The organism is Citrobacter sp. RHBSTW-00887, assembly GCF_013728095.1.
Taxonomy (GTDB): domain Bacteria; phylum Pseudomonadota; class Gammaproteobacteria; order Enterobacterales; family Enterobacteriaceae; genus Citrobacter; species Citrobacter braakii.
Genome location: NZ_CP056268.1, coordinates 171,328 through 228,998, shown reverse-complemented (window position 1 = coordinate 228,998; position 57,671 = coordinate 171,328). Strand labels below are relative to the sequence as shown.

General features: G+C 44.9%; 56 protein-coding genes and 4 pseudogenes (2 of these 60 only partly in view). 19 read left to right on the top strand and 41 right to left on the bottom strand.

The annotated features are described in order from the left end of the window. From HV314_RS26680 to HV314_RS26635, 10 genes are all read right to left on the bottom strand, one after another. On the bottom strand, positions 1–428 hold the 5' portion of the coding sequence (locus tag HV314_RS26680) for a hypothetical protein (RefSeq protein ID WP_016241579.1). 73 nt of this gene lie to the left of the window's left edge; only the first 428 of its 501 coding nucleotides appear in the window; the start codon lies at positions 426–428; the stop codon falls past the left edge of the window. A gap of 63 nt (positions 429–491) precedes the next feature. Further along, on the bottom strand, positions 492–2,405 hold the full coding sequence (locus tag HV314_RS26675; RefSeq protein ID WP_048242086.1) for a VWA domain-containing protein: 1,914 nt from the start codon (positions 2,403–2,405) through the stop codon (positions 492–494). A 64-nt stretch (positions 2,406–2,469) separates the two neighbouring features. After that, positions 2,470–3,825, bottom strand: a complete 1,356-nt coding sequence (locus HV314_RS26670) for a DUF3150 domain-containing protein (RefSeq protein ID WP_016241580.1) — start codon at positions 3,823–3,825, stop codon at positions 2,470–2,472. A gap of 59 nt (positions 3,826–3,884) precedes the next feature. Then, the gene (locus HV314_RS26665; protein WP_007372241.1) at positions 3,885–4,964 is read right to left on the bottom strand and encodes an AAA family ATPase; all 1,080 of its coding nucleotides are present in this window, start codon (positions 4,962–4,964) and stop codon (positions 3,885–3,887) included. Positions 4,965–5,023: 59 nt separating this feature from the next. Beyond that, positions 5,024–5,401 (bottom strand): hypothetical protein, encoded by a 378-nt coding sequence (locus tag HV314_RS26660; protein WP_007372240.1) that lies wholly within the window; start codon positions 5,399–5,401, stop codon positions 5,024–5,026. Between the two features lie 371 nt (positions 5,402–5,772). Next, positions 5,773–6,882 (bottom strand): lambda-exonuclease family protein, encoded by a 1,110-nt coding sequence (locus tag HV314_RS26655; RefSeq protein ID WP_007372239.1) that lies wholly within the window; start codon positions 6,880–6,882, stop codon positions 5,773–5,775. A 57-nt stretch (positions 6,883–6,939) separates the two neighbouring features. Continuing rightward, on the bottom strand, positions 6,940–8,496 hold the full coding sequence (locus HV314_RS26650) for a recombinase RecT (RefSeq protein ID WP_007372238.1): 1,557 nt from the start codon (positions 8,494–8,496) through the stop codon (positions 6,940–6,942). A gap of 75 nt (positions 8,497–8,571) precedes the next feature. After that, positions 8,572–9,336 carry a single-stranded DNA-binding protein gene (locus HV314_RS26645; protein WP_016241581.1) on the bottom strand — a complete coding sequence of 255 codons (765 nt, stop codon included), beginning with the start codon at positions 9,334–9,336 and terminating at the stop codon, positions 8,572–8,574. A gap of 366 nt (positions 9,337–9,702) precedes the next feature. Further along, positions 9,703–10,203, bottom strand: coding sequence for a hypothetical protein (locus HV314_RS26640; protein ID WP_016241582.1), 501 nt, complete (start codon positions 10,201–10,203; stop codon positions 9,703–9,705). A gap of 62 nt (positions 10,204–10,265) precedes the next feature. Further along, positions 10,266–10,877 (bottom strand): hypothetical protein, encoded by a 612-nt coding sequence (locus tag HV314_RS26635; RefSeq protein ID WP_009653893.1) that lies wholly within the window; start codon positions 10,875–10,877, stop codon positions 10,266–10,268. Positions 10,878–11,314: 437 nt separating this feature from the next. Between HV314_RS26635 and HV314_RS26630 the strand changes: the two genes are divergently transcribed. Beyond that, the gene (locus HV314_RS26630; protein ID WP_048242087.1) at positions 11,315–12,058 is read left to right on the top strand and encodes an AcaB family transcriptional regulator; all 744 of its coding nucleotides are present in this window, start codon (positions 11,315–11,317) and stop codon (positions 12,056–12,058) included. A 48-nt stretch (positions 12,059–12,106) separates the two neighbouring features. On the opposite strand, the gene HV314_RS26625 is transcribed toward HV314_RS26630, so the two are convergent. From HV314_RS26625 to mobH, 18 genes are all read right to left on the bottom strand, one after another. Further along, on the bottom strand, positions 12,107–13,174 hold the full coding sequence (locus HV314_RS26625) for a TraU family protein (protein ID WP_007372234.1): 1,068 nt from the start codon (positions 13,172–13,174) through the stop codon (positions 12,107–12,109). Further along, positions 13,171–14,484: a TrbC family F-type conjugative pilus assembly protein gene (locus HV314_RS26620; protein ID WP_016241583.1), complete on the bottom strand. Its 1,314-nt coding sequence runs from the start codon at positions 14,482–14,484 to the stop codon at positions 13,171–13,173. The genes HV314_RS26625 and HV314_RS26620 overlap by 4 nt, the downstream gene beginning before the upstream one ends. After that, complete coding sequence (gene lepB / locus HV314_RS26615; RefSeq protein WP_007372232.1) at positions 14,478–15,002, bottom strand: signal peptidase I; 525 nt, start codon at positions 15,000–15,002, stop codon at positions 14,478–14,480. Before lepB (HV314_RS26615) ends, HV314_RS26620 begins: the two co-directional genes overlap by 7 nt. Before the next feature lie 10 nt (positions 15,003–15,012). Continuing rightward, on the bottom strand, positions 15,013–15,285 hold the full coding sequence (locus HV314_RS26610) for a hypothetical protein (protein WP_007372231.1): 273 nt from the start codon (positions 15,283–15,285) through the stop codon (positions 15,013–15,015). After that, on the bottom strand, positions 15,282–17,768 hold the full coding sequence (gene traC / locus HV314_RS26605; RefSeq protein ID WP_007372230.1) for a type IV secretion system protein TraC: 2,487 nt from the start codon (positions 17,766–17,768) through the stop codon (positions 15,282–15,284). The genes HV314_RS26610 and traC overlap by 4 nt, the downstream gene beginning before the upstream one ends. Positions 17,769–17,795: 27 nt before the next feature. Then, positions 17,796–18,560 (bottom strand): DsbC family protein, encoded by a 765-nt coding sequence (locus HV314_RS26600; RefSeq protein WP_007372229.1) that lies wholly within the window; start codon positions 18,558–18,560, stop codon positions 17,796–17,798. 180 nt (positions 18,561–18,740) lie between these two features. After that, positions 18,741–20,339, bottom strand: a complete 1,599-nt coding sequence (locus HV314_RS26595; RefSeq protein ID WP_007372228.1) for a YadA-like family protein — start codon at positions 20,337–20,339, stop codon at positions 18,741–18,743. Positions 20,340–20,432: 93 nt separating this feature from the next. After that, a complete protein-coding gene (gene traV / locus HV314_RS26590; protein ID WP_016241587.1) occupies positions 20,433–20,999 on the bottom strand; it encodes a type IV conjugative transfer system lipoprotein TraV in 567 nt (188 codons plus the stop codon). Further along, the gene (locus HV314_RS26585; RefSeq protein WP_007372227.1) at positions 20,996–22,393 is read right to left on the bottom strand and encodes a TraB/VirB10 family protein; all 1,398 of its coding nucleotides are present in this window, start codon (positions 22,391–22,393) and stop codon (positions 20,996–20,998) included. Before HV314_RS26585 ends, traV begins: the two co-directional genes overlap by 4 nt. A 4-nt stretch (positions 22,394–22,397) precedes the next feature. Beyond that, positions 22,398–23,516 (bottom strand): TraK domain-containing protein, encoded by a 1,119-nt coding sequence (locus HV314_RS26580; protein ID WP_016241588.1) that lies wholly within the window; start codon positions 23,514–23,516, stop codon positions 22,398–22,400. Positions 23,517–23,675: 159 nt separating this feature from the next. Further along, positions 23,676–24,302 carry a TraE/TraK family type IV conjugative transfer system protein gene (locus HV314_RS26575; RefSeq protein ID WP_007372225.1) on the bottom strand — a complete coding sequence of 209 codons (627 nt, stop codon included), beginning with the start codon at positions 24,300–24,302 and terminating at the stop codon, positions 23,676–23,678. Beyond that, positions 24,299–24,583, bottom strand: coding sequence for a type IV conjugative transfer system protein TraL (gene traL, locus HV314_RS26570; protein ID WP_007372224.1), 285 nt, complete (start codon positions 24,581–24,583; stop codon positions 24,299–24,301). The genes HV314_RS26575 and traL overlap by 4 nt, the downstream gene beginning before the upstream one ends. A gap of 49 nt (positions 24,584–24,632) precedes the next feature. Further along, positions 24,633–25,451 (bottom strand): DsbA family protein, encoded by an 819-nt coding sequence (locus HV314_RS26565; RefSeq protein WP_007372223.1) that lies wholly within the window; start codon positions 25,449–25,451, stop codon positions 24,633–24,635. After that, positions 25,448–25,741 carry a hypothetical protein gene (locus HV314_RS26560; protein ID WP_007372222.1) on the bottom strand — a complete coding sequence of 98 codons (294 nt, stop codon included), beginning with the start codon at positions 25,739–25,741 and terminating at the stop codon, positions 25,448–25,450. Before HV314_RS26560 ends, HV314_RS26565 begins: the two co-directional genes overlap by 4 nt. Before the next feature lie 84 nt (positions 25,742–25,825). Continuing rightward, positions 25,826–26,476: a DUF4400 domain-containing protein gene (locus tag HV314_RS26555; protein ID WP_007372221.1), complete on the bottom strand. Its 651-nt coding sequence runs from the start codon at positions 26,474–26,476 to the stop codon at positions 25,826–25,828. After that, on the bottom strand, positions 26,461–26,847 hold the full coding sequence (locus HV314_RS26550; RefSeq protein ID WP_009654243.1) for a hypothetical protein: 387 nt from the start codon (positions 26,845–26,847) through the stop codon (positions 26,461–26,463). Before HV314_RS26550 ends, HV314_RS26555 begins: the two co-directional genes overlap by 16 nt. A gap of 2 nt (positions 26,848–26,849) precedes the next feature. Then, positions 26,850–28,826 carry a conjugative transfer system coupling protein TraD gene (traD, locus tag HV314_RS26545; protein ID WP_048242093.1) on the bottom strand — a complete coding sequence of 659 codons (1,977 nt, stop codon included), beginning with the start codon at positions 28,824–28,826 and terminating at the stop codon, positions 26,850–26,852. Next, positions 28,819–31,521: a MobH family relaxase gene (gene mobH, locus HV314_RS26540; protein ID WP_007372219.1), complete on the bottom strand. Its 2,703-nt coding sequence runs from the start codon at positions 31,519–31,521 to the stop codon at positions 28,819–28,821. The genes traD and mobH overlap by 8 nt, the downstream gene beginning before the upstream one ends. 149 nt (positions 31,522–31,670) lie before the next feature. Between mobH and HV314_RS26535 the strand changes: the two genes are divergently transcribed. After that, entirely contained in the window at positions 31,671–32,240 is a 570-nt protein-coding gene (locus tag HV314_RS26535) for a hypothetical protein (RefSeq protein WP_016241589.1), read from the top strand. 22 nt (positions 32,241–32,262) lie between these two features. Beyond that, positions 32,263–33,162, top strand: coding sequence for a DsbA family protein (locus tag HV314_RS26530; RefSeq protein ID WP_016241590.1), 900 nt, complete (start codon positions 32,263–32,265; stop codon positions 33,160–33,162). A 39-nt stretch (positions 33,163–33,201) separates the two neighbouring features. On the opposite strand, the gene HV314_RS26525 is transcribed toward HV314_RS26530, so the two are convergent. Then, positions 33,202–34,677: a UvrD-helicase domain-containing protein gene (locus tag HV314_RS26525; protein WP_007372217.1), complete on the bottom strand. Its 1,476-nt coding sequence runs from the start codon at positions 34,675–34,677 to the stop codon at positions 33,202–33,204. A gap of 175 nt (positions 34,678–34,852) precedes the next feature. Between HV314_RS26525 and HV314_RS26520 the strand changes: the two genes are divergently transcribed. Beyond that, positions 34,853–35,140, top strand: a complete 288-nt coding sequence (locus HV314_RS26520) for a DUF1294 domain-containing protein (RefSeq protein ID WP_007372216.1) — start codon at positions 34,853–34,855, stop codon at positions 35,138–35,140. A 48-nt stretch (positions 35,141–35,188) separates the two neighbouring features. Here HV314_RS26520 and traA read toward each other — a convergent pair whose 3' ends face one another. Beyond that, a complete protein-coding gene (traA, locus tag HV314_RS26515) occupies positions 35,189–35,524 on the bottom strand; it encodes a TraA family conjugative transfer protein (protein WP_007372215.1) in 336 nt (111 codons plus the stop codon). Between the two features lie 261 nt (positions 35,525–35,785). Between traA and HV314_RS26510 the strand changes: the two genes are divergently transcribed. Next, the gene (locus HV314_RS26510) at positions 35,786–36,358 is read left to right on the top strand and encodes a phospholipase D family nuclease (protein ID WP_016241591.1); all 573 of its coding nucleotides are present in this window, start codon (positions 35,786–35,788) and stop codon (positions 36,356–36,358) included. A gap of 35 nt (positions 36,359–36,393) precedes the next feature. Here HV314_RS26510 and HV314_RS27510 read toward each other — a convergent pair whose 3' ends face one another. The 3 genes from HV314_RS27510 to HV314_RS27505 form a co-directional block, all read right to left on the bottom strand. Further along, complete coding sequence (locus HV314_RS27510; protein ID WP_016241592.1) at positions 36,394–37,086, bottom strand: hypothetical protein; 693 nt, start codon at positions 37,084–37,086, stop codon at positions 36,394–36,396. Positions 37,087–37,144: 58 nt separating this feature from the next. After that, positions 37,145–38,473: a hypothetical protein gene (locus HV314_RS26500; protein ID WP_181548139.1), complete on the bottom strand. Its 1,329-nt coding sequence runs from the start codon at positions 38,471–38,473 to the stop codon at positions 37,145–37,147. A 232-nt stretch (positions 38,474–38,705) separates the two neighbouring features. Next, on the bottom strand, positions 38,706–38,774 hold the full coding sequence (locus HV314_RS27505; protein WP_240935396.1) for a hypothetical protein: 69 nt from the start codon (positions 38,772–38,774) through the stop codon (positions 38,706–38,708). Between the two features lie 106 nt (positions 38,775–38,880). Here HV314_RS27505 and HV314_RS26490 point away from each other — a divergent pair, with 106 nt between their 5' ends. Beyond that, entirely contained in the window at positions 38,881–39,861 is a 981-nt protein-coding gene (locus HV314_RS26490) for an IS5-like element ISKpn26 family transposase (protein WP_000019441.1), read from the top strand. Between the two features lie 38 nt (positions 39,862–39,899). Here HV314_RS26490 and HV314_RS26485 read toward each other — a convergent pair whose 3' ends face one another. The 5 genes from HV314_RS26485 to HV314_RS26465 all read right to left on the bottom strand — a co-directional run bounded on the left by HV314_RS26485 (position 39,900) and on the right by HV314_RS26465 (position 43,541). Beyond that, complete coding sequence (locus HV314_RS26485; protein ID WP_326928859.1) at positions 39,900–40,985, bottom strand: restriction endonuclease; 1,086 nt, start codon at positions 40,983–40,985, stop codon at positions 39,900–39,902. 459 nt (positions 40,986–41,444) lie between these two features. Next, positions 41,445–41,753 carry a hypothetical protein gene (locus tag HV314_RS26480; RefSeq protein WP_016241595.1) on the bottom strand — a complete coding sequence of 103 codons (309 nt, stop codon included), beginning with the start codon at positions 41,751–41,753 and terminating at the stop codon, positions 41,445–41,447. Next, positions 41,750–42,385, bottom strand: coding sequence for a hypothetical protein (locus HV314_RS26475; RefSeq protein WP_016241596.1), 636 nt, complete (start codon positions 42,383–42,385; stop codon positions 41,750–41,752). Before HV314_RS26475 ends, HV314_RS26480 begins: the two co-directional genes overlap by 4 nt. A gap of 6 nt (positions 42,386–42,391) precedes the next feature. After that, positions 42,392–43,120: a signal peptidase I gene (gene lepB / locus HV314_RS26470; protein WP_007372211.1), complete on the bottom strand. Its 729-nt coding sequence runs from the start codon at positions 43,118–43,120 to the stop codon at positions 42,392–42,394. A gap of 4 nt (positions 43,121–43,124) precedes the next feature. Further along, the gene (locus HV314_RS26465; RefSeq protein ID WP_016241597.1) at positions 43,125–43,541 is read right to left on the bottom strand and encodes a hypothetical protein; all 417 of its coding nucleotides are present in this window, start codon (positions 43,539–43,541) and stop codon (positions 43,125–43,127) included. Positions 43,542–43,711: 170 nt separating this feature from the next. Here HV314_RS26465 and HV314_RS26460 point away from each other — a divergent pair, with 170 nt between their 5' ends. The 4 genes from HV314_RS26460 (at position 43,712) to HV314_RS26445 (ending at position 48,535) form a co-directional block, all read left to right on the top strand. Then, positions 43,712–44,482 (top strand): hypothetical protein, encoded by a 771-nt coding sequence (locus HV314_RS26460; protein WP_016241598.1) that lies wholly within the window; start codon positions 43,712–43,714, stop codon positions 44,480–44,482. A gap of 6 nt (positions 44,483–44,488) precedes the next feature. Then, entirely contained in the window at positions 44,489–45,604 is a 1,116-nt protein-coding gene (locus HV314_RS26455; protein ID WP_016241599.1) for a toxic anion resistance protein, read from the top strand. Between the two features lie 23 nt (positions 45,605–45,627). After that, positions 45,628–46,602, top strand: a complete 975-nt coding sequence (locus tag HV314_RS26450; protein ID WP_016241600.1) for a hypothetical protein — start codon at positions 45,628–45,630, stop codon at positions 46,600–46,602. An 806-nt stretch (positions 46,603–47,408) separates the two neighbouring features. After that, a protein-coding gene (locus HV314_RS26445; RefSeq protein ID WP_085954994.1) for an IS3-like element ISSen4 family transposase occupies positions 47,409–48,535 on the top strand; the annotation gives its coding sequence in 2 pieces (ribosomal slippage) (positions 47,409–47,673 and positions 47,673–48,535; 1,128 coding nt in all). A 242-nt stretch (positions 48,536–48,777) separates the two neighbouring features. On the opposite strand, the gene HV314_RS26440 is transcribed toward HV314_RS26445, so the two are convergent. Continuing rightward, positions 48,778–49,482 carry an IS6-like element IS26 family transposase gene (locus tag HV314_RS26440; protein WP_001067855.1) on the bottom strand — a complete coding sequence of 235 codons (705 nt, stop codon included), beginning with the start codon at positions 49,480–49,482 and terminating at the stop codon, positions 48,778–48,780. A gap of 58 nt (positions 49,483–49,540) precedes the next feature. Between HV314_RS26440 and HV314_RS26435 the strand changes: the two genes are divergently transcribed. The 6 genes and pseudogenes from HV314_RS26435 to HV314_RS26410 form a co-directional block, all read left to right on the top strand. After that, positions 49,541–49,792 (top strand): hypothetical protein, encoded by a 252-nt coding sequence (locus tag HV314_RS26435; RefSeq protein ID WP_001515736.1) that lies wholly within the window; start codon positions 49,541–49,543, stop codon positions 49,790–49,792. A gap of 113 nt (positions 49,793–49,905) precedes the next feature. Then, complete coding sequence (locus HV314_RS26430) at positions 49,906–51,051, top strand: MlaE family ABC transporter permease (protein WP_001325018.1); 1,146 nt, start codon at positions 49,906–49,908, stop codon at positions 51,049–51,051. Positions 51,052–51,056: 5 nt separating this feature from the next. Then, a complete protein-coding gene (locus HV314_RS26425) occupies positions 51,057–51,848 on the top strand; it encodes an ABC transporter ATP-binding protein (RefSeq protein WP_001325019.1) in 792 nt (263 codons plus the stop codon). Between the two features lies 1 nt (position 51,849). After that, complete coding sequence (locus tag HV314_RS26420; protein WP_000449980.1) at positions 51,850–52,788, top strand: MlaD family protein; 939 nt, start codon at positions 51,850–51,852, stop codon at positions 52,786–52,788. Then, positions 52,788–53,429, top strand: coding sequence for an ABC-type transport auxiliary lipoprotein family protein (locus HV314_RS26415; protein ID WP_000948259.1), 642 nt, complete (start codon positions 52,788–52,790; stop codon positions 53,427–53,429). Before HV314_RS26420 ends, HV314_RS26415 begins: the two co-directional genes overlap by 1 nt. Positions 53,430–53,776: 347 nt before the next feature. Then, positions 53,777–54,068, top strand: a pseudogene (locus HV314_RS26410) (serine dehydratase subunit alpha family protein); the annotation flags it as partial. 105 nt (positions 54,069–54,173) lie between these two features. Here HV314_RS26410 and HV314_RS26405 read toward each other — a convergent pair. Beyond that, positions 54,174–54,871, bottom strand: a protein-coding gene (locus HV314_RS26405) for an IS1 family transposase (RefSeq protein WP_223429336.1) whose coding sequence is annotated in 2 segments (ribosomal slippage) — positions 54,174–54,622 and positions 54,622–54,871 — 699 coding nt in all. Because the reading frame shifts where the segments join, the coding sequence is not laid out codon by codon here. A gap of 56 nt (positions 54,872–54,927) precedes the next feature. On the opposite strand from HV314_RS26405, the pseudogene HV314_RS26400 reads away from it, so the two are divergent. The 3 pseudogenes from HV314_RS26400 to HV314_RS26390 all read left to right on the top strand — a co-directional run. Further along, positions 54,928–55,830: pseudogene (locus HV314_RS26400) on the top strand (L-serine ammonia-lyase, iron-sulfur-dependent, subunit alpha); the annotation flags it as partial. 81 nt (positions 55,831–55,911) lie between these two features. Next, a pseudogene (locus HV314_RS26395) lies at positions 55,912–56,430 on the top strand (PLP-dependent transferase); the annotation flags it as partial. A 56-nt stretch (positions 56,431–56,486) separates the two neighbouring features. Next, positions 56,487–57,097 (top strand): annotated as a pseudogene (locus HV314_RS26390) (IS1 family transposase); the annotation flags it as partial. 45 nt (positions 57,098–57,142) lie between these two features. Here HV314_RS26390 and HV314_RS26385 read toward each other — a convergent pair. Beyond that, on the bottom strand, positions 57,143–57,671 hold the 3' portion of the coding sequence (locus tag HV314_RS26385; RefSeq protein ID WP_001067855.1) for an IS6-like element IS26 family transposase. 176 nt of this gene lie beyond the right edge of the window; only the last 529 of its 705 coding nucleotides appear in the window; its start codon lies beyond the right edge, outside the window; the stop codon is at positions 57,143–57,145.

Below are 57,671 nucleotides of genomic sequence, written 5' to 3'. Positions count from 1 at the left end.
TCGTATCCAATACGTTGGGATGCAACATGTTCCATATTAGTGGGAGCAGTAAAGTGATGACACGCAATCAGTCTTGCTTGTTTTGCCAATTCACTTGACCACTCGTGCAGGATTTCCATCCGGGTTTCGAATGGATCAAGACCCGCTATTTTGCAGCAACTCGTAAATGAACATAAGTCTTCCTGATTTTCTTCCGAACAAATCCAGAGGATTTCATCCACACGCTGCTCACCAGTACTACGGTATGCAGTCATGATATATATACTATCCCGAATTATTTCGTAAGCCATCTTTGATGAAAAACGAAGTTCATAATTATGTTCTGAATCGGCTGATATCAGATCATATTCACTTTCAGTGGCATCGAAAATACTCATGAATGAGAGTTGATTTTCGTGAACCACTTTAGATTTTGCGGTTGCAGACATAATGATCACCTTTAAAATAAATTAAATTAATTTAGAAAGCTAAAACGGAAATTAAAATACAGATTAAGACATGAGAGCTTTACGGGTTACTTCAAAGAGTTTGCTACGTAAGGCAGAAACAGAACCGACAGAAACACCGGTATCACCAAAAAGACTTTTCATCATGCGGTCACTGGCATCACCGAAACCGATGCCAATAACGATGATGTCATCATCTTTAGCGCTTTGTATCATCGCTCGCGCAGAAGCCATATCATCAGGCTGGCCATCAGTTGCTATAACCAATACATGGCGATCCGCTTTAGCTGACGTCAGGTCTGCAAGTGCAGGCCATAACGATTCGCAAAGAGGAGTACAGCCTTGCGTACCAATACCAAACTGATGAGTTCCTATAGCTGTCCGTAAAGTTTGCTCCCGTCCTTTTAACAGACCTACGCTATTATGTGCGGCGTGTGGGAAATGGTATGCCGAGGTAGTTACCCCCTGAATACCATCGAGCGCATACAACATTGATACAACAGCGGCTTCAGCCTCTTTAACCGACCGGCTCATTGACCCGCTAGAGTCCAGCAGGATAGTAAAAGCAGAACTGACATCTACTGCCTTGGACTTATGTTTAAAAAGACGCGTATTGCCCAGCATGGCACTGGTAACCAGTCGAGAATCAAGCTTACGACCAGTTTCACGATGTGTTCTTCTCACCGCTCTTACACCCTGTAACAACCCATGAAGTGATTGGCGTAACCCGGTAGCCATCTGCACCCCTAAACTTACGGATGCATTACCGGTATCGTGCCGCTTCGCAGGTGCTACTGAATATGGAGTAGGTGAAACGATACGTTGATGCGGGGGTACTTTGTCTTTGATTAACTGATTGAGCTTATCTGAAGTGTTCTGTCCAGTACGGCCAAGGTCATTCGATGTGGTTCCTTCGAAAGGGTCTTTACCGCCCTGGGACATGTTAACGACAGAAGCTTCACCCGAAGCATTTGAGCCCGGTTGGGAAGCTCCGGCTTTGTTGTCACCAGAGTCGGAAGCAGGAGTATTACGATTAGCTGACGTTGACGATGAGTTATCGTTTTCATCATCGCTATCGTTTTGCCCATGTTCTTTATCTGGTGCGCCACCGGTATTACCATCAGGATCTGAAGAAGGCCCATTCTGACCGGCTGACGATGACGGCGAGCCGCCATTACCGCCTGAACTTACAGTCTGGACATCCCCATTTTTGTCAGAACTGTCGGATGACTGGCCCGGCTCTGACGAACTGTCATCGCCTTTGCTGTCACCATAATCAGCGCCCTGATTATCATCCTGCGGAGGTTCTTCTTGCTCATTAGTTTCGTTAAATGCATCTACTGCGAGGTCATATAACCGACATGCAACTTCAAACACCTTTTTAATCGAGGTTGCTTGTACTGCTTCAGCCATAACCGTCATAGCTTTGTCGTACAGCTCCAGCCCGAAGATGCGTTCAAAGTCTTCACGCACTTGCTTTGTTGGGATAGTTAAACCGTTGAAGCGGTTCAAACCACAAGTAAGCAGGGTATCCAGAAATACCGATGAAGCTTTATCACAGGATTCCGCTTCTTCACTGAACAAAAAATGATTCAGTGAATTGAGATACTTCAATGTACCTGGATAGCGACAACTCATCGCACGTTCAATGCGCAAATCTTCGCAAAGATTGACCAGGTGTCTAAGTACCTCAACGTTGTATTTATCCGACTCCATATGCTCTTGAATGAATATCTTAAGATCACCAAAATCAGTGAAACGGATATGTGCTGCTTCATGTACGGCATACCCTAATAACGGATTTGCCAACATTTCAGCGTCCTTGAAGAATGGAAGGTTAATAAGAAAACCAGCACCAGTCTCCGTAGCATATGCTTCATTGCCGCCAACAGAAACATTAAGACCAATCTGAGAGCTTAATGCACGTGCGACAATAGGAAGGGAATTATAAATACCCATATATACCTCACAATAAATTTAAATAGATTAATTAGAAAAAAGGCCCGGAGTGGGCCTTTTATTTTTAAAACACCATTATTGTTTCGTCATCATCGAGTGAAGACGAAATTACAATTTCAGGCTCTTTTCCATCAATGACTTTTTCAGAATCCAAACCCGAAATAAGAGCTGAGTCTGGCAGAGAGCGGGGTACAATCGAATCACCGCCCAAAAATGAATCATCATCGACTATAACCGCACTAAACGCCGGTATTACAGCGTCATTAACAATTCCATGCTCCTGGGTATCGGACAAGTCGTTAACGTCAGTATCAGCCGACGTATTAACCGGTTCGATTGCCAAAGACGTATCAGCTGAACCATTGATTTCTACCAGAACAGATGGGGCTTCAGCGAGTGAATCAACGCTTTGCAATCCGATCGGATCTTCTACTACCACAGCAGATGCAAACGCATCTGTATGCGGAGGAGGAAGCGTTTCTACCTGAACCTGAGTTGCCGAAATGGCCGCTAAAGTCATGGCATCATCATCTCCAATAAGGTTCATTGAAAGTGATGGGTCAATCGCATCGTTACCATCTGTAGTACTGGCTGATGACAGCAGTTCTACAAACTGTTTTGCATGAATTGGGTCGCGTAGGTTATTGAGGAGAGAGAGAATGTCGTTATAAGGTTTGCCCGTCACTTTGCCGGTTAGCGGAATGTCTTTCATTACCTGATTAACATAGTCGCTAAGAGACTGGACGCTTGGTGCGATGAAAGCTAGGGAAGCGAGTTTATCGCCGCAGCGGCGTAAAGGATTTAGTGTGTGCTGAGAAAACGCATCGGGGTTCCTGTTTTTAAGGAAACCTTCAACAACATCAGCCACATCCTCATAAACTTCATCCGCTAAACTTTTAACTTGCCCAGTTAAACCATCCTGAATGACACTGTTACCATAAGGTGTGATATGAATCGCAGTAAAGCCAAATTGTATCTGGCTATCCATATAAGACAAATCGATCGCAGCATCACGCAAAAGTATAGAGCGATACTTTTCTTCAAAAGAATTAATCCAGCTATTAAAATCAGCTTTCATAAATTCCTTTTTGTAATCGTAAAACTCGCCCTTAAGTACATTCAGTTTACCAATTAAATCATTAACCTTGTCGGCTGGAATTGCATAGCCTCCCATAAATTTAATACCCGCTTCAAGACATAAAGCGTGAGCTGAATTCTTCTTGCGGGTAAATGGATTGATGAGTTGTGGGTCAATGATTTTCTTGCTACCTAATGAAACAAGTACATCAGGTGGCAAATCAGCACTGTTACCAAGATCTTCTCTTTTCAGCTTACGACGACCACTAATACTGGTGATATCAGAAAGAGAAACGAGAATAAGTTGTTCCAGAACCTGAGTGGCATTGGATTTGATAGTCATGACATACCTCATTAATTTAAAATTGATTTAAAAAGAATTAAAAAACCCCAAGCGGGGTTTTATTTAAGTGCTTCAGAACCGAATACAGCTTCAACGATGAGATGCAAAGATTTTTTATCATCTGCTGATGCACGATTACCAATCTGATAATCGAAAGCTGTTAATAATGCACGTGGCATCTTTGCAGCTTTCATCATTGAGTAGCGGTCAAGCCAGGCCACCAGCGAACGAGTTGAACACGTTACTGATAAACGAGTGTCGGGAAGAACACCGTCCGGGAGTTTTGCACTGTTAGTATTGACACTAGTGTCAATTTCACCGGTGATATTCTTGCCTACAAAAAGACCGCGAATCATATTCGCAACGTCAACAAATTTCTCCGCGACTTTGGTGTCGGGGATATATTTGGTAATCAATTTAGTCTCGGTTTCTTTTGGCATATAGTCAGCAGTGATAAACATATAGCGGTCAAGGTTGGCCACATTTAATGTTTTCACACCGCCATAAACGCCAGTAAAATCGCCCTGACCAATTGAGTTAGCCGTTGCAACAAATCTGAAGTTCGGGTGCTGTTTAATTACCTCGTTGGTTTCAGGAATAACTAAATTCCCTCCTTCGAGGATGGCGTTAAAGGCATTGGCACAGGATGGGTCTAATTGATCGTACTCATCGAGTAGGAAAATCAGTCCATACTTGTACGCCAGCGTCAGTGGGCCATGAACAAAAACAGTCTTGGTATCACCGGTCAGTTCATTACACTGAAGCCGGAGACCGCCAATGAGATTGTTAATATCCAGGTCTTGTGAAGCTGTAGTTTTCATGACAGGCCAGTTAAGTCTTGCTGCTACTTGTTCGACAACACTGGTTTTGCCACAACCTGTTGGGCCAGAGATCCACAGAGACTGATTTTGTGGATAGTTAATCCACATCAGTACAGATGAACGCAAATACGCTTCAAAAACATAGTCGTCATTCTGTTTAGGCACGAATGCACTAAATGGATTGGCTGAGTCAAATCCCTGGAACGGTTTAACTTTATCCATCTGATGATCTGGAACAACAATACCAAATACAGAAGGGTGGACAGGTGTAGAGCGCGCCATGATTTCAACAGACAGGTTTGCGAAATTAGTAGTCATGATATACCTCATTAAATTAGATAGATTTAAAAATTAAAAATTAATTAAGAAGAATGATGTTATGCAGCAATATCAGCACGTACTAAATCGACATGCTTATAATTGCGGCTAACACTGCCACTGTTATCAACACTGGTAACCTTTGGTGCATACGTTACATAAGAAACGATGCCTCTGGCTCTCAATGCAGAGACCAGAACAGGCATAAAATAGGTTTTGGCATAAACAAGTACACCATCAGCCTTATATTTATTACAGAGTGATGTAGCGATTTCAGCAAATTCTTTAGCTTTATCGGTCATAACATCTTCTGAAGGACAGGTATTAAAGGTCAACAGTTCACGTAATGCGTGTGATACTTGCTGATCGACATCAATAACGCCCATTTCCCGTTGTTCTGGGGATGCAAGATATGCAGTCATATTTACAAGAAACATGATCAGACTCCTCATTTAAAAAGATTAGTGAATTAGATGAATTAGGCCTTGCATGAAGGCTGAAGTTAGGTACTAGTTTCAGTTTGGGAGTGACTGAGGCACTTGTTGTTGTCTACGTGACAACAAAACACCTTTTTCGACGGACAAAAAAGCCTGCCGCTTATGAGAGCCGCAGGCTATCGAATTTGTTTAGGCGAAAGAAATCCTTGTGAATACCAGGAGGTATTCAGGAGTGGCTTGAGCGCCGAATTTAGAAGGTGTTTAAAGGCAGTTGCCTGAAGTTAAGCGGACTAAGCCGCTATTTAAAGATAATAAAGGATGTGTAATTGGTCAAGCAAAAAAAAAGCCCAGTTTTAAACTGGGCTCAATAATTAAAAAACAACGTATTGTTGGGCTGAGTCTGTCTCTTCTGCACCAGGAGATACCAGTACGGAAGTGTCATCCAAAGGAATGTAGACAGTATCAGTCAGAGTTGATTTATATTCATAGGTACTTAACGAATTTCGTACCGATGACTGACCGTAACATTCTGGATGATGTTTGGGGTCAATAGATAATTTATCGCAGATTCGTTTGTAGCTCGGTTTTTCCGGTACGCGAGACTGAAGAAAACGAAAGCCAAAGCCATCGATTCTAACCAGCTCGTTATAGGAAAAGCCAATAGAAGCACCTAGACCCTGGATCAATAAATTGACCGCGTTCTGGTATTCTTCGAACTGCTTTTTCTTTAAAGCCAACTCTTTCTCCATCTGCTGCAATGTTCCAACTTGTCTGGCTATGTCTACCACACGAGCTTCGAGGTCGTCTGGAAGCTTAAAGCCTTGTGTCTGAGACATGATTTCAGGGTCAGAGATAAGCAAAATATCTTTTTCCTTATCAAACGGTAGAGCTGTTTTTGTCTGAACCTTATTCCAGAAGTATTCGCAGGCAACCTGGACTCGATAAAACGCTTTCTTCGAAGGCATAATTTTAAAGACCTTGGTCTGGTCAGTGGCCGACCAAAACACAAGATACGCCTGGGGTGCGCCTGTTGTCAGCAGCTGGTGCTGAACTTGCCAGTAGTAATAACGGAATTCTGGCGATTTGGTTTCAAGCTGAAGAATAGAAAGATGTTTGCTCTCGCAAAGATTCTTTATCTCAAGGATTGAACCATCGTCGAACTGCCCATCCAGCGAAGCAATCATGTAAGGATACTTTTTGTTCCTTACACAGAAAGGCAGGGCGATTTGTCCAATCTCTTTTTCGCAGTAACTTCTGGCAAGTGCTTCAAGCTTTTTACCAGCATCAACCTGTTTAATGACAGAAAGGTCTTCTGCCTTAATCAGGCCAGCGTATTGCAAATAGAGTTCGTAGGGCGTTTTAGTTGCACCAGCCTCCTCTAACAGAATAGGGGAGCATGTTGCTGTCACACCAGTTTTACGCCATTCGAGCCATTCCTTTGAGCCCTGCACAACATCAACGACTTCATAAATGTCAGACATAATGATCACCTTAAGATAAATTTAGAAAGTTAAACCGGCAGTTTCCTGCCGGATAAGTTAAGCGGCCAGAAGATCTTCAATAAGACCTTCTACCATTTCTTTTAGAGGGGGAAATGTCACATTGTTGAGAGCGGCATTGAGCCTCACAAAATCAGATGTATTAACAGCCTCAAGATATAACTTGTGTATTTCCATTGATTCGGCTTGGACTTCACCGACCCATTTGGCCGCGTCGGTTTTAAACTCACCCTTACCCATTTTTTCGATGAAGTTAAGTACTTGAGTAAAATCGAAGCTACCTACTGCGTTAGTTAAATGATTTTTGAGAAGTGACCGACGGGATTTTTCTAAAGATAAGCGAGCGAATGCCAGCTCACTTTCATTCAGATCGAAACTGCTTTTTGCATCGTTTAAAATAGTTTCGTATCCAAGCGTCTTTTCTGCCCGGCTTACTAACTTTTTAATTCTGCGTTCAGCCCATTTTCTGACCCCGGGATGCTCAGACATTTCTTCATTGGACTGCCCATTGGTTTCTCCGGGTGGAGGGAGAATATCATCAGCCGAACCATTTACGTCAGCTGGAGGTGTATTTCCCTCAGCCGTATCGTAAACATCGGTTGGTGTATTGCTCTTGATGTCCTGCTGCTCGGTTGAATCAGGTTCTTCAGGGAGCTTATTAAACTCACCTTCAATAACTTTATCATCAGACTTTGCAGTTCGGATTGTAGTATCCGTATTACCAGCCGTCCTGGCTTCTTGTCTAACCTCCATTTCAGCTTCAGCAGCTGCGACGGGTATTGTTGCTGTACGGAAACCTTCACCACCAGCAGTGTTCAGATATTCAATCATTGAACTCAGGCGAGTACGGTTACCAGGAATTAAGTGTATGGTCTGCTTAATAGCTGACTTGAGCACCATCTTCCAAGGGAACTGAGTCCACGGTGAATACTGCCGTTTCTCCACTTTTGCCCAAGATTCGGATTTCGCCCGAGATTGAGCTAAATCCTGAAGGTCAATGAAAAATACCAGATGACGTCCATCCTTCATTAAATAGTCGACATAAGCCCCCCTGAACATGCCTCGATCTCCTAAAGCACCCTGATCGGTGTTTGTGAGAACGAGTCCCCCTTTATAAGCAAAGGGGTCAAATTCGTGGTCTGGGCTGGAACGACGACCATTGGTTTTAAATGAGTCCTTTTCAAAAACTAATTCAGCCACAATGTCTTCGCATAAACCTTCATCGGTGGCCATCCTGCTGAGCCCAATATAGGACACGTCAAGAATGACACGACCATCGCGTGGAACCAGGTAAGCCTGCTTCTGCGCCGGGTCAAGAGTAAGGCCGCTACTTGCAAGCTGAAGGAATGCTGTTTCGAAGGACTTTGGATTATTAACTGCTATGTCAGCCAAGTAGTTATTATTGTTGACAATATGTTTTGCAAAAACGCATTCACGTTCGAATGAGATGTGAGGTGAACTGGAACCTGCGGATGCAAACATCTTTTCGAGCGACAACATATGTCGAGCAATGCTGTCTATCTTAACGACAATATCGGTGTTCCCTTTATTGTTGTTTGAGAATGAACCAGAACTACGTGATTTATTTGAGTACATATATACCTCATTAAATTAAATGAATTATAAGATTAAAAAAGAAGAAGGTTGCTGAGGAATCAGCAACCAGTCATATCAACCGCGAACTGATGAATATGCGTTAGTTAAAGTTACTTGCCCGGAGGAGCTTAATTTTTCATTAAGTTTCATACGAGCTACAATAACGGCTGCTGTCGAATTATCGGCTGGCAGATTTGTCCAGGCTTGCATGTTGACAGGGTGCTTAGAGGTTGCGGCTTGCGGACGTGATGTCTGCACGGCTCTATTCTTAGCATCCAGCTTCGGCGAAGCTTCTGGTATCTTCTCTACTGAATTTTTATTGTTGTCTGGTGATACAGACTCTTTTCCAGGGTGCAGCTGCTTTTGCTCGGCATATACTGTTCTCCATTTTTCAGAAGCAGTTCTTACCTCTTCATCAGACATTTTCTGCCACTTCATATCGTCCTTAAGTTTTTGCGCTACTTGAGGGGATAGCGAAGTGACGGTTGATGTAGATGGTGGCTTTACAGTTTCATTTGCACGGGTATCTATTGATTGACCAGTCTGAATGATTCGAGCCATGAAAACATGAAACTCAGTCCTCATTTGGTCAATACCATGTTTTGTATAACGGAATGATCGAGCTAATGCTTCGATATACAGTTCGGTATTCATTTGAATATTATCGCGTAGAAAATCCGCGACTTTACCAAATGCTTTTATCGAATAGAACTCGGTCTGAGACTTGCCGCTAATGGACATGTCACAGCGCAAACGGAAATAAATATATGAATCTGCATTGTTAGATGCAGGCACATATTTAGGTTCTATCGCAACAATACCCTTTGCTCTGGATTGCATAGTTTATACCTCATAAATTTTTAAATTAAAAAAGTTAAAATGATTTAGTGCTATAGGCACAAAAATTAGAAAGATTTGTGAAGCATCCAGTTAGAGTGCTGGACTCACTGTATCCTCAACAAGAGGAAAAACACCTTTTTCGACGGCGCAGAAAACACGATGCATGATGCACCGTGTGTCGAATTCTATGGGCGTAGGGAAGCCGTGCGAATGAACTTATTCATTCAGGGATGGCGCGTTGCCGAAATAAAGAGTGTTAAAAGAAGTTAAGCGGGATGCCCGCGATATAAGATTATGATACGACGTTTGGTTGGTCAATCCAGAAAAGAAAAAAACCCAGCTTTCGCTGGGTTTTTATAGGGAGGTTTAGCATAACAAGCGTTCCAGACGCTTCCATGTTTGGATTGCCATGTCGGTTGAAGCATCTGATATCTCTTTATAGAGATCAGTATTTCGCCGTTCATAGTAACCTGGAAAGGTGAGCCTATGCAGGCAATCATCTAACTTTGAAAGATCTCCAAAGTCGTGAGCGCCTACATTGATTTTTGCTCTGATTGCCAGTATATCTCCCTCTATTTTCATGAGCTCAATGAGCTCATGCATTTCGAAGAAAATATTAGACTGATAACGACCAGCATGTTCTTCGCATTCGATGCTATCGCATACGTCACATACTTCAGCGTTACAGGAATGATAACCGCAGTGATTACACGTATAAGAGAATCTCTGGTTTATTGCCCCTGCAACACAGTCTTCATAAATCCGATGTCGGCAGTCTTTCCCACAATTTTCACACTCTGCAATCATTGTGTAATCATCCAGTTCCATACCACCCGGCTCAATGCTACTACCATAGACAATTGTCATAATATACCTCATATATTTAAAAGATTAAAAAGTTAAGGCTTATAGCCTGAATTAAGAATATTTTAGCTTTCGGCGAGTACTTGCATAACCCAAATGCCGCGACGTTTTTCGTTAAGGAGAGTACGATACCCTGTAACCTTACCGCTTTCGTCAAACACTTGTGCTTTGTCGGTTCTTACTTCAGACTCTTTCCAGACTGAAACAATATCACCAACTTGTGCTCCACAAGTCTCAACAGCATTTTTGAGCCCAACAGCCCAAATTTCATGGTCTTTCCCACCACTACGTATTGTGACTAAATACGATTTATCGTTATTAGGATCGTGTTTCCAGTTTTCGAGACCGTGGTAAACAAGCTTTCCTTCAAAACGATGGTTTGCATATTTGGCTTTGTCATTATTTGACCCAGCCCGAGAAACACCTTCAACCATGTTTCCATTAGTTGCTTCATTAGATTTTTTCCCAGACTTGGTAAAGAATGAATTATAAATAACGAGTAAAGCAACAACTACACATACAGTCGCGGTAACAAAACCGAGACCAGTGAACAGTAAACCGCGTTCCGTTATAAAAATTGCCAGCCAGATTGGGCCAAGGAATCTGATATATTCGGCACGGTAATACACAGCACCAAAAAATACGATACCTGCCATTAATGAGATTGGGTCAGACATAGATCACCTATAAATTTAGAATGCGAAAATTTAGCTACCTAAAAGGTAAACTAAACGGATGTACACAAAACTGCACATCTGTTGATTCGCTGGAGTTAAAAGGATTAACAATTTTTTTTGTTTGGGATTGAGAACCAAAATACCCGTTTGGGTAAGCAAAGAGACATGTCAGGTTTAACCTAAACACATCAGAGATGCTCGGGCCTGTAGAAGGCGTAGTTAACCCGGGAGGAGGTCATCCGGTGGGCGCTGGTTGAGCGCGAAATTAACTAGGAAGTTGTGCTGATGTCCGTCAGCTCGGTTCTTATTCATTTAAGCATATTGGTTTAATTTTTCAAGTCGGTTTTTCATGGTCATATTGCAGCCATTTTTCAATGACAACTATCCTGAGTTTTGGCCTAATCAATTGGCATACAAATTAACTCCGAGGTTCTGTTATGGCTAAAGCACCGGTACAAACCGTAAAACAAGCTAAAAAGAGTGGGGCTCAGGATAACCGAACCCCTAACTCTCGTGTCGAATATTCCAATCCTGAAGCTGTCGTGAAATTTACTCTTCACACCCAGGAAGGTATTCGGGTACAGTCCCGTAATTTTAACATTATCTCCCAGGCTCTCTTCAATCTGACCAATAACAGCCGAGCCCTTGAACGGCTTGGCACTAAATACAGTGGTGCGATTGAACGTACACTGAAGGCGGTTAACGAAGTAATCGACATGCCTGAGAAAGAACTGGAAAATAACATTGCTATTCTGAACCGTGCGGTAAAAGAAGAAGAACGCAGCAGCCTCAATGAAGTCGGGTATACCCATCCAAAAGAACATGAGGTTCGCATCAGAACGCCGCAAGCGCTGCGGGTTATCCGCATTATTCAGAACTTTGATAAATTGCACCAGATCATCGATACCCTCTGGTTAAATAACTGTTTTAATCAGGATGAGGTCGAGGAGTTTAAGTCTCGTCTTCATAATCTCATTCGTGATCTGGCAGCATCACTCAAACGTCACGCGCAGGCATCTGCTGATGAGCTTAATCAGGCCAATGGCCGGGCCGCTGAAAAAGAATTGGCTGGAAGCACTGAGACAGAACCTACCCAGGTAGACCAGGAAACAAAGGTGTTGCAGGATGCCAGTAATGAAGCGAATGATGATCAGAATGAGGCCATTAAACGGCAGGCTTAATTCAACGAAAAACAGAAATTAAAAACCCTGCATTGCAGGGTTTTTTTATTACATTGTGCGGCAACAATCTACCCACTGGAAAATCATGTAGGTGCTGTCCTGGCCTTTACCGGTTGGATAACGGAAAGGCCCACCTTGCCATTGGTATGGGGACTCACCGACCTCATGACTGTTTTTTGTCTCCGGGGTAGGGTAGAACATATTCAATTTGTACTGTTGCTTTGGCAACGTTGGGTAAATCTTGGAGCGACAAACAGTATCGTTTCCCATCGAACGGTAGGCCAGTCCACGACGATGTTCTGCGGCCAGCATACGGATCCCGACCAGGCTGGTTGTTCTGGGGGCATCCATACTCCGTACCGATCCAGTTAAAGGATACTGCCCACCCCAGGAACCGGCACACCACCAAAGTGAGTCTATTGGCTGTTTACCTGCAAATTGTGCCGCTGCTTCACCGGCGCAAGCCTGCATTGCTATCACGTTAGCCACAGCTGCTGATTCCGGGTTCTGGAAGAATGCCAGCATCGTATTATTCCAGGTCGGGTCAATCTCCGTGAAATTAATGATATCAAAATCGCTGTATGGGTCGGCATTACATTGACCGGGTAGATACATATCCAACATTCTTAATAACGGCATAGCATACATATGTGCGTTGTAGAAACTTATTGAGAAACGCTCCCGCTGTTCCTCGGCTGCTCCATCGGTCTGCGGGCCAAACTGCAAATCATTACCAAGGTCGAGTGTTACCCCTCCTAGGGATGACATGCACCCGGGTGTTCTCGTTAACTCGATGAGCTTTCTCGGTTCCCACATCGCGGTCAATACACCCGGGTGATAGACGTTCAATCCATCCTTACAGGCACATACTGTCCCTGATGCTGCATTGTCAGGTGCAGTACCTGTCATCGACAGATTAATACCGGCAAGCTTTATCGGGAAAATACAGTTCCAGCAAACATCCGTAATGAGTTTCGCTGATAAGACTTGGTTATCATGACAGACCTTGTTCTGTACGGGTGATGAAACGTCAGCCGCAAAAACCGGCATAGTAAAAGCCAGACATGCGAGCACCAGGGTCTTGGGTGATTTCAGAACTGAGAGAATTTTTTTCATTTCAGCTCCTCAAAATCTTTGCGTGAATATTCATCATTAATGAATCGCTTACTGTCGGCTGTCACAACGCTGGGCACGTTTATCAAACCATAATGTTCGGCCATGCCTGGCTGAATCATGTATAGCCTTGCGAAGTCACCGTATTCTTTCTTGGTGTCACGGAAGGTCTGCCAGCCATCACCATACACGTTTGTCGTGACCAGTATTGGCGTGAGGGAGGCTGGTGTATGTTCAAACTGATACCTGGCGAACTGGCGTTGCCATTCTTCACGTGCATCGAAAAAGATTAGCTTGATGGTAAATGGCATCACAGTTAGCGGGTTAAATCGCCCCCGTTTTGCAACGATATCGCCGTTAGGTGAAGTAATGTTTTGAGGGATAATGACCGTCGGATCGATGGTTCTGGTAGCTCGCTTTGTCGCTTCCGGGAATTCCTGGAAAACCTGGCGGGGCCAGTAGTTATCAATGGCCTTTTTCTTCATGCCATCAAAATCGAGTTTAGCGACACTCTCCTGTAGTTCATCAATAAGGTTCTTCTCTACGACCCCAACAGCGGGCCCGGCCACACCAAGGTCGCCGGTCTTGTCTTTCAGGTACGCGATGTCATAGATGCCTGTCACCCTGGCCACCAGCTCACCATCTTTTTCATGGATAATGGTCGGTACAGAACTAACGTTGTAGTTTTTGAATACAGTTGGATCGAGGTTTACGGCCAGAGAAGACTTGGAGTCGAAGGAAAGTTTCTGCCAGTGGGTAAGTTCATCAAGCAGGTTCTTTTTATCTTTTGCCCCCTGGACAACCAGAGCGATATCCGTGCGTCCATCGTATAACTTGAGAATGTCGGTGATTTCAGCATCGCTGAGAGACGCGGAGACGAGAATATAAATAAAATCACCGGCTGGCTTATTTTGTTTCTCGTTAGTCATATCAGACTTTGCTAACGCTCCTCTTACCGCATCATCGACTAGTTCATCTGTATTTTTATACTCGGGCATTTCACCCATCATTTTTCGATTATCTTTAACCGTGTCAGTAGCGCGGTCGGCAGTGGCATTTTGATTATCACGAGCCGCTTTTATGAGACTGTCAATATCTTTCATTTCAGTTGCAGATAATTGACGCTTAGCTTTTTGAATGTCAGTGACTGAGTAGTTATTAGCCGGTCTTGTCGGAATATTATCTAAGTTGGATACCGGTCTTGACGGCAGATCACTTAAATAGATACCAGTGTTTTCGGCCCAGACTGGAGTGAAAACAACAGCGGTTACAAATGCCAATATCGAAAGTCGAAAAGGTGTTTTTTTTACCATAATGGATACGCTCGGCCTATAATTTGTGACTCGTCTAATGATCCCCAGTACCTGGAATCAAAACTGTATCTGGTGCGCCCCATCATCCACAGGCGACCATTCGGTACGACACCACTACGCGTTAGCTCCTGTTCGGTATGGCCAGATTCTGCTGCTAATGCCAGTCCCTCACCGACCATAGAGCCGTTAATTGCAGTCTCTTCGGGATCAACGGAGACTGTGTCTCCCGCAATGCCATCAACAATTTTCAGCCCTTTGCCATATGGTTGCATTAGCTCAGAATGAAAGGCGTAAATTTTCCCTTTGACGATTGATTTGTCCATTTTATCGACGAGATATATTCGGTACGGAGGAAGACATTGGTTATTTTGTGGATCGATACCAATCTCATACCGGTTAAGCACGTATAGCGTCAGCGGTGCGGTTAAGAAAATAACAACGATGCTGAAAACAATATGTTGCCTCCAGCTTCGCTTTTTACGAAATATTAAGCTCCATACTGATTTGGGTGTATTCATTCGCCCACCGCTATTGCTGAGTGTTGATGGTCTGGGGGATCTTGAGCCCCGTAGGGTAGCTATAAAGGGCTGAGGCATTGAGCACAAGATACCCCGCCTCTGACAGTTTCTCAGCGCGGGCTAATACCAGCCTTGACTGGGCTTCACCTAACGGTTGACCTTTATCGTCCATAAAGTTGATGACTGCAACATAGTCATAGGGCGAGGCTGGTGGGAATAACCGCCCAAAAAGGGCGGCTCCGATGAAACCAAAAAGCAGCGCAATTGCAGCGGTTTTAATCATGCGGCTAACCCCCGCTCAACCAGAATTTCGTTGATAGCCTCTTCGGTATTGATCCCCCGGGACTTTCTGTCTTTGATCGCGGCAACGTCTTTCGGGTCAGTCGAATAGAGAAGTAAGCTGAATGGGTCAACCACAAGTCTGCAAATACCCTGGCCCGCTTTAGAAATGACAAAGATTTCTGAGTAGACACCTTTCGTGGAACGAACGGTTTTAAGGAACCGGTAACCAGCCTCGTCCAGCGCCAGACGTTTATTTGCTTCAGCTTCGTTCACTGCGGATTCACTTTGCCCCAGCAAGAGCATAAAGGCTGAGTTATCTGCGATCGATTTCCCGATACTATCTTTGTAAATATCGTTGATAGACTGGGTGATGGTAATTGCAGCTCCGTTATATTTACGGAACCGGCGATAACCTTTCTCGATGAACGCCCCGATATTTCCTGATAACAATGCCCAGGCCTCATCGATAATGACCAGCTTCATCTGGCTACGGTCGCCCATGAACATGTCCTGCTGGATTTGATAAATCAGCTGAAGGAGGACAACCTGTTTAAGGTGTTCTGAACTTTCCAGTCGGGAAAGTTCAAGTACAGTGAACGGATTTTTGAAGTCGATATTGTTCTTACCAACAAAGTACTTCCCGTACTGGCCCGCACTCGTGAACGGATAGAGCTGATGGCCAATACGTTTAATGTCTTTATCTTCATCTTTCAGCAGTGAATCAGCAACCATATCAACGGTGGTCAGCTTCTTGTGTACACGGACAAGATCAGCTACATGTTGTTTAAGTCGAGACTCTTCGAATGAATTCAGACCTTCTTTAGGAGCTGCCATCACCGATAACAATCCGATGATCAGATCTTCTTCACCGCCACTGGAGTCATCATCTTCAGACTCACCGAAATAGTCTTCGATCAGTTCGAAGAAGTTAAGACATGGCCTGGTTTTGGGATTGAAGTCGAGATAATCGCCCTGGTAGGTCTCACAGATATTTTTGTACGAGTCACCTACATCAATACACCAGACTTTAGCCCCGAGGCTTCTGTAGGCGGTGATAATGTAGTTTGTCAGGAATGACTTACCCGACCCCGACTCAGCTGCGATACAGGCGTTATAGTTAGTATCAGAATCAAACAAGTCCAGTGATTGGATCTGGCCAGAGCGCGATGTCAGCATTAAGGCGGGTTTGTCTGTACCTTGCCAATCTGCATAGAGAGGTGAAAGTACCATCGCTTCACTGAGTGCCATTGTTCGATATCGGCCAATGGACTTTTCTGCTGATGCTTCGTTAAACATTGGCAGAGCTGACAGGAAAATTGGCGCAACATAGTAGGTATCTGGGATCATCTTAAACTGATAGGTGTTCAGATAACTTGCAGCTTCCTGAGCAGCGCGTAACACGCCATCTTTTGAGTTAGAGAAGATTGATACCGTAAATTTGGCTTTGCAAATTGGGTCGTTGTTATCAACTTTTTCGCTAAGAAGATCGAAGCCCTCACGCAAGTTTATGAGTGATGGAACCCACTTAATTAATGGGCCACTGGTTTGCTGAACAACCCAGTTACGTTTCGAGGTGAATTTAGTTTTTTCACTTTGCTGATCAAAGAAAATCAGGCTCATTGAGATGATGCAGGATGATTTAATTCCAGTAACACCACTCATCATATCGCCGAGAAAGTATTGCGCTTGCCCGGGAAAGAATCTTTTCGGGAATTTTCGCGCACTCAATGTTTTCACAAACGTTGTCGGTGTAGGTGCTTCTCCACGAAGCTCGGAATCTGTCGGATCACCAAAACCGCAATAGTCTTTCTTAATGAAAAACATGCGATCGTGGTCGACTAACTGTTCTGAAATGTACTTGTCTTCTTGTGGCTGTACCGGCGTCCGGTCTCTCCAGGAGGCGCTTTCACCCTGGTTGCAAATGGAGCTCAGAACATCGATGTAACTTTCACGCGTCAATGCACCGGGACACAAACCAGTGATGCTCAGCGTCGTTTCGAACACATTCCGCAGCTCGTTAACGTGATTGAATTCTTCTTCACGCATTTCATAGTTATATTTGATCGGAATTTTTACTGTAATGAGAAGCACACAATTTCGGACGCGAGTCCCGGTTCGCTTCATCGGCGTTTCGGTGCTTTTCAAAAGGAATTTAGAGCGGTTATAAATTGCGTTACGCAGGATTGCGTCCCGGCAATCCATACGCAATACGTCCATCCGGTTAATTTTCTGTACGATGTTTGGGCTTGCAACCAGGTCAAACTGAACGATAGTTTTGGCGGGGAAGTTGGAAGACAGCAACGTTTGAAGGTTAGTCATCTCCTTGCCGGTTGTCCCGCTTAAGGGACGACAAACAAATCCGAAACCAACATATTTGTTGTCGCACATAAACAAATGATTGGATTCGTCATATGCACGTACAGGACACAAGTCAGAAAAACGCTTCAGGTTTTTGAGTCGCTGAAAAATTAAAGATTCACTCATAATGCCTCCAGGATTCCCAAGAAAGTGTTACTTGTTCTCGATAAAGTTTTTGAGGCCTTGTTTTGGTGAGCCGAGTACGTAGGAGCCGTCATCACGCACAATGAAAGGGATCATGCTGACACCTAGTATCTGAGCCGTAACTTCACGTCGAGCCAGAGCCTGCATATCGCAGTTCTTTACCTGGTCGAATTTCTGAGTGGAATTTCCGCTGATAATTGCGCGGTCTGCGCGGTAGCGGTCGGATGCACAATACAATTCAATATTTCGCTGCTGGCTTGCCGGGCCCAGAGCTCCGAGCGACAGAACGCTAACGGTGAATTCTTTCGGGTCGAGGTCAGCAAGTGCTGAAAGTGGGGCTGCACAGGCTTCACAACCAGGTGCGGTAAATATCATGACCTTTTTAGGCCCATCGCCCCATACGGCTGGGCGCAAGTCCGCGATATTTAGGTTCAGCTCTTTCATCGGAATGATGCTGGCGTTCTTGGTTATTTCGCTCATGGTGGTCAGAGGCTTTTTAGCCCATGTGTCATAGAGCGTTCCCTGTATAACGAAGCGGCCATTAGAAGACAGCAAATTAACTTTCCCATCAATCTCTAGTGCGATGATGCCGTTAGTAGGGACGACAAAACGTTTTACTTCCTGCGAATTCTGAGGAATGTTCTTGAACGCTTTTTCATTGAAAATCGTATCGATATTCCCGGTGTTTGTTTTTACTGTATCGGCGAATACAGAAGCTGATGCAGAAAGTGCCACCAAAAGTGCCGCAGTCGCGACATGTTTGATAAAGTTCATAGTAACCGCTCCAAATGAGAGAGGTTTCATTTTCACATATTGATTTATTTTGCCGCAGGGAAAAGGGCTGCAAACTGTCCCCAAAAAAAGGAAGTGATGAAATGTTAATATCGGTTTTAATTACTCAATTAGTCCAAATAAAAAGCCACAAAAAAGTGGCTTTTTATTTATGCTTTATTATTACTGGAAGCCAACCGCAAATCCTGCACCAGCTCCAACACCACCGGCTGTATCAGCCGACATGCTAAAGCGGACGTTTACTTTTTCATTGATAGCGTAATTCGCTCCTCCCGAAATTGCCCCCTGGTCTCGGTACGCGCCCATCGCCATGCCAAAACCCGACACGTTATTGAGGAAGGGAATTGAAGCGATAGCAATTGCGCTTGCTGAGCCTGCTTTTGCTCTTTTATCATTACGGTCAACCGTCTTTTTAAGGTCAGAGAACTTCTGGTTTGTGTAGCTATTAGCTGAAGCCAAGGTCTGTCGGTCACCATCAATCCGTGACTGGCGCTCAGTATCGACAAGGAAATCAGTCCTTGAGTTGATGACAGATTCACGGGCATCCGTATGACTGTTTGCACTTACAAGAGTTTGAGCATCGCCAGCAACTCGGGATGCGCTTTCAGTTGCAATTAGACTGTCGGTACGAGCGTTGATCGACACTTCACGCTCGTCGGTATAAGTATTAGTATCCGTGGCAGTCTGGCTATTGTCGTTACTGCTACCAGACCCTGTACCACTTCCTGTCCCGCTGCCGTCCGTACCGTTATTGTTATTTCCGCCTGTAGTAGGTGGCGTTGTGTTAGAGCCAGAGCCAATGGATGAAAGGTACGAACTGATGGCACTATCAGTGTACGCCTGAAGTGAACTAACGGAATTCATGAGCTGACCATAGTTCACCGCATCATACCGGCTGGAACCATCAGCAACATTAGTCAGTGTTCTTTGTACCGTAGCTGAACCAAACGATACGGTATCAGCACTATTGGAGAATGAACCGTTCCCAATGGAAATACCTCCATTTGAAGCAGAAGCATAATTACCAATAACAATTGCGTTATCATCGGATACAGTATTGTAGTTGCCAAGCACGATCGATTCGTCGGAATCAATGGTATTAATTGTGCCGATTGTGATGTTGCCAAATTTAAAAACAGCAGAGGGGTCATTAATCGGTGCAGCTGTAATATTGTTTAAGGAACCGATAGTCAAAGCGTAGGAACCACCACTCACCGTATTGAATGTACCCATTATAGAACCAGCGTAATTAGTAGCAGTGTTTCTGGAACCAAGAATTGCTCCCATACCTACCATATCCAGTTCGTTATAAGAGCCTATTACTTGCAATGCACTTCCTGAAACGTTATTGCTATAACCCATAACGGCAAGGTTTTGTCCTAGAACTTTATTGTCACTCCCAACCAGATTCAAATCAAAAAGACCAGTGCCAGTATTATTATTCCCGTAAACATTGAAACTATTGGCGTAGTCATTCCAGAATTGGCTTGGGTCGTAACTAAATGATAAGTCATTATTGCTTCCGGTAATAATATAGTTTGTTAACGAAGTAATTGTGTTGTTATTCCCTGAAACACTTGAGTTGCCGAGTGGTGATTTACAGTTTGATGGGGTTGCACAGGGTGTTAGCCCTGAAATGTTATTGCCATCACCATTTACAGTAACTTCGTCAATTTGGGTGCTATCGATTGAGTTATCTGCCACGGCTACAGCACAATGAAGTGCCAGAACAATAGCAATATATAATGACTTTTGTTTCATGTGCTTACCTTTTCAGTGATGGGTATTAAAAAGACGACCAAGGAATACAGCACATGAAAAAAGTAGTACCGGTATACCGGTACTACTGGACAATTATTTAATGTAACTCCCTTTCTGAGGAGGTTGTGATGTCTCACCCTGGGATTGTGCTGGAGCAGCGGCAACCGGTGCAGACATTGGTCTGATAACAGCAGTTGATGTGGCACTATTTCTTGCACCGACTTCCCAACGACGCGGCTCAATCTCGGTATAGACGTAGCCAGGGACGTTAAGGTCTCCATCTGCGGTCTCATAGGGGTCAACCAGCACCCGCATGACGATAGATTGCGTTCGGATGGGTTGAGGATCAGCAGCAGTAGCAGGCACAGGGACGTATCGACCACCATCGGCAGTATTCCGTCCACCGTTCCCGGCTGTAGTGCGCAGCCGCTTAACCTCCACAGGCTTTCCCGAAAGTTGGTTTTCAGATGCGGTGTCAATCTGCTCCTGGTAATCATCTCCATCGGTCAGGGCATACACATCTCGGACATTCATACATGTGACCGAATTGGGCATTCCCTTGCATCCATATTCATCGTTCTGGCCCAGTAGTGAGCAACCCGACATCGCAAAACCGGCACTAACTAAAAACAATGCCGATACAATTTTCTTCGTCATCATTTCTTGCCCCCAACGGTTTGAGTTTTTGAAGTAACACGTGTGAATTTCAGCATGACCCCTTTTTGCACAATAAAATCAACACTACGGCCTGGATCAATTTCAATTACAGGGAAAAGGTCACCGGCCATTTGCATATAGAAATCGGCAAGACGATTCAATGCGCCACCTACGCCAGAAACTGCTGCGCCCTGGAGTGCGTCAGAGCTCATAACCTGCTGGTAAGGAGTAGCGTCACTACTATCTCCATCGCGTTTAATACTGATTGTCGGAATACTCTGTACGTTAAAGAGCTGAGATGCAGCCTGTAGGAAGCCAGCGGTCAGGGCTCGTGCCAGGTATTGCCCTTGTTTGGTAACCAGTCGACCACGAACACCTGATTTACCATCTTCACCAACAGCGTAGGCTACGAGTGGGGCTTCAAAAACTGCACCGTCATCCCGAATGCACGTTATGACTTCCGATCTGAAATAAGCTCTTTCGGAGGACAAATCACCGAACCCAGCTGCAAGCATTCCGCATTCACGTATATCTGCACGGAAACGGTTTGGGAGAATTGCATCCTTTTTCACCCTGGCCAGCGCCGGATAAGGGTCTTTTCGTGCATCACGAGATGTTGGTGCATCCATCCCCGCAATCAAAACAGTACTTATGATCGACGTTGCAGGAAGGTAGGTCTGGTTCTCGGGGTTATCATCTTCGTCAGCAACGGGTGCGGCTTCAATATCTTCCTGTACAGTGATGATTTCAGGAGTTGCCTGGCTTGGTACTGCTTTGCCATCCTTCCCTTTCTGCTGACGCTGGTTTGCTGCGGGTTCCGGTACGACAGGGGGGGCCGCATCTTCGTATACGCGCTGTAATGTTTTCCCGTTATTGAAACTTCCTGAGTTTCTTGGCGCAACTGAAGGGGCAGATATCTCTTCAGGTTTATACAGAGTAGGGACGTTACGTTGGCCGTTTCCAGCCAGTGGTGTCGCTCCGCGAGACTGTTGTGAGTAAGGCACAGGGTTAGAGACGGTATCAACGCGTTTCTTAATAGCTGCAACCTCAGCGCCTGATTTTTTCTGGTTGTTCTCCAGATTGCTAAGACGCTGAGCTGTCTGATCAGCACCATATTTCTCGGTTAACGTTTTAATCAGTTGACCTTGCTCTTTAATGGTCTTGTCGAGTGCGCGAATTCGCGCCGCAATAGCATTCTGGCTAACTCCATTGGTATCACCATCGGTAAGGACGCTGGCAATCACTTTTTCTTGTGGCGCTCGATTTCGGGGGCCAGCTGAGTCGGGTATAACCAAGAGCAAAAAAAGAACGGCGAAAGTAAATACGCCAGCCCATAAAACCCATTTTTTATGCTTTGCTGAAATTGAGGCCCATTTCTCTTTTAAGGGGATAAGCATGATTTTACTCCGCGAGTTTAGGGCGCATGGAATCGTTAGCTTGTTCGTTTGGCTGGATGTTGCGGATAACGAAGTAAGCTTCAGTTCGCTGGCCAGGCTGGAGAGTGTTGCGACTCCATAGTGCTCTTGCTGCAAGCTGAGGATGGGTGCAGAGTGATTCATCAACCATTACTGTTGATGAACCAGTGTTTTGTGCAACGCCGATGATGACACTGAATTGACTACCCTGAAGATACTGGCCATTTGCAAAGGAGTAGCGAATCTGATCCTGGTCAGTACCCGTGCGGAAATTACAGTTCGGGATACCAACTCCTGAAGAGAGATTTCCCAGAGAGTATCCGGGTGGAATGTCCCCAAGCGCGATGGTTCGCATTATGTTGCGAATCGTCTCGATGTAATTATCTTTCTGTTCCCATCGCCTGGCTTTGACTTCGCTTCCACCATAGTTGTTATATGCCGCAGGCATAACACCAGAAGTACTCGTGTTGTTCAGCTTTCGTGAAAGCATGAGAGTGGCTTGCACCGGTGCAATTTTCTGAGGTACTAACGACACGGAGATCGCTACACTTTCGTCACCTTTCTCACTGATATAGAGACTTGCCGGGTTACTGTCTGAGGTGGAAACGTAGAGAGCGTTATCTTTTACATTTACAGTTACACCCTCCTGTTTAACTTTCTGCACTACAGGGTGTTCAAACGGTGTAACAAGCCGGTTGATCTGGTTAATCGAAATCGGTACGAGGGTGTTCACGCCAGGCGCAACGATATATTCCAGCCGAGAAGGAATGACTTCTTTTGTGAGTGGAACGGGACTGGCAATTGCAGCAGGTACTGGTTGAATATTACGGCCATCAATAGCTGGTTCACTCCCGCCATTGATAGAGTTACTTGCTGGTGGTGTATAGTTGTCAGGATATGGGCGTGTTTCTGTGCTGAGCATTGCCTGAGTTGAGGATGCTGGTCGAGAGGCGAGTTTTGCAGTGACTTTGGGTTGCGACTGCGCATCAGGCTGCTCAAATACCATGCCTTGATCAACAGACATTTCGCCCGCCGTTACGCTATGGGTCGCTAATGTGGACGACGCGGTAAGCAACAGGATAATTATGCGTTTACTATTCAACATTTAGCCCCCCGATAAGTGGCAACACTACGTTCATTTTTAAATTGGCTATTACCAATCAGAAAATTCATTTCGGCACATCCGTTTTGTTTACTGATTGCTGATTTATTAATCTCTCGCTTAAAGATTTATATCTCGGTTAAATCAACTAACGAAATTCTGTCAGGAAGTTCGAGCTGCCGAAGATTTCTGCCTTTGACCTTTGTGTTTATCTTCTTCACTTGGCAGCAACGGTTTGCCACTCTTTATCTCAATGAACGTAATAATGGGCCGGTAGCCTTTTACGTTAACAGTAATCTCGTAATAGACTGGCGTGGTCGATGGTTTGCCGGTGATACCTTCGAGAGTTTGGTTACCGGTGACATAAAAAGTACCAACTGCTAACGGGTCGGTGATAACCCCGACCGGATTAAAAGAAAGCGAGATTCGGTCGCGCTTAATTTGGTCAATCTGGTCGTCCATTGCTTTCATAACTTTTGTGTAAATTGAAGCGTCAAGAAACGGGCCGATAGAATTCTTGAGTAGATCTAAAGTGGCTGGGTTAGCATTTCCAAAACTGTCGGCTATATATAACGCCCATGCCTTCATATAAGAGCTGCTGGCGGCTTTTTCATCCAGCCAGGCTGTTTCTGTAAGGTTTGGCGGAATAATAGTGATGGGTTGTGTTTTGGCTAACAGAGCATAACCAAGTACAAGGTTTGCCAGAATCATTGAGGCAGAGATTAACTTGAAACTTTTGTTTTCTAACTGAAGTCCAACTAACCCTTTTTTGAAATTATGGATATTCATACAATAAACTCCCGGTCGAAGGATTCAGGTACAAAAGTGCCACCACCGAATGTGACTCCGAATTTCCAGTAACAGAGGTGCATAAAATATTTCTCAGAAGCTCGCGCCAGAAAACCGCCATAAACACGTGAAACTACAACACCCAGAATTATCATCGGTAATAATCGTCCAGTGATAATCCCAACCGCGAGAGCAACGAAAAATGGCATGGCTTCATCAATCGACCAAAAAAATAACTTTGGTGGTTCGTCAATCGAGTGAGAAATATAAACAGGTTCCATGATGACCTCTCATATGAATTTTTTCAGATTTATTGACGACAAAATGCGCCTATTTCTGACCAGAGCCTGCAAGCTGAGCCATCATTTGCATAAGGCCTGCTCCATCTACTGCGCCCTGAACAATGGCTGACTTATCACCGTAGACAACAATGTTTGTAGGGGTCTTTTGGATACCAAGCTGACCTGCTTCACGAACGTCGTCGGCTATCTTGCTGGACGGCCTGGCCGCATTGATACATTCAAGTAAGCGGTTCGGGTCTAAACCAGTTTCGCGGGCGATTTGGTCTAGCGGTGCGCTAAGACCGTGCCCGTCAGATTGGCTGTAGCGGAATAACGCTTTAGATAACTGGAAGAAAGATGGATTTCCTCCCTGCTCAACAGCACACTCCGCTGCTAAAGCTTCAGTACGGGAAGCCTGCCCGTGAACAGGAACATGTTTGAAAACCATCGCAATATTCCCTTGTGATGAATCCACGAGATCCATAACGATTGGGAAATGTTGTTTGCAGTACTGACATTCAAAATCGGAATACTCAATGATATAGAACTGAGCATCCGGGTTCCCATAAATACGTTCGTTGTCCGTAGAAGGCGCATAGGCGGTATCGGGTTTGTTTCCAGTCCGGTAACCGACATTGGATTGTTTCTGCGATTCAGGTTTTAGGCCCGCTGCATTAATGTATTTTGCAAATGCGTCCAGTAGTTCGCTTTTGTTGTTTACTACGGGCTTGTGAGTCTCAGCAACGATCGCTAGGTCATTAAGAAGTTGGGACTGTCTATCGATTTGGTAAGTAAAAAATGCAGCCGTGCTTACCATAACCATGAGCGGAATTCCAAATATAAGAGAGTTCAAAATGTTCTTTTTCATTTGTAGCCTCTTGATTGCTGCAATTGTTCCGGCGTATAGATTTCGTTTGGCTTTTGGACTTTGACCTGAGACGCCTCAGCAGCTTTTTGCTTTTTAAGATAGGGCAGTATGATTTCAGCCATGTCTTTGTTCAGGACATCCCGTGACTGAGGGTAAGTTGATGCCGTGATCTTCTGATTGAGGATACGGATTTTTTCTGGGACATCAGAAATTAGCAAATAGCTAATCATCCCTACGGTAAACGTCAGGCAGAGCAGGGCAGAAAGAATAAATGGTTTCGAATTAGTCATGCATCACCTCGCACAGCTAATTTAACAAACATGAAATATTGAGGAAAAAGAAAAGCACCGCAAATTGAGGTGCTTTTCTTAAGGTTAAATACGTTTTGGTAGGTTTGAAATAAGTAGAGATGAACCAATAGGAATCATTACTATCATTATGAGTGCCCCGATCATTGGAGGCACAGGTAACGGTATAAAAAGCGACAGGAGAACGCTATATACACCCCAGCCAATCAATACCATGCTACGACGGTTAAGAAACGGACTGGCATATCCAAAGTTATATCTTTTTGCCATCCACCGCATTACCCCTGCAAACAGAGACGGGATGATGACCACGGCCATGTACGGTAACCAATACATATCAAGTGTTAAACGATACATAATCATGTAGAGCCAATAATTCAGGTTCTCGGCAATGTTCTGGAAAAGCCCAACAAAGTATTTCAGTGGCCCGCCGTGGTTGGCCATGTCGCTGGGAGGAAGCTGGTAAAAATCCTTTAACGCCTTATCAATCCCCGTATTTACAAATGCTTCAGTATAATTGTCGCGAGCCTTTTGCAATACCATGACGAAATCTTTTTCGCCTATCATTTTATGACCCCATGCGATTTCTTTCAGAGCATTAGACTTAAAATACTCAACCGGAAAGAAGACAGAGATAAAAAGGAGAATCGTCGAACTCCAGATGATCAGTGTCTTTATCGTCTTAGGCCACTTTTCCTCATTCAACTTATCAGACATTCGATATCCCCAATCTTCGCCTTCCTCCCAGCCTGGATAATCAGTTCGTTGGTTAGCTTTCTCGGGAGATTTATCCGTGAAGTAATTTCACAGAAATTCAACGTGTGTTGAAGTTCCCGGCAAACGAACAAGCCAAGCTCAATGATATAGATCGCAAGCCGCTCCCAGTCATTCAGCTCCTGCTCGTTGTCCTGATGATAAGCTTTGATAGCGGAGCTCACTGCTGCACCAACGCGTTCATCAGGAGTAAGGGTTTTCAGTAGAGCTAACATTTGCCCAGTGATGCCATCAACACATGGCCAGATCATGGTCAAACCGTCATATGAGGCTTGATCATCTTTACGCTTTAATAGAGTTTTGGTTTTAATCATATTTACCCCTCGGCGCTGATACGTGATTTTTCACCACGAACCTTTTGTTGACGTTCGTAGATTGAAAGGTACTTTTTAGCGATAGTTCGGACATCGCTTAACTCGGACTCATTCCTCGGCATTAATATGACGGGGACTTTACCTTTTACTATTTTATTAGCCTGATTTATGGCCATGCATTCGAGGTTGGGTAACCAACCTAGCAGTTGAGATTGAAATAACTCGCCTTCTTCCTCCATCAATCGTTCCCCGACACTGCCGGTGATTTGTTCAGGATCTGCACCTGCGCTGGAGCCATGACCACGCATAATATATTTGAACTTTGTCGGTGGTACTCGTTTCATGACTGCTTCCTGGGCATCAGGATCTGGTGTGCGTAGCGCCGTAAAGTGGTTCGTATTGGTTATAACCTGCTTCATTTTGGCTTCTGAACCGAGACGGGCTTCGAAGTCGGAAGTCGATTGCGACGAAATAAATAAGCGGAACCCAGCACCACGGGTTTTATTCAACATTTTAATAACTTGGTCATTAATAACTTCAGCTGCTTCATCGATTAACACCATTACAGAAGCCAAGTCCTGACCACCAGGTTTTAAAAAATTGTACACAGTCGAGCTAACAGATGTTATATCAGACAGGAAAATAGAACCGACCGCAGATCCAGTCTCAGCATCTGCAAGGGAATTTAACCCCAAATACAACATTCCCCCGGTAGTGATGATATCCTGAATATTCGAAATTGGACGAGTATCATTCAGTTCATCTTCATCAGCACTGTCAGGGGATAACAACTCTGACATAAACCCTTGAGTTAGTTGACTAAGAATTGGCATCACGTTCAGAATCATTTTCTGGAAGTGTTCGCGCTGATGACCGAACATATCAATACCGGCTTCAATTGAAGTATCGCCTTTCCCTTTATTACCTTTAATGTCATTTCGGTAAATGTCTGCACATATTTCTGCTATTTCTTTTGGGCCTTTAATTTTAGACGAGTAACGGTCAATTTTCGCCTGTAAAATAATGTCGAAATCGGACTCTCCTAAAGTCTTGTGGCCGAATTTAGTGATGGCCATAATCAATAGAGATGCTAATGAAGAGATGTCAGCACTCAGTTGTGATTTAATATTGCGTAAAGTCGGTTTGATTTCACAGATTTTCATCAGCTCAACAACCGTAGTTAATGACATAATACCAAATGAAACAAACGGATTGCTCGTACTATCAGCACGTTGAATAACCGATGTAATTCTGTTAGCTACCTCGCCAGCCTGAGTGTAGTTAGTAATTGGAGATATTCGAGCTGATTTTTCAGGATGCGCCAATGAAACGTAATTATATTTCGTTGAGCGATCCACCAATTCCAGACAGAACTTCATCCATTCAGCCAGTTCTTCATCATTTTTGGGGTCAATGAGGATTAGTGGTTGTTTTTTTAGTGCGGCTTGAAGAATAAGTAGTTTAAAATATGTTGTTTTGCCTGAGCCGGTTGTGCCAGTTATAAGCGTATGCAACGATAAAAGTTCTTCAGAAATTCCGATCCATTCGTTTTTTTTACCTAGCGCATGAATCCAGCCGAGGCCCATAAAATTTTTGGATGGTTTGGCTACAAATTTCTTTATGTCACGCTTTATCAACTCAGATGCCAGTTGACCCTCATTCTGGCCCCACTCAAAGCCTCTGCAAATAAGATAGCTGTCAGGCTCACGAATCATCTGTTCGATAAATGATTTCATGTCCATTACGAGTGGTTTTGGTTTTCGCTTCAGGCGGCGTTTGTGCGTATAAATATCCCATGCTGCCGGGAGACTACGAATACCATAAGCAGCCTGGACTGCAACTGAGAGGTAACAGGGTAGAGATGGCATGTTAAACAGTGTATTAACCCCGATAGTTGCGGCTATACCTGCTGTCCAACCAAGAGTCTCAAGGCCTTCAAAATTTGTGCGCCAACGTAAGTTATATTTCCACTCACTCATCTTTATCCACCATTTGATTATGCATTCGTTCACTATTAGGAAGAATGTAGTCAACACCGGTCTTTGAATAGAAATCAAAGTGCATCAGCATAATCTTCTGCAATTGAGTAATATCAATGCCGAGTTCATCCGCAATACGTCGCTTTAAGGCAACGCTTACGGCAATGACAGGCTCTCCAGAATAGGTTCGCTTCAGCATACCTTTTGAAATCATTTCATTGCATAAATCTGTAATGTTGTAATCTTTATCAGAAACATCAGTTAAAGCAGAGTAAAGCAGATCGTTAAACTTCCCATCCATCAGCAAGTCGATATCATTATTAAGTTCTTTTCTGAGATATAAGCACTTCTGAGTACGATGGAAATAATACTGGGCTGGGGCTTCCATAAACCTTTGCCATAACCAGTTGGAGTCCTGAAGCAGAGCATAATTACGCTCATCAAAATCTTTATCAATAGCAATGATTAAGTGGCCTGATTCAATGAAAAGATCGTCTGAGTGGTCGGTAACATATTTAACGAGAAATTCTTTGGCCGCTTCAAGACCAGATACGTATAGCTGACTAAATTTATCGTAAAATTTTACGTTAGCCGGTATGTTGGCCGAAGTATCCGCATGAGCCGAGTAACCAAAATCGTTATCAGCTTTCACGTCATCCTGCCACATGGAATCATAATCTTCGTAAATTGAATAATCATCAATTACCTCACCAGACTGAATGCCGGTATCGACAGCATCCTGGTGCAGCTGAATTTCCTTTAATGCCTGACGGGTAGGTGAGGGCTGGGTCTGATCCAATGCATCGCTTGAAGTTGGTTCGTTGCTATTATACGAGTTGATGATTGAATGAAACTCAAGGGTTTCGTTCAGAGTTTTATGGTTTGGTTCTTTTATAAGTGAACTGGGTACAGAGAACTCAATCTCTGTTTGTGCCGATGCCAGGGTTTCTTTGAGGGAAAGACGGCGCTTGGGTTCATTATTCTCCGACACTGGCTTTGGTTGATTATCTTTGAGCCCTTTTGATTCCCCGCTGCCCGCCAGCTCAGTTGTTGGTGAATTAGTGTCATCCAGACAATCTTTTTGATTTTTGGTACTGGTATTTCTTTCCTTTACACGATTGTAGTCCTCATCAGAAAGCAGATTGAGCTTATGCAGCAGTTCGTGGGCGTTTTCCGGCGTAACCTGTCGGTTTCCAAAAATACTCTCCAGTGGAGATTCCTGTTCATCAGCAATGATTGTTCCGCCCTGTAAAACTGAGCGGTCGACCTCATTCGGTATTCCGGTTGACGGAACCGGCTTCTGACCAATGTAGGGTTCGCTTTCGACGAGTTTTGGCTGGTTTGGCCTCCCGGTCAGGTATTCCACCCATTTACCTTCAATACGGATGCGGCTGCTGCATGGTAGAGGGTCAACAGTATCGACAAATAGTACTTCTGGAGATATCAGAAGGATGCAGCTCAACGCAACTTTAGGGTCTTTGCTTTCTCTTGAACTTTTATCATTCAAGATATGAGGGGCAATACGCCAGTATGCAGTGTCATCGTCCTGGTGAACGTTTGGTCGACAGAGATGATAACTTAGCATCAGGTCAGCCAGACTATTCTGGGTTTGTGGAATAACAGCGCCGGAGTTCCTAACGGTCTCAATAATATCCTTGACCGCAACACCCCAGACGATGAATACGCCATAGGTAGTCACCCATACAGGGCTTCCTGGCTTGTTGGGAATCCAATCTCCTTTTTTCAATCTATGGCGCATGGCATCAACTACACGCTGAACCGCAGGTACACCTGACTGGCTTGCACGAATCGCATCACCGGCGTATTGCCGCATATCATAGTTAACGGATGCTGAGTCGGCGGCCTTAATGGTAGTGAGGATCTTGTTTTTGACGTCCTGACCACTGATTTTTTCTGCATTGAGCTGCGCACTGGCATTCAGTGCCCGGGTCAATTCATTGAAAATATCATTCCCGCCGTTAAGAAGGTAAACATGCATTTCTTTTGGCATGATCATCAACAACATATTGCTCGTGCTGGAGGTATGCTGGCGGTGACGGCCTGGTTTCCATACAAGATAGTATCTTTTTACATTGTTCTCTTTTGCCCAGACATGGATTGGTTCATGGCCTGGAGGCCAGTGAATTTTCCCGTCTTCGTTCCATACTTCAAAATCGGTAAATGGTTTCCCGAGGTCATGAAGTAGCCCACCAGCTGCGACTGCAAGTCGCCATGCTAATGCACGATTTGATTTATGTACGGGAACCGCCATTGAATCAAACTCGATGTTTTTAGAACGCCGGATACACTGGAAACACACTTCCAATGAATGACGCAACAATCCGGTTGCAGCACGGTGATGATGGTTTTCGGATGCCGGGAAGAGGTGAACAAAGTTAGCGAAATTTATCAGCATAGGAAGAATAAGCTGATTAAACTCAGAGTCCCTAATATCCAGTTCTCGTTTAATCGCCATCACAAGTGGTTTCTGGTAATGACGTAATACGTACTCACCCGGTACTTGAGCCGGGAATCCGATTTCGCTTGCCGGATAGCGCATATTATCTCGTGATGAAATGAGTTTCCCGATTTCTTCATCTACTGACATATCGATTTCGTCACCGAATAGATCAGTGGTAGCCTTTTTGTTATCAGGCAAAAAAGTATTCAGAATATTTTTAATGTGTCTCAGCATTAAAAGATTTCTCCGGTTAAGTACCTTGTAAGTTAACCGATTGAGAAAAAAATCGTGCTGGAAAATGACGACGTTTTGTCTTCATAAAACATAACGTCAAGGGTGAGAAATTAAGATAATGACGTTGCTATCCAATTGGAGACTAAGCAATGAAATTGGCGAATAAAATTGTTTTGCCCCTGCTGGTGGTTATTACCGGCGTAATCACCAGCGGTTGCAGTGGGACAGGTAAGCCACAACGTACTTACCTCGACGAAACGCGCAATCTCCCCGCCAGGGCCGAGTACCCCTACCAGTATCAGTACTCCGAATCCTGGCGTGGTACAGAACGCGGTGGCGCGGCTATACGTTACCCTGGGTATGAGCATACGCTCGTGAGTCCGTATGCCATCAATGATCCATCCGGGAAGCGATATGTGGCACATGACAATTACACCCAGGTCTTGCTCACTTCAGTGGCAAACACAAAGTATGCCAATGGGCCGCGTGGCACGTTCACACAGACCCCAGCATTTTGCGGGGAAAATACCTTTCTCCTTCCTAATAACACACAGAACGCCAGTAGGGCTGAATACCTCCGTATCAAAGATAAATACTGCTCAACACCTGGCTATCGGTTAAGTGCCCACGAATTAAATGTGCTTTCCAGTGGTGAACCGGAAGAGCTGCGGAAATATCGAATTCAGATGCAGATCGATAACCAACAACCTAAGTCCTAATCCATCAAAATGCGAGGGTACAATGGATAAGCAAAGAAATGAAAAGTGCAGTTCTGGAAATAAAACAATTTTTGCCTGGGCCGGGGGAATCGTTGTTGTAATCGGAATGGTTTGGTTGATGGTAATTAGTTTTATCTCGTACAAAACCCAGGTGATGACCAATCAACTGCTGGATAAAATTAGTACATCGCTGGCCAAGAACCCCGCAGTTCAACAGGGAGTGAACGGAAATATTCAGGACGAAGTAAAGGGTGCTCTTAAGTCTATCGCCGACCAAAAGCTCGCGGAAGAACGAAAGGCACTCTATAAAGGCTGGGACAAAGCAAATAAAAATACTGATGGCCGTTATATCTATGGCGAGCCTGGCGCTCGGTTTTCGTTGATCAACTATGAAGATCTGGAGTGTCCATTCTGCAAACGCTTCAAAGAAACGCCGAAGTATATCGTTGATACCGCGACAGCCGGGGCTGTTAACTGGGAATGGCGTCATTACCCTATGTCATTCCATGAGCCGGTCGCATCGAAGGGCGCAGCTGTTGCTGAGTGTATTGCGGAGCAGAAAGGGCCGAGTGCTTTCTGGGCCGTTACTGATTATTGGTTTAACCATACTGAAACAAACGGTAAAGGTTTTAAGGATGCGGACAGCATCCCAGCACTGTTTGAGGTAGACCAGGCGAAATTTGATACCTGTATGGGCAGTACTGAAGTGATTAAGCGCATTAAGCAGGATATGGAGGCCGGTTCAGCTGCCGGTGTTGATGGTACACCAACCACGATTGTGCGTGATAATGTCACCGGTAAAGAAGTCTCTGTTGTAGGCGCACAGCCCTTCTCAAAATTCGTTGAAGTGATCCAGTCTATGGTTGTCGATTCTCAGAGAGACACATCAGGCGAAGCCTCACCAGCTCAACAAGATAAATAGAAATAAAAAAGAGCCCTGAATTAACCAGGGCTTTTTTTGTCAGATTATCACTACTGAAACATTTCGCTCAATACGACTTCGGTATTCTTCTAATAGCTCCATTAACGAAGTATTGATGTTTACAGATTTCTTGGTTCTGGTAATAGTTACGTACAGCAGATTAAGTTCGTCAATAATTACTTCCCGTGGCTTCTTCATCACAACGGCTTCTATAATGGATGGGAAGTCGTCATTGATGATGACATGGTCAAATTCCTTTCCCTTCGAGGTATGGGCTGTGGTAACAATTAAATCAGCTTCCTTTTCTGTTCTGGCTTCATTCATCCTCATGGTCTCAACCATCCCGGGGATATCAGCATAGACTTCCATTAACTTAATCGCCCGCACCATGTCCACGTCCTTGGTGGTTTCTGCGATCTCTAAAAAATTTGCCCAGTTCCCGTATTCCGTAGTGATACGGTTATTTTTAATAGCAGCAATGTTACCTGTTTTTAGCGCATGTAAATCAAGGAGCTCGTCGAGACGGTATTTTGAAATACCTCCATTCCACATCACCCGTTTGCCCCACATAATCGACTCGTAGGCAGATTGTATGACTCCCATGTAGGTGCGGCTGATGATGGCGTAAAAGTTTTGATCCTGTATCGCCGATGGCTCAACGATAGCATCAAGACTACCCAGGCCTACCAAGGGGAACGTTTCACCCTTCATTGACAGCACAACGTTGGCCAGTGCTGCAACAAGAGGCCCAAACCGGAATGACTTAGTCAGGCGCATAACCTGAGCCCCGTGGTCTTCAACAATCTCAAGGGCGTTTTCCGCACCGCGCCAGCGGTTTATCACTTGGTGCTGGTCGCCGACAAAAACTTTGCAGCAGTTGTTTCTAAGAACGATATCGATCGTTACCGGATTTGCGTCCTGCGATTCGTCGAAGAGAATGACATTGTAGAACTGGTCTAGGGCTGGGTTCGATAACTGGAACAACTTGAGGATGGTATTCGGTGAGCAATAGGCATCGTTGAGTGGGTCAGATTGCATTTGCCATGTACGTTTTGCTGCACGTAGCGCTTGATCCAACCTGCTTTGAGATATTTTATCGGTTTTACTTAAGTCTTTAAGTACGTGTTCAGTAGTAATTTCGTGTTCATCTGAATTCATGAAATGGGTAAGCCCATTTATTGCAAGCTTAACCACTCTCCAGTCATCTTCACCCATCATTGCGCGGTATTCGCTCACGGATATAAACTGTCTGTATTTATGAGCAAAGTGTTTGTACCGGGTCACGGCCAAACCATGAGATGTTTTACACTCGACGTTTTTTGGGAATTTCTTTTTTGCATCATCTTTAATAGCTTTATTAAAAACGATATAGAGAATTTTGAGTGAGGGGTTTGCATCCGCGAATTCTTTTAGTGTAAAGGTCTTACCAGACCCCGCGTATGCCTGTACTGAAACAATACTGCCAGGTGTAGGTTTGAAACCTATGATCACGTTCTGTTCATCAGTTACCGGCATCAGAATTACCTTTATGTTAGATATCGTTTCATAGTACCTTTTGACACGGCGCGAATGATTTAAAAATGGGGGCAAATTGTACCCATTTTTAAGAATACAAATTTATCTGTTCATGAGTAATACAATAAGATAGTACCATCAAACTATTACTGCGGCCCTCAACAGGAGGTAATCTATGTTTTATTTATCGTCCTTTGTCTGGATGTCAATCTGGAGTCTGATTTCGATTTACATCTATTACAAAGATAAAAAGGCCGCGACTGCTGGCGAGTACCGTGTGGATGAACTGACGCTGGATGCGCTCATTGTGCTGGGCGGGTGGCCAGGTTGTTTCATTGCTCAACGAATGTTTAAACACAAAACACGCAGTGCTTACCAACGTCGGTTCCGGGTTATCGTTGCGGTCTGGATAGTTCTTTACATCGGATTATGGAATTTTCTATGGGCGGGAAATAAAATATGAAGATGTAAAAAAACCGGCCAGAGCCGGTTTTTTTTACATCCATGATGGTTACATGAATGCCGGTAAAGTGGTTTGCACTGCGTGGGATGCGGCCATCATGCCATTGATAATGTCCGGTGAGTAGTACAGGGAGATCGCACCACCAACAGCAACCGCCAGTGACATCAGACTCTGACGTACAACAGCAGCTGCGAGACCAACCAGAACGATAAGACCGATCAGCACCTTACCCAGAGAACCCTGCATGTAATCAGAGATTTTGAGCCATACATCGTCAAAACCTGCCTGGGTTGAACCAGAAGCGTGAGCGGTAACAATGGCAAGAATCAGAATGCCGGTGATCACCAGCGGGGTTTTAAACTTCTCAAATTTGATAGCGTTCATTTAAACATCCTTAATAACGAGTTTTAATAATTTCGATCTTTGGATGTTCTCCAGCTATTTAACGAGTTTGAGCCGGGAACTTTATTAATATAAAATTTGTTTTGTTTGATTTCATTGTTAAAGCAGGGCGTTATACAATAGCAATGTGTGATATAAGGTGACATTTATCCGTGTCTATTAACATATATGAAAATCTGGATGAAAACTTCTTTTTGAGTATGAAAGCCAACTTTACTAGTGTCACATTTAAACGAGGTGGATATGTTGAAATCAGAGGTGTTGGTCAGTACGTTGACATCGTTGGGATTATTATTTTTTTCTACTTTTGCACAGGCTGATAATCCAACAGAAGTAATGCTACCGGCTGGTGGCGTTAGAGTCGTTGTCGGATTTTCACCTGAAGGGTCTGCACAGAAAGCAATACTGGATCTGATCAATTCAGCTCAGCAGGAAATCCGTATGGCGGCATACTCTTTTACGTCACCCGTAATTGCGAAAGCATTAATTAATGCTCACCGAAGGGGAGTAGATGTCAGGATCGTAGTTGACAAAGGGCAAAATAATAACCGATATGCAGTCTCGACTATGAATACAGTAGTTAACGCGGGCATTCCGTTACGGACGAATGATCAATTTCTTCTGCACCATGATAAGTATTTGTGTGTTGATAGGATATCTGTTGAAACCGGTAGTTATAATTACTCAAGTTCGGCTTTCAATAAAAATAGTGAAAATAGCCTTGTACTTTATAACGCACCAGATGTTACAGCGCTGTATCTGGCCCACTGGGAATCTCGTTGGACTGGTGGTGTGGATTACATACCTAATTATTGAATTTTAATCAGGGTTCGGGATGAACCCTGATTTTATCATTTAAGAAACGCTTCAAGTTCGTCCATATCCAGGTCGTTATAAAATGAACGCCAACCTTTACGGGCTAAATTCGGATGCAGCATTTTGATGTTGCTTAATGGCATAATGCTGCTTAGTCCCATTTTAATAAAGTATTCATATACCAGGCGGCTGTACCGGTCAAAATCGGTAAGCGGTCTCGACAGAAGGTATGCTGCCTCTGACATAGTCAATCCCTGTATATGCAACCTGTAACCCAGCAGACGGCTGCATGTATCGCGCATAACACCGCGTGTTAGCGGGAATAACTCATCACTTACAAGATGTTCAGGTAAGTGAGTTCTCGGGCACTGAACAGGATTTATACCCCTGATATAGCACTCATCATTCTCAAGGATACAAAACTGGGGTTCCGGGCCGGAAAAAGAGTTACCAAGAAAGCCGCAGGGATCGATCACGCCACCACCCTTAAGTGCTATCCATCCGTACTGAGTTTCAGTGACTTGGTATAACCCACGATCTCCTGGATTGATGCGTTCTTTGACCTTTTTTCGACGTGTTCCTATAGTAGCAGTTCCGGCAATTACTCCCTGATCTACCAGTGCTCGGCATACGATGTAGGATCTCGCCTCTGACCATTCAATCCAGGGTAAACCAATGTGGTAACTGGTCGAAACCAGCCTTAAGCCGTCGATGCATGAATCTGTCATGTAACTTCTCCCGAAAAAAAAGCGCACCAAAGATGCGCTCGTATTTTCAATTCAACAGTCAGGCTTTGGATTTTTTGGCCAACTTGTCCGTTTGCTTAGAAAGTTCCTTTTTTGTGAATTTGAGGGAATCGGTTCGTTTATCAGGATCGCCAACAGCCTGAAGAATCAACGAGTAGGAGTTTTCGCCATTGAGTACAAAGAGGTCGGTTGCCTGCGACCATGCCCCCTTGTTTTCAGAACGCTGTACCCGCAGGATATTTCCTGGGAGGAGTGAGACTGACCAACCTTTTTCATCAGAAAGGTATACGTTGACCTTACCTTTCGATGGTAACAAGAATACTTTTGATGAAAAGGTTGAATAAACGAATACCGTATTTTGTCCCTGCGAATTGTATTCAACAGTTTTAAAGTGCCCACTATAGTCCAGGTCAGCGCCAGTAAGCGCATTCTTCTCCTGAACAACAAACTGTTGGGCTGTATAGCCTTCTGATGCTGCTTTATAGTCTGACGTAGCAGTAGTTTTAGTGGGTTCCGTATAACCGAACTCAGCTGGGTCAATTTGATGGCCAGAGGTATCTTTAGTGATGTTTTCAACACCTGCAATATCACGTGTGGTAGGTGATGGCGGTGTTTGAACCGGGTTGGTCTGCGCCGCAGCGTGTTGATTTGGTTCTGCTGTAACTGGAGCTGAAGCCGGGGCTTCACTAGTGGCCCCAGATAGTGCTTTTTTAGCGATTTCCTGTGCAGGAGTTATCTCAACCGTTCCAGGTTGCTCTGCGTTTTGTGAAACCTCGCTACCGTCAGTAAACCCAGGTTCAGCCTTAATTGAGTCAACCAATGACTGCGTAGCAGGATCTGACTTAGATACAACTGGTGAATTTGCATCCGGGTTAGCTGGTGGCGTGGTTGTGGCCATTTTTAGCATCTGATCGCCAAGATTATCAGACGATGCAGGGGAAACACCGGCGCTATCTTGCTTTGTGACAGTAGGTTCACTTTTATCATCATCAGGGGGCGCTGATGCGGGTTCCTGTTCATTATTTGTGATAGGAAGTGTCAGTGTTGGCTGAGGCCCAGCCTCATAGGTATCAAGGTCATCGTCATCCACATCGATACCATGTTGTTTTGCAATATCCGGGTTAACGCTGATCCCACTCTTTGCAACTTCGACGATAGATAGGTTCGGTTCTTTGTCTGGTTTACCATTCATTAAAATAAATGCGCCTAATGTGCTTACCGCAAAGATACCGGCAACCAGGATACTCAAGGTTTTTTTAGAAAATCGCGCCTTAACACTGGGGGTTTCATCTCCAGCATTCTGCGCTGCGCGTTCGCGTAATTTCTCCTGGCCGTATTCAGCACTTGTGCCACGTTTTTCACTCGTCATTGAAAACCTCGTTGATCACTATTCGTTCTGGCCGAAGCCCCAACTCACGGTGTATATGAAAGTGAGCATGATATGGAAAGCCCCATAATCGCGTGAGATGGTTGCCCCGGAATTGATTAGGAAAATATGCTCTCGCGATAATAAACGGATTATATCTTGAGGGAGGTAGCTCTCGAAATTTTGCGGCCTGAAAACGACCGCAAAATGAGATGGTTTTCTTGAAAATAGATTTCTAGAGGTTACGGGTTCCTTTACAAATTGGGTAAGCCGAGCAACCATAGAAATAATTTCCATTCGACATTCTTCTAACCATTTTGCTATGGCAACGGGGACAGCTAGGGAAGGTGCGAACAAGTTCCTGATATGAGATCATCATATTCATCCGGAGCGCATCCCAGAGGGACATCATGAGCCATCAACTCACCTTCGCCGATAGTGAATTCAGCACTAAGCGCCGTCAGACCCGAAAAGAGATTTTCCTCTCCCGCATGGAGCAGATTCTGCCATGGCAGAATATGACCGCTGTCATCGAGCCGTTTTATCCCAAGGCGGGCAATGGCCGACGGCCCTATCCGCTGGAGACCATGCTGCGTATTCACTGCATGCAGCATTGGTACAACCTGAGCGACGGTGCCATGGAAGATGCCCTGTACGAAATCGCCTCCATGCGCCTGTTTGCCCGATTATCCCTGGATAGCGCCCTGCCGGATCGCACCACCATCATGAATTTCCGCCACCTGCTCGAGCAGCATCAACTGGCCCGTCAATTGTTCAAGACCATCAATCGCTGGCTGGCCGAAGCAGGCGTCATGATGACCCAAGGCACTTTGGTGGATGCCACCATCATTGAGGCACCCAGCTCTACCAAGAACAAAGAGCAGCAACGCGATCCGGAGATGCATCAGACCAAGAAAGGCAATCAGTGGCACTTTGGCATGAAGGCCCACATTGGTGTCGATGCCAAGAGTGGCCTGACCCACAGCCTAGTCACCACCGCGGCCAACGAGCATGACCTCAATCAGCTGGGTAATCTGCTTCATGGAGAGGAGCAATTTGTCTCAGCCGATGCCGGCTACCAAGGAGCGCCACAGCGCGAGGAGCTGGCCGAGGTGGATGTGGACTGGCTGATCGCCGAGCGTCCCGGCAAGGTAAAAACCTTGAAGCAGCATCCGCGCAAGAACAAAACGGCCATCAACATCGAATACATGAAAGCCAGCATCCGTGCCAAGGTGGAGCACCCGTTTCGCATCATCAAGCGGCAGTTCGGCTTCGTGAAAGCCAGATACAAGGGGCTGCTGAAAAACGATAACCAACTGGCGATGTTATTCACCCTGGCCAACCTGTTTCGGGTGGACCAAATGATACGTCAGTGGGAGAGATCTCAGTAAAAACCGGAAATAACGCCAGAAATGGTGGAAAAAATAGCCTAAATAGGCTGATTCGATGTGTTTGCGGGAAAAAAATCGGCCCAGATCCGCGAAATTTTAATCAGCGAGTCAGCTTGGGAAGAAATGACCTGCTTATTCGCACCTTCCCTAGGTATGACATTAAGATCGTATATTTGATTCTCACCTGGACCAACATTTATTATCTCAGTGGCAGGCGGGGGGATTTCTTTATCCTTGATTATTTTCAGAAGTCTGGAACCATCGATAAGCGATAATGTTCCTTTAACATTTGCGCTAAGAGCGAATTCCCATGCATCCTGAGTAAAGAACCCAGAGGTGATGATATAACCCCGCTCATATGCATTGGCTTGCACTACACCGTAAATTTCGCGGACTACCGAGACTCCTACTTTGCTGGTTTTCCATAATTTGCACTGTACCATTTCGCGGCGACCATCTTTTTGCAGCAGAATGTCGACTCCGCCGTCAGCTCCTGTATTAGTCAGAGTTGCTTTGTAGCCATTGAGTTCGAAATGCAGTCTTATAATCTTTTCGAATTGCTCCCATGTCATATTCGAGAGAATTTTCTGGGAATCATTTCCATCCTGAATGGAGGAGTAAATTCGACGTACTTCAGCAAGTTGTACATTTTTTAGCAATGTTGCGACAAACATCATCATCGAAAGGGTTAGAGATGCGCCTCGAAGGATTTCAGGGAGTATGTTACTCACGCCTACAGCAAAACGATTCATTACGAGTGCTAGGTCATCAGTACTGCTTGCAATAAACTGATAATACAAATCGCCTGGAACGTACACATAATTAGTAAGAGAAAGAATATATAGCAAGCAGGAAATCGGGAAGCCGATATACCACCGGAAAAAATAGGTTTGCTGGCTAGCACCACTGTTTCTCCATGACTGGATATTAAAAATAACGCCGAAGACTTCCTTTCCTGTACGGGTCATCGACATCTGGAGAGACAATTGTGTAATAAAGAGGCCCGCAATGACCAACGGGCCATCATGTAGAAAGAATAAAGCTAATGACGCTAGCAGGAAAAAGCACCACTGGAATTTGGCGCATCGGGACATTCCTTTTGCTGCCAATTTTCTAAAAACCATATGGTCACCATTCATTCAGAATTAATTCTAAGAAAGGTGCGCCTCAGTATCCCATTACAGTTATCAATGAATACATCGTAAAACATGACTGATAAACAAATCAGGGCAAATGTATAAACGATGATTTCTTCAACATATGGAAAATCAGGGTAAATCGCACCTAAATAAATTGCTGACAGTACAAGATACCCACCCCACAATTGGAACAACCGTGGTCTTACTAACAACCATGTGAGTAACGCCAGTACCACTAAGTTTGCAATGCCTATGGCGTTGATCGTCTTTATGGAAGTGAGCGGCACAAAGTACAGAACGCAATAAACGCTACATATCAGAATCACAATGGCGTAAATCACAACACGCTGGAGTAGAGAGTTCATGGTTTCCTCATACACTTTACAGGCCTGTATAACAGAATACCACCGTGTAGCGATTGACGAAGCATATCAGTGTATCTAGTTAATCATTCTCATCTCCCTCACAAGCAATTTGGCTCGGCATCCAATAAGGATGATTTGAAGTCTTGACGTAACTGAACACCATTCTGCATGGAACGCTCGTTAAGTTCGCAACTATCATACTTCTGTCACTGTTTTCAAGGAATTCAGCGCCAGAAAGTTCATTTTCATTCCAGAGACCAGCATTAGAAAGGGTTGCCATCGCATCTGGAAGCGCGTTTATTGCCTTGGTTGCGGGAATTGGTAATTTATCCCGACTTCCACAACCCAGGATAAGGAAGCATAAAAGAACAGTCGTGATAGATTTCATTCTCTCTTCCTCATTTTGGTGTTGTGGGTATTAAAGAGGTCGATGGCTTCAGTTCCCGTGATGGGTATCCAGTAAGGAGGGATGGCTGGAGCCTCATAAAATGGAATTCTCCCGCAGCCTGCTACGGGTAGAGAACAAACAAACAGGATTTCGTCGAACTGGTTTTCAAGTGCCCACAACTGGCTGTACCCAACTAATCCATTTAATTTTGCTTCATGGTGAATTTTCAGAATCGAAAATACAGCCTTCGCAAAACCAAATGGTGGGTTACCAAAGCGTATTGGATCGATACCCAGCGATGTCAGTGCAGACTTCGATATATCATTAAACCTATTGAATAGCGCAGAGCCATGTTCATGGTCTGTTCTTAGGGCAAAAGGAATAGTATTGTCGGGGCTAATTAAGCATTGCTCTTTGAATTGACGGAAACCAGACACACGTTGGATATGGCATTCGACTGATCGCAGAAACAAATCAGGCACACAAAAATCATGAGCAGTAAAACCTTCGAATCCTTCATCGTTACAGAGCTGGTTTGTTAACCTGAACCACAATTGGTAGGCAGATAGTACCTCCTCGTAAGTGCTTCTGACCTCCACATTATTGGTTTTGTAAAAGGTTTCGATCATCATGACTGATTACCTTTGATGCGGCTGCTGTCGTTGTTTAATGGAACGGTCACCTGAATCCCCACGCGCCAGAAAGCCTAAATTGACGATCCTGAAATTTACTCGCCCTACGAGACTATCATGGGGAATGAGACCTCTGAGGTTCCTAGGTGTGCCAGGGGGATTGTCCCAGTAACGGGAATCAAGCGAATGGTCTCGGTTATCACCGGCCATAAAGTAGTATCCTTCGGGAATGATCCATTTCTTACCCGTTTTCACGTAGCCGATACGGTTATCTGTCTGGAAGATATAACTTTGACCGGCAGTGTCGGTATCTGCCTGGTATTGAGTAGTAAAACCATCTTTTTTAATCTGGTTTCCGTTTTGTTTACCGTTTATCGAGAAGATTTTCTCTTCGTTGTATGTGACGGTATCGCCAGGAATACCTAATACGCGTTTGACATAGTAAACGCCGGGAACAGAAGGGGCGTTAAAAACGAGTACGTCCCCACGCCTAATAGCGCGATGATCGAATAAACCACCTACACGCTGAGCGATAACCAAGTCTCCAGGTTTTATAGTTGGGTACATGGATTCTGTCGGGATCAGGAATACACCGCCGAGAAACTGAAAGGACACAATAACCGCAAGCGACAATGAGGAGGAAACTATCAACCAATGTTTTGGACGACGAGACCTTATCAGCTGATAAGAGAGGTAAAGTGCAGAGATGATAAAAACAATAATTAACGGTTTCATGGAGTTATATACCACGCTTAATATTTTTTGCGTAATTAGAGAGCGATTTACCCAAAAACAGGTATACGAGACAGGTGAAAAGGTAAACAAAATGGATGCTGGTGGTTTTTTGGGCTAAAGTGAAAAATTGGTTCGCCTGCCCACCAGCTAATGTGTAATTGAGTTGAACTGTTGGTTTTTCAGCATCGACATAAAAACTTCTAGTTTTCATGAAGGTTAACGGCTTGAAAAATACTTTATAACCAACTCGTGCATAAATTGTGCATGTTGTAATGGTTATTACCAACGGCACATAGAATGGAATAATTGTATTGAGCCAGCACAATAATGACCACACCAGCACTGAATCCAGTAGAAACCTGGCAATAGAGTTGGCCTGCGTTCTGCCCGCTACCACCATAATGGGTATAAATTTAACCATGAAATCCACCATAGTTATACTTGTTTACACCATCTTATAGACAGACAAATTTTCTCCGACTTTTTTTGAACGCAAAACGACCCCGAAAAACGGACATTATATGGTCAGGAATTTCGATAGTTTAAGAGAACATGGTAAATTTTTTCTATCGAAATTTGTGGAGAATTGAAATGAGCAGTGATGCCACTAAGATGGTTGAAGCCTTTGTTAAAGACCCATTAAGTTACGATAGATTTGGGCCAGAGCTTATTTCAAATCAAAAATGTGTCCTCAACATCAATGGGCATGAAATGTCAATTGATGAAGCAGTTAAGATGAGTGATATTGAAAAGTCGCTCTTAGATGAAATTTACCATCTCATAGACGCAATGACAAAAGCGGAAGTCAATTTCTCAAAGGGAAAAAAGAATCTTTTTCGTCGGATGTTCGATCATTTAACAGGTTCCGAAATCTTACGGAAAGCCCAGCTAGATATTTATAACAAAGTAGTTATGAAACTATGCGAACGGATACCTGATCATTTCAAAATGCTAACCGCTCATGCTGAAATCACGAAGGGTTTGGAGGCAATCTATGCGCAAGATATTCATCAGCTAGAGGTTTTCATAGATGTTGTTGAGTCATATCTGAAAAATAAGAACGAGTGTGACTATAGTGTCACAAGCAATGAATATATGGCAATTAACAGGCTACGGATAAGAGTTAATAACTTTCAGGGAGTTCTTGTTGGTTTAAAACTAAGTCAGGTTCAAGCACAAATGAGCTATGAAACAGCTGTCGATGTAAAAGATAGCCTTCGAGATATTAAAGATAATTTATTACCTATGTGGGAAGGGCAGGCTAAGAACATCAACGCCAGTGGTGTTTGTAGTGGTATTGATGAAGTGGCTCATGAAAAATTCAAGAAGCTGGTCAATAAATTAAATAAGAACATAAGGTGAGATAACATGAAGATCATAAATAGTATTGATATATTAGATGTCAAAGTGGCTAAGGAATTTGATAAATATGCTGTTGATGTAAGTATGGAATCATCAATAAAAGATGCAGTCAGATCTTTCCAGATTGGTGATATTGATGCCGCGCATAACTTTGGACGATTGGAGGACACTACTGATATTAATTATCTTGATAACCTCCTTCTCAGCGTCAGCTCATCATCTCAGGGCAAGAAGGGAGAGACTCTGAATGAGATTGTTGCACTGGCTCGTGAAGTCAGTAATGCAGTCGAACCAAGTTATCTTCAAAAGAAACTGTCACGGATACCGTATGTTGGGCCTTTCATAATGAAAGCCATCGGTCTTCATTTTAGTGCAATGTCAAGATTTGATTTAGTTAAAGGACAAATCGATATTTTAACCTCGGATATCGAAAGCATATCGGAGGGGTTGTTTGAAATGAATAAAAATATTGATGGAATGTATGACCAAGCTTTAACTAGTGTAAAAAATACAGGGGTTAACATTGTAGCTGCCTATTACATTCTGGAGAAGTTACAAACAGTTCAGGCTTCTATTCGTAAGGAACTAAAAAATCAGCCTGATAATACCATGCTGAGCATGGAAGCAATGAATATTGAACATCAAATCGCCCTCATAACAAAACGTCGAAATGACATGATCACGGAACAACAAAAGGCATTTGAAGACCTAAAGATGATGAAAATGATGAAGTTCAATAACCTCTCGATGGTAGACCAGTTTGAAACTATTATTAAAGTAACGATACCATCTTCTAAACGCAGCCATCTTATTATTGACCAGGCCGAAAGGAGTGATAAAAGCTCATTACTGATTCAGGCAATTGGTGATTCTGTAAATCAACAAGCCAGACGTCAAGCTTTGTTAGTAAAAGAGAGCAGTATTCGTGTAGCCAAAACAGCTAATCGTACTGTATATGATGTTGAGACAATTGATTACATATCAAACCAGATCAATGAGGCCGGTCGAGAAATTAAAAAAATCCACGACCGAGCCAAGACGCAACATACCCAGCTTGAAGCTCGCGCAGCGCAATGGAAGGAGAAGCGTTTTATGGTAGCAAAAGAACTGTCTTCCAAATAATAGTTAAATTTAGAGGATGTGCTATGGCTAGAATCAGACAAAGTAATCCATATGATGATGTTGAGAATGCTATTAGACGGAAGCGTGATAGAGCTATATATTTTACCTTAGCTATATCTCTAATCTTCGCTATTATATTTCTAATATTATGGTTTTGTATTCCATCAGACATGCCAGTAGATGAGCAAGTCAAACAGGTTTCTGACGATATATTCAACATTCTACGCTCCAATGAGTTAGTTCCTGAAAATGCTTTTGATACGATAGGATCATTTATTTCCATATATGGAAGAGTTGGTGTGGGTGTATGTATATTGATTGTAATACTAGGGGCAATTATTAATGGGAATGGTTTACAACTTGAGATAATGACAAGTTGCATAGTATTGTTTGTAGGGTTTAATTTATTTATTGCTGCATTTGGTGATGAGCCTCATAATTATAAATACAATACCGACAAAATAAGTACTGCTATGAAAACTGGAGACTTGGACTCTTTGTATGAAATCTATGGAGACAGAGGGAGTTTACTAAGAAAGTCAGTTGAAAAAGCACTTGCAGATCCTAAACCAGCTACTGCAAAAAAACTGGGAGATATCGATGGCCTGTTACTCAGAGGTGTAATAATTACTGCTGAAAAAGTATCTGATAGCAATTATAAAAATCATCTTGGAAACTTGGTTTTGTTAATGCCTGAATATAAAGAGGATAGTGTCAAAGACAAAAACACACTGTTTGATTCACAACTTTATAAAGCTATTGATTACCATATTTATGACATTGGTTACAAGTCTGGTGCGCTTGCTTCAAATCCTCTTTCTGCTTGGAAGTCGGGAAATGATCTTAAATCCAATTATATTAAATATATTATAAAAAGTACTGCTCTAATATTTTTTATACTTGCCGTAATTTTTGTGGTGATTATACTGCTGACGGTTAGAAATGGCCGTAGGCTTACTTATTTGATAGAGTCTAATATTAAATATCTGTCGAAATAAAATAAAACGCCCCTGCGGAGTATATAGTAAAAACAGTGTCTATTCGCGTGTGAGTGAGTGACAGGGCTTTACATATAACGTCAGCGGCTTTCATTTCAAACGTACATACTGTGTATAATGGTATGTACGTTTTTTATTTGCGCCGAGTCCTTCGGCGGTAACCATTCATCCATGAATTTTTGTTCAGTGTTTAATTGCACCTTGTGAGTGCGACTTGTTCCAACAAGTCGGGAGAGATAGGAGTTACGTCATTGGTTTAGCAGGACGGGGATAGTTATTTGCGGCAAGTACAGAGTTGTCGCCGCATCCATGCGGCTTTGACAGTTCAGTTGTTCACTCATTGATTCACCTTCTTGATTAATTGCACTTAATTTACCACCACATTGCAACCGCTCCTTACCACGTGTTGCAAATTAATCGCACCACAACTTTCACGGAAAGTACCACTTCGTCGGATCTCGGCTTTGTGCCAAAAACGGACATTGACTTTGGCTGTTACTGAATTGCAGGTTTTAGTTAATCCACGAATAAATCTCCCAAACACCTGCACTATCCATCAACAGTATAAGCTGATTTAACGTTTAGTATTTCTTATTAAGTTTTTAACCACGGTCTTGCGGGCGCGAAACCGCTAGAGCGCTTACTTAGCGAAATGATGTACGCTTGGAAGCAATTGATTTAGCGTGGATTAAAGGTTAACTTCTTCTGAGTAAAATTCATAAAAGAAGGCAATAGTGACCTGCTCCCCGTTGATTAGTACACCCCGATGTTAGTAATGTCTTCATAAGCCACATGAGGACATCCCCATGAAGAAGCGTTTTTCCGACGAACAGATCATCAGTATTCTCCGCGAAGCCGAAGCCGAAGCTGGGGTACCCGCCCGTGAACTCTGCCGCAAGCATGCCATTTCCGATGCCACGTTTTACACCTGGCGTAAGAAGTATGGCGGTATGGAGGTGCCTGAAGTTAAGCGCCTGAAGTCGCTTGAGGAAGAGAACGCCAGACTCAAGAAGCTGCTTGCCGAAGCCATGCTGGATAAAGAGGCGCTTCAGGTGGCTCTTGGGCGAAAGTACTGACGACAGACCAGAAGCGGGAAGCCGTGATGTTGATGTGTGATGCGACCGGTCTGTCGCAACGTCGTGCCTGCAGGCTTACAGGTTTATCCCTGTCGACCTGCCGCTATGAGGCTCACCGTCCGGCTGCTGATGCGCATTTATCAGGGCGCATCACTGAGCTGGCACTGGAGCGCAGGCGTTTTGGCTACCGTCGTATTTGGCAGTTGCTGCGCCGTGAAGGGCTTCATGTTAATCATAAGCGCGTGTACCGGCTTTATCACCTCAGTGGCCTGAGCGTAAAACGCAGAAGACGTCGTAAAGGGCTGGCAACAGAACGTCTGCCGCTGCTCCGTCCGGCGGCGCCCAATCTGACCTGGTCGATGGATTTCGTCATGGACGCACTTTCCACCGGTCGCAGGATCAAGTGTCTTACCTGCGTCGATGATTTCACAAAGGAATGCCTGACGGTCACTGTTGCCTTTGGGATTTCAGGCGTTCAGGTCACGCGTATTCTGGACAGCATTGCACTGTTTCGAGGCTATCCGGCGACGATAAGAACTGACCAGGGGCCGGAGTTCACTTGCCGTGCACTGGATCAATGGGCCTTTGAGCATGGTGTTGAGTTGCGCTTAATCCAGCCGGGCAAGCCAACGCAGAACGGATTTATTGAGAGCTTTAACGGACGATTTCGCGATGAATGTTTGAATGAGCACTGGTTCAGCGATATCGTTCATGCCAGGAAAATTATTAATGACTGGCGGCAGGATTATAACGAATGCCGCCCGCACTCCACGCTGAATTATCAGACACCGTCTGAATTTGCAGCGGGCTGGAGAAAGGGTCATTCTGAGAATGAAGATTCCGACGTTACTAACTGAGTGTTGTATCTAATCGTGGGGGCAGGTCACTTGGTCGGTGCCATGACGCGACTATTTTCAGGTGATTGCTGATACAACTCACAACAGGCTTGAGCAATGTCGCTCTTTGCCGTTTCGTGGAAGTGAATAGCCCCCGTACTTAGTTTTTCAGGCACGATACCTTGATTAATGAGCTTGGAGTATTCAGGAAGGCACTGTTGCAAAGTTAGCGATGAGGCAGCCTTTTGTCTTATTCAAAGGCCTTACATTTCAAAAACTCTGCTTACCAGGCGCATTTCGCCCAGGGGATCACCATAATAAAATGCTGAGGCCTGGCCTTTGCGTAGTGCACGCATCACCTCAATACCTTTGATGGTGGCGTAAGCCGTCTTCATGGATTTAAATCCCAGCGTGGCGCCGATTATCCGTTTCAGTTTGCCATGATCGCATTCAATCACGTTGTTCCGGTACTTAATCTGTCGGTGTTCAACGTCAGACGGGCACCGGCCTTCGCGTTTGAGCAGAGCAAGCGCGCGACCATAGGCGGGCGCTTTATCCGTGTTGATGAATCGCGGGATCTGCCACTTCTTCACGTTGTTGAGGATTTTACCCAGAAACCGGTATGCAGCTTTGCTGTTACGACGGGAGGAGAGATAAAAATCGACAGTGCGGCCCCGGCTGTCGACGGCCCGGTACAGATACGCCCAGCGGCCATTGACCTTCACGTAGGTTTCATCCATGTGCCACGGGCAAAGATCGGAAGGGTTACGCCAGTACCAGCGCAGCCGTTTTTCCATTTCAGGCGCATAACGCTGAACCCAGCGGTAAATCGTGGAGTGATCGACATTCACTCCGCGTTCAGCCAGCATCTCCTGCAGCTCACGGTAACTGATGCCGTATTTGCAGTACCAGCGTACGGCCCACAGAATGATGTCACGCTGAAAATGCCGGCCTTTGAATGGGTTCATGTGCAGCTCCATCAGCAAAAGGGGATGATAAGTTTATCACCACCGACTATTTGCAACAGTGCCGGCAGATTTACCCGCTGATCTGGTTACACAGGCCAGTGCTTCTATCAGTGAAACCATTCAGGTGGTCAATAGCCTTGGTGGGGACGAGCATCTACTGAGCAGCGCCAAACTGGCCTTTTCTGCCTCACATAGTCTGGTATTAGGTACTGCCAGCGTACTGTTAATTCTGCTGGCGGTAGTCGTTTGGTTTACCCTGCCAGAGAGGAAAATACGGCAATTGGGCAAACAGCGTGCCACACCTCACTGATTAGGGTGTGGTTAACACTTCATTAATTAAACAGTCATTACTCTTACTTAACTGTGTGATATACCTATTTAGGGTTTGAAACATTAGAGTTTGAAATAGGTAAGGTCTGAGCAATGACTGAGCAAACGTCCCCCGCACAACTTGATCTCGATAGCGCGGCTCAGCCCCCCAGAGTTTATATCCGGGGGGACTGGGTGTTGGCGCATTACTGCGTTTTGGAGCCGCGCGTTGCGCAATTGCGCGCTAATATGCCCAGTGGGGGGGTATTTGATCTCAACCAACTGGGGGCGTTAGATACCGCCGGTGCAACGTTGTTAGCTCTGCTTCTGGGTGAGGACCGTGTAGCAAATTTACGCGAACTTGCGCCTAAATTGCCAGAAGAGCGGAGGATATTACTTGAAACGGTAAGCCATGTATTGCCTGACTTAACCCCTGAGTTGTCTGAAAAACCCACACGGTTTTGGCTTGAGATGCTGGCTAATACCGGCCGTTCGGTAGATAACTTATGGCAAGATATTAAGTCACTATTGGGCTTTATTGGTCTGGCGCTGGAAACCTTGCTGGGAACACTTTTTCGCCCCTCCCGCTGGCGCATTACCTCATTAATTGCCAATATTCAACAGATTGGCCTCAATGCTGTGCCGATCATTATGTTGCTCACCTTTTTGGTGGGGGCAGTTATCGCCTTTCTCGGTGCAACCGTACTCACTACTTTCGGCGCGGGCATTTTTACCGTCGATTTGGTGGTATTTTCTTTTCTACGTGAATTTGCGGTACTGCTTACCGCGATCCTGATGGCAGGGCGAACAGCCAGTGCTTTTACCGCTGAAATTGGCTTGATGAAAGCCAATGAAGAGATTGATGCTATCCAAACACTGGGCTTGAATCCGGTCGAACTGTTGGTGCTACCGCGCGTCTTGGCACTATTGATCTCTCTGCCGATGCTAACCTTTATTGGCATGGTTTGCGGTATTTTCGGTGGCATGGTGGTGTGTGCCTTAACACTGGATATCTCTCCCACTATGTTTTTGTCGATTATGCAAAACAGTAATGGGTTGCAGCATTTTCTGGTGGGAATAAGTAAAGCCCCTATTTTTGCTTTCCTGATTGCTATTATTGGCTGTCTGGAGGGGTTCAAAGTAACCGGTAGTGCTGAATCAGTCGGGGTTCATACCACCACCAGTGTGGTGCATTCGATCTTTGTGGTGATTTTGCTTGATGCCGTGGCAGCGCTATTTTTCATGGAAATGGGGTGGTGAGCCAAATGACGCAAGATGCAATCATTCAAATTCGCGATCTGGTTAACTGCTTTGGCGTACAGTGCGTGCATCAAGGGTTGAATCTTGATGTTAAGCGCGGCGAAGTTCTTGGCGTGGTTGGTGGCTCGGGTACCGGTAAATCTGTTCTGTTACGCAGTATTGTTGGGTTACGTCGTCCGACTGACGGGAAAATTCATGTTTTTGGCAAGGATTTAATGGCACTGTCAGGTCAATCCCGCGCCATGGTCGAGCGCCGATTCGGCGTATTATTTCAACGAGGCGCACTGTTCAGTTCTCTAACCGTGACCGAGAACGTGGCATTACCATTAATAGAAAACGCCGGATTACCCCGGTCTGAGGCTGAGCGATTGGCTCAGGTTAAACTGGCACTGGCTGGGCTACCGCCGGGCACTGGCAGTAAGTATCCAGCATCTCTGTCGGGTGGTATGGTCAAGCGTGTTGCGCTAGCCCGTGCCTTAGCACTGGACCCGGATATTCTGTTTCTTGATGAACCGACTGCGGGTCTTGATCCCATTGGTGCGGCGGCGTTTGACAGTTTGATCCGCACCCTGCGGGATGCCCTCAATCTAACGGTATTCTTGGTGACCCACGATCTGGATACGCTGTATACACTGTGTGATCGTGTGGCGGTGCTTTCGCAGAAAAAAGTGCTGGTGGTTGATACTCTGGATAAAGTTGCAGCGACTGATGATGGCTGGATTCAGGCGTATTTTCATGGCCCACGTGGCCGGGCTGCTTATCAGGCAGCGGCAATTAACAGTGGAGAGAGGTTGTAATATGGAAACCCGTGCTCATCATGTCGTTATTGGTTTGTTCACTCTTATTGTGGTGAGTGCCGCGCTGCTGTTTTGCCTATGGCTGACAAATTCCGGTTCTGATCGCCAGTTCAGATTGTACGATATCGTTTTCAATGAGCCTGTGAGTGGCCTGTCACAGGGTAGCACCGTTCAGTACAGCGGGATTCGAGTCGGTGAGGTGACGCAATTACGCCTGGACCGAGACAATCCGAATAAGGTTTGGGCACGTATTCGCGTTTCTGCATCTACTCCGATACGCGAAGATACCCAAGCTCGTCTCACCGTCGCGGGTATTACCGGCACCTCAAATATTCAATTCAGCAGTGGCAGCCAGACCAGCCCGTTGCTGGAGGGCAAAGATGACGAGGTTCCTATCATTATTGCTACCCCTTCGCCGATGAGCCAGTTACTGGCTAACGGTGAGAATTTCATGACCAATGCGAATGAAGTGTTGGTGCGTTTGAACCAGTTGCTGGCACCGGATAACCAGCAGCGCCTAGTAACGACACTGGATAATCTCGCGCTGGTCACCCAAACTGTGGCTGATCAACGTGGTGATCTCCGTACCCTGTTGCAGCAGTTGGCGCAGGCCAGTAAACAGGCTAATGAGACACTGACTCAAACCAATCGCCTGCTGCGTAATGCTAACGGCTTAATGGATGGGCAGGGGAAACAACTGGTCAGTGATGCCGCCAAAACCATGGCATCGTTGCAAAATACCAGTACCATCCTCAATAAATTGGTGAGTGAAAATAAAACCTCACTCAATAACGGGATGCAAGGGATGAATGAGCTGGGGCCGGCAGTAGATGAGCTGCGCAGAACATTAGCGACATTACGTGCCGCCGTTTCTCGTTTGGAAGAAAACCCAGCGGCCTTGTTGCGCGGCCGTGAAAGAACACAGGAGTTTACGCCTTAATGCTCTCTTTTAATGTGATGCGCTATGCAGGCCGCCGCGTGTGGCTATTGATGATATCCGGGGGGGCGATACTGCTCTCTGCCTGCACCATTTTACCTTCGGCCCCTGTATCACAAGTTTATCTTCTGCCGGTGCCACCTGCAGTCAGTGTGCCACACGCGCAGACAGTAAACTGGTCATTACGGGTTTCACAACCGGCGACGAACCAGTTTCTTAATAGCTCACGCATAGCGGTGCAGCCTCAGGGCCAGGAGATTGCGGTTTATAAAAACTCCCGTTGGAGTGATTCGGCGCCGATTTTGGTGCGCAATCGTCTTATTCAGGCGTTCCGTAGCGATGGGCGAATCCGTGCAGTCAGTAGCGACGATGATAGCTTGCAGGCTGATGTGGAGTTGAGTGGTGATCTGTCCGCGTTCCAAGGGGTATACCATGTTGGTAGCAGCGAAGTGCTGATCCGTTTTGATGCTCGGCTGGTAAGAATTTCAGATCGTAGGATTATTGCGACTCGCCAGTTTGACATTCGCCAACCGATAAAAGGTAACGAGATGAACGAGGTGGTTCAGGCCTTTGGCCTGGCCAGTGACCAGTTAGCCACTCAAGTGCTCAACTGGACGATGCAGCAATCCCCTGCGCAGGGTTGATATCTAAACCAGCACCGGTTGGTTTTATCTGAGGCGAGTTGGCAGTAGCTAACTCGCCTTTTTTATCGTCTAGTTTAATGATTCAAGGCGAATAATTGCGTCTAAGGGGAAAATATTCTCTTTATTGTTTTGTGATTAGTATCTCATTGAGTAAGGGATTAATGGTGTTTGAGTTATCTATTTCATTGTTTTTAATATGTTTTTATTTAAATTGTTCTGTGGTTATCTTTTTTGTTAAAGAGAACAATATTCTCCAAGCATTAAAAACAACAAGAAAATAGGAAAAGTATTTCTCCCCGTAAAACCCTAAGATAAAAATAATCCAAATCACTGATTAATTACTTCAAATGCAAAAAATAACACATCAACAATTACTCGATTGGTTGAAAAAGGAAGTGAAACTTTCATTAGGTTGTACTGAGCCTATTGCTATTGCGTATGCTGCCGCAGTGGCTGCTAAATATCTCAACGCACCGATATTAAAAATAACGGGGAATATATCGGAGAATCTGTATAAAAATGCGATGGGAGTCACTATTCCGGGAACAAGCTATTGCGGAGTCACTCTTGCGGCGGCAATAGGGGCTATTGGTGGTAACGCGGATGCCGATTTAGAAGTATTAAAAGATATTACTGCGACACAAATTACCGAAGCCTATATATTTAATGAATCAGGTAACGTGTGTCTAAACGCAGTAGATGCTACGGATTTTATTTTTATCGATATTAGGTAATGACTCCAACTTACTGATAGTGTTTTATGTTCAGATAATGCCCGATGACCTTGTCATGCAGCTCCACCGATTTTGAGAACGACAGTGACTTCCGTCCCAGCCTTGCCAGATGTTGTCTCAGATTCAGGTTATGTCGCTCAATGCGCTGAGTGTAACGCTTGCTGATTACGTGCAGCTTTCCCTTCAGGCGGGATTCATACAGCGGCCAGCCATCCGTCATCCATACCACGACCTCAAAGGCCGACAGCAGGCTCAGAAGACGCTCCAGTGTGGCCAGAGTGCGTTCACCGAAGACGTGCGCCACAACCGTCCTCCGTATCCTGTCATACGCGTAAAACAGCCAGCGCTGACGTGATTTAGCACCGACGTAGCCCCACTGTTCGTCCATTTCCGCGCAGACGATGACGTCACTGCCCGGCTGTATGCGCGAGGTTACCGACTGCGGCCTGAGTTTTTTAAGTGACGTAAAATCGTGTTGAGGCCAACGCCCATAATGCGGGCGGTTGCCCGGCATCCAACGCCATTCATGGCCATATCAATGATTTTCTGGTGCGTACCGGGTTGAGAAGCGGTGTAAGTGAACTGCAGTTGCCATGTTTTACGGCAGTGAGAGCAGAGATAGCGCTGATGTCCGGCAGTGCTTTTGCCGTTACGCACCACCCCGTCAGTAGCTGAACAGGAGGGACAGCTGATAGAAACAGAAGCCACTGGAGCACCTCAAAAACACCATCATACACTAAATCAGTAAGTTGGCAGCATCACCCGATATTACGCTATATAGTCTTAGTGATCAGTGCCGGGTAGTGATTCAAGGTAGCCATACTAATGTCACTGAAGTTTATATTAATAATATAAAGCAAATATTAGTCCGAGACCTAATTGCCGCCAATGATAGTGGGGTACTACCCGAATTTTCCCTTAACGACGCATTTAAATTTGTAACCGATGTCGCCGCTAAAGACATCATGTTTATGCTGAAAAGTGCTGAGATTAATACCGCGCTTTCTGACGAGGGGCAAAGGAAGAACTATGGTTTGAACGTGAGTGGCGCGTTGTCGCAAGCCAGAAAAAATGGCTTTATCAGCACTGACTTACTGAGTCAAATGTTGATCAACACCACTGCGGCATCAGATGCCCGTATGGGCGGCGCACCCTTACCCGCGATGTCAAATTATGGCTCTGGTAATCAGGGGATTACCGTGACAATGCCGGTAGTGACACTTGCCCGACATCTTAATACAGATGATGAAACACTGGCCCGGGCATTAGCGTTGGCCCATCTAGCCGCAATCTCAATTCATATGCGTTATACCCGATTGTCTGCATTGTGTGCGGCGTCAACGGCAGCAATGGGGGCGGCGGCAGGTATGAGTTGGTTATTGACCCAAGATTTTCAAACTATCTCCTACGCGGTCAGTAATATGATCAGTGATATTAGTGGCATTATTTGCGATGGTGCATCAAATAGTTGTGCCATGAAAGTGTCTACCGCTACCGCCTGTGCATTTAAGTCGGTGTTGATGGCGCAACAAAATAGTGTTGCAGGGGAGCGTGATGGCATTGTTTCCTGCGATGTTGAAGGTTCTATCAATAATTTATGTAAATTAGTGTTATCGCCAATGAGGCAAACAGATAAAGAAATTATCAGTATAATGACACGTAAATAAATATTACGGTTTAACCGCGTGGCCTAACGTCATTATTAATAATGATCGGCGGGCTATCGTTAAAATTTAAAGGGACAAATAATGAGCAAATCAAAATCGATCGCGACTCTGGTTATCCATGCCGGAGATCAAGTTGACCGGGGCAATAATGCTATTTTTCCACCGATTACTACCGCCAGTTCCTTCATTCAGCCAAATTTAGGCGAAGAAGGGGAGTTTTGTTATTCCCGTTGCAGTAACCCGACAAGATATGCATATGAAACCGCCTTGGCTGAGTTGGAAGGAGGTATCTATGCTACGGCAACCGCTTCCGGTATGGCAGCAACTGCACTTATATTGGAATTGCTACCTAAGGATTCCCATGTATTAGTAATGAAAGGGGTCTATGGCGGTACTTATCGGTTGTTTGAACGTCTGCGTAAACAAACTTCAGGTACGACATTCAGTTATGTCGATCTTAATGATCTGGCGTCAGTAGAGCGCCATATTCAAGAGAATACAGGTCTAATCTGGATCGAAACGCCCACTAACCCACTGTTGGAATTAGTTGATATTGAAGCAGTATGCCAGGTTGCCAAAAGCAGGGGCATAATGAGCTGCGGGTGATGCTGCCAACTTACTGATTTAGTGTATGATGGTGTTTTTGAGGTGCTCCAGTGGCTTCTGTTTCTATCAGCTGTCCCTCCTGTTCAGCTACTGACGGGGTGGTGCGTAACGGCAAAAGCACCGCCGGACATCAGCGCTATCTCTGCTCTCACTGCCGTAAAACATGGCAACTGCAGTTCACTTACACCGCTTCTCAACCCGGTACGCACCAGAAAATCATTGATATGGCCATGAATGGCGTTGGATGCCGGGCAACCGCCCGCATTATGGGCGTTGGCCTCAACACGATTTTCCGCCATTTAAAAAACTCAGGCCGCAGTCGGTAACCTCGCGCATACAGCCGGGCAGTGACGTCATCGTCTGCGCGGAAATGGACGAACAGTGGGGATACGTCGGGGCTAAATCGCGCCAGCGCTGGCTGTTTTACGCGTATGACAGGCTCCGGAAGACGGTTGTGGCGCACGTATTCGGTGAACGCACTCTGGCCACACTGGAGCGTCTTCTGAGCCTGCTGTCGGCCTTTGAGGTCGTGGTATGGATGACGGATGGCTGGCCGCTGTATGAATCCCGCCTGAAGGGAAAGCTGCACGTTATCAGCAAGCGTTACACTCAGCGCATTGAGCGACATAACCTGAATCTGAGACAACATCTGGCGGCACTGTTGCAAAGTTAGCGATGAGGCAGCCTTTTGTCTTATTCAAAGGCCTTACATTTCAAAAACTCTGCTTACCAGGCGCATTTCGCCCAGGGGATCACCATAATAAAATGCTGAGGCCTGGCCTTTGCGTAGTGCACGCATCACCTCAATACCTTTGATGGTGGCGTAAGCCGTCTTCATGGATTTAAATCCCAGCGTGGCGCCGATTATCCGTTTCAGTTTGCCATGATCGCATTCAATCACGTTGTTCCGGTACTTAATCTGTCGGTGTTCAACGTCAGACGGGCACCGGCCTTCGCGTTTGAGCAGAGCAAGCGCGCGACCATAGGCGGGCGCTTTATCCGTGTTGATGAATCGCGGGATCTGCCACTTCTTCACGTTGTTGAGGATTTTACCCAGAAACCGGTATGCAGCTTTGCTGTTACGACGGGAGGAGAGATAAAAATCGACAGTGCGGCCCCGGCTGTCGACGGCCCGGTACAGATACGCCCAGCGGCCATTGACCTTCACGTAGGTTTCATCCATGTGCCACGGGCAAAGATCGGAAGGGTTACGCCAGTACCAGCGCAGCCGTTTT

Excerpts from the sequence above, each read along its gene's own strand:
- HV314_RS26675 (WP_048242086.1), bottom strand. The coding sequence starts at position 2,405 with ATGGGTATTTATAATTCCCTTCCTATTGTCGCACGTGCATTAAGCTCT.
- HV314_RS26670 (WP_016241580.1), bottom strand. The coding sequence starts at position 3,825 with ATGACTATCAAATCCAATGCCACTCAGGTTCTGGAACAACTTATTCTC.
- HV314_RS26665 (WP_007372241.1), bottom strand. The coding sequence starts at position 4,964 with ATGACTACTAATTTCGCAAACCTGTCTGTTGAAATCATGGCGCGCTCT.
- HV314_RS26660 (WP_007372240.1), bottom strand. The coding sequence starts at position 5,401 with ATGTTTCTTGTAAATATGACTGCATATCTTGCATCCCCAGAACAACGG.
- HV314_RS26655 (WP_007372239.1), bottom strand. The coding sequence starts at position 6,882 with ATGTCTGACATTTATGAAGTCGTTGATGTTGTGCAGGGCTCAAAGGAA.
- HV314_RS26650 (WP_007372238.1), bottom strand. The coding sequence starts at position 8,496 with ATGTACTCAAATAAATCACGTAGTTCTGGTTCATTCTCAAACAACAAT.
- HV314_RS26645 (WP_016241581.1), bottom strand. The coding sequence starts at position 9,336 with ATGCAATCCAGAGCAAAGGGTATTGTTGCGATAGAACCTAAATATGTG.
- HV314_RS26640 (WP_016241582.1), bottom strand. The coding sequence starts at position 10,203 with ATGACAATTGTCTATGGTAGTAGCATTGAGCCGGGTGGTATGGAACTG.
- HV314_RS26635 (WP_009653893.1), bottom strand. The coding sequence starts at position 10,877 with ATGTCTGACCCAATCTCATTAATGGCAGGTATCGTATTTTTTGGTGCT.
- HV314_RS26630 (WP_048242087.1), top strand. The coding sequence starts at position 11,315 with ATGGCTAAAGCACCGGTACAAACCGTAAAACAAGCTAAAAAGAGTGGG.
- HV314_RS26625 (WP_007372234.1), bottom strand. The coding sequence starts at position 13,174 with ATGAAAAAAATTCTCTCAGTTCTGAAATCACCCAAGACCCTGGTGCTC.
- HV314_RS26620 (WP_016241583.1), bottom strand. The coding sequence starts at position 14,484 with ATGGTAAAAAAAACACCTTTTCGACTTTCGATATTGGCATTTGTAACC.
- lepB (WP_007372232.1), bottom strand. The coding sequence starts at position 15,002 with ATGAATACACCCAAATCAGTATGGAGCTTAATATTTCGTAAAAAGCGA.
- HV314_RS26610 (WP_007372231.1), bottom strand. The coding sequence starts at position 15,285 with ATGATTAAAACCGCTGCAATTGCGCTGCTTTTTGGTTTCATCGGAGCC.
- traC (WP_007372230.1), bottom strand. The coding sequence starts at position 17,768 with ATGAGTGAATCTTTAATTTTTCAGCGACTCAAAAACCTGAAGCGTTTT.
- HV314_RS26600 (WP_007372229.1), bottom strand. The coding sequence starts at position 18,560 with ATGAACTTTATCAAACATGTCGCGACTGCGGCACTTTTGGTGGCACTT.
- HV314_RS26595 (WP_007372228.1), bottom strand. The coding sequence starts at position 20,339 with ATGAAACAAAAGTCATTATATATTGCTATTGTTCTGGCACTTCATTGT.
- traV (WP_016241587.1), bottom strand. The coding sequence starts at position 20,999 with ATGATGACGAAGAAAATTGTATCGGCATTGTTTTTAGTTAGTGCCGGT.
- HV314_RS26585 (WP_007372227.1), bottom strand. The coding sequence starts at position 22,393 with ATGCTTATCCCCTTAAAAGAGAAATGGGCCTCAATTTCAGCAAAGCAT.
- HV314_RS26580 (WP_016241588.1), bottom strand. The coding sequence starts at position 23,516 with ATGTTGAATAGTAAACGCATAATTATCCTGTTGCTTACCGCGTCGTCC.
- HV314_RS26575 (WP_007372225.1), bottom strand. The coding sequence starts at position 24,302 with ATGAATATCCATAATTTCAAAAAAGGGTTAGTTGGACTTCAGTTAGAA.
- traL (WP_007372224.1), bottom strand. The coding sequence starts at position 24,583 with ATGGAACCTGTTTATATTTCTCACTCGATTGACGAACCACCAAAGTTA.
- HV314_RS26565 (WP_007372223.1), bottom strand. The coding sequence starts at position 25,451 with ATGAAAAAGAACATTTTGAACTCTCTTATATTTGGAATTCCGCTCATG.
- HV314_RS26560 (WP_007372222.1), bottom strand. The coding sequence starts at position 25,741 with ATGACTAATTCGAAACCATTTATTCTTTCTGCCCTGCTCTGCCTGACG.
- HV314_RS26555 (WP_007372221.1), bottom strand. The coding sequence starts at position 26,476 with ATGTCTGATAAGTTGAATGAGGAAAAGTGGCCTAAGACGATAAAGACA.
- HV314_RS26550 (WP_009654243.1), bottom strand. The coding sequence starts at position 26,847 with ATGATTAAAACCAAAACTCTATTAAAGCGTAAAGATGATCAAGCCTCA.
- traD (WP_048242093.1), bottom strand. The coding sequence starts at position 28,826 with ATGAGTGAGTGGAAATATAACTTACGTTGGCGCACAAATTTTGAAGGC.
- mobH (WP_007372219.1), bottom strand. The coding sequence starts at position 31,521 with ATGCTGAGACACATTAAAAATATTCTGAATACTTTTTTGCCTGATAAC.
- HV314_RS26535 (WP_016241589.1), top strand. The coding sequence starts at position 31,671 with ATGAAATTGGCGAATAAAATTGTTTTGCCCCTGCTGGTGGTTATTACC.
- HV314_RS26530 (WP_016241590.1), top strand. The coding sequence starts at position 32,263 with ATGGATAAGCAAAGAAATGAAAAGTGCAGTTCTGGAAATAAAACAATT.
- HV314_RS26525 (WP_007372217.1), bottom strand. The coding sequence starts at position 34,677 with ATGCCGGTAACTGATGAACAGAACGTGATCATAGGTTTCAAACCTACA.
- HV314_RS26520 (WP_007372216.1), top strand. The coding sequence starts at position 34,853 with ATGTTTTATTTATCGTCCTTTGTCTGGATGTCAATCTGGAGTCTGATT.
- traA (WP_007372215.1), bottom strand. The coding sequence starts at position 35,524 with ATGAACGCTATCAAATTTGAGAAGTTTAAAACCCCGCTGGTGATCACC.
- HV314_RS26510 (WP_016241591.1), top strand. The coding sequence starts at position 35,786 with ATGTTGAAATCAGAGGTGTTGGTCAGTACGTTGACATCGTTGGGATTA.
- HV314_RS27510 (WP_016241592.1), bottom strand. The coding sequence starts at position 37,086 with ATGACAGATTCATGCATCGACGGCTTAAGGCTGGTTTCGACCAGTTAC.
- HV314_RS26500 (WP_181548139.1), bottom strand. The coding sequence starts at position 38,473 with ATGACGAGTGAAAAACGTGGCACAAGTGCTGAATACGGCCAGGAGAAA.
- HV314_RS26490 (WP_000019441.1), top strand. The coding sequence starts at position 38,881 with ATGAGCCATCAACTCACCTTCGCCGATAGTGAATTCAGCACTAAGCGC.
- HV314_RS26485 (WP_326928859.1), bottom strand. The coding sequence starts at position 40,985 with ATGGTTTTTAGAAAATTGGCAGCAAAAGGAATGTCCCGATGCGCCAAA.
- HV314_RS26480 (WP_016241595.1), bottom strand. The coding sequence starts at position 41,753 with ATGAAATCTATCACGACTGTTCTTTTATGCTTCCTTATCCTGGGTTGT.
- HV314_RS26475 (WP_016241596.1), bottom strand. The coding sequence starts at position 42,385 with ATGATGATCGAAACCTTTTACAAAACCAATAATGTGGAGGTCAGAAGC.
- lepB (WP_007372211.1), bottom strand. The coding sequence starts at position 43,120 with ATGAAACCGTTAATTATTGTTTTTATCATCTCTGCACTTTACCTCTCT.
- HV314_RS26465 (WP_016241597.1), bottom strand. The coding sequence starts at position 43,541 with ATGGTTAAATTTATACCCATTATGGTGGTAGCGGGCAGAACGCAGGCC.
- HV314_RS26460 (WP_016241598.1), top strand. The coding sequence starts at position 43,712 with ATGAGCAGTGATGCCACTAAGATGGTTGAAGCCTTTGTTAAAGACCCA.
- HV314_RS26455 (WP_016241599.1), top strand. The coding sequence starts at position 44,489 with ATGAAGATCATAAATAGTATTGATATATTAGATGTCAAAGTGGCTAAG.
- HV314_RS26450 (WP_016241600.1), top strand. The coding sequence starts at position 45,628 with ATGGCTAGAATCAGACAAAGTAATCCATATGATGATGTTGAGAATGCT.
- HV314_RS26440 (WP_001067855.1), bottom strand. The coding sequence starts at position 49,482 with ATGAACCCATTCAAAGGCCGGCATTTTCAGCGTGACATCATTCTGTGG.
- HV314_RS26430 (WP_001325018.1), top strand. The coding sequence starts at position 49,906 with ATGACTGAGCAAACGTCCCCCGCACAACTTGATCTCGATAGCGCGGCT.
- HV314_RS26425 (WP_001325019.1), top strand. The coding sequence starts at position 51,057 with ATGACGCAAGATGCAATCATTCAAATTCGCGATCTGGTTAACTGCTTT.
- HV314_RS26420 (WP_000449980.1), top strand. The coding sequence starts at position 51,850 with ATGGAAACCCGTGCTCATCATGTCGTTATTGGTTTGTTCACTCTTATT.
- HV314_RS26415 (WP_000948259.1), top strand. The coding sequence starts at position 52,788 with ATGCTCTCTTTTAATGTGATGCGCTATGCAGGCCGCCGCGTGTGGCTA.